This is a genomic window from Pseudomonas sp. V88_4 (genome assembly GCF_029967985.1).
GTDB lineage: Bacteria > Pseudomonadota > Gammaproteobacteria > Pseudomonadales > Pseudomonadaceae > Aquipseudomonas > Aquipseudomonas glycinae.
In genome coordinates this window covers 1-57,671 of record NZ_JASCAF010000032.1, presented here as the reverse complement: position 1 = coordinate 57,671, position 57,671 = coordinate 1, and the positions used below count along the sequence as shown (strand labels likewise).

Sequence of the window (57,671 nt, the reverse complement as noted above, 5' to 3'; positions counted from 1 at the left end):
GTTGAGGAAGGGGGAAGTGCTGCTGACGCTCATCTCAGGCCTCCATCAACAGGCAGGCCTGGGGCGGCAGGTGCACCGCCACGGGCTCACCGACTGCGCGACCACGGTTCAGGCCTTCGTTGTTTTCCCGCAGCATGACTTTGATGTCGTTGTTCAAGCGGCACTGGTAAAGGGTCGCGGTGCCGACATACAGCACCGCCTCGATCACGCCGCGCAGATGATGCGGCTGATCCGCTGCAACCAGTTGCGAGCGCTCGGGCCGGAATGCCAGCTGCACGCTGCTGCCATTGACGCCTTGGGGCGGGCAGGGGATTTCCACCGGCATGCCGTTGGGTACGAAGATGTTTTCGTTGTGTTCCCCGCGTTTGAGTTGGCCGGGAAGGAAATTGATGTCGCCGATGAACTGGGCGACGAAGCGGTGTTGCGGGCGTTCATAGATGTCGGTCGGGGTGCCGATCTGCAGGATCTTGCCGGCGGACATCACCGCGATCCGATCGGACAGGGTCAGCGCTTCTTCCTGATCGTGGGTGACGAAGATGAAGGTAATGCCGGCTTCCTGTTGCACGCGCTTGAGTTCGACCTGCATTTCCTTGCGCAGCTTCAGGTCCAGCGCCGACAGCGGCTCGTCGAGCAACAGCACCTTCGGCTTCGGCGCCAGGGCACGGGCCAGAGCCACGCGCTGCTGCTGGCCGCCGGATAATTGCGCCGGTTTGCGCCCGGCCAGGTGCTCCATCTGCACCAGCGCGAGCATTTCGTCGACCCGTCCGGGAATCGTCTTGCGATCAAGACCCTGCATCTCGAGGCCGAAGGCGATATTCTGCGCGACACTCATGTGCGGAAATAGAGCGTAACTCTGGAACACCGTGTTGACCCGACGCTTGAACGGCGGCAGGTGATTGACCGTTTCGCCTGCCAGACGGATCTCGCCGTCGCTGACGTGTTCGAAACCGGCGATGGTGCGCAGCAGGGTGGTCTTGCCGCAGCCCGAAGGGCCGAGGAGGGTGAAGAATTCGTTGTCGGCGATGTTCACCGAAACGTTGTCGAGGGCAGGCGCGAGGCCAGGGTCATCAGAATACCGCTTGGATACGTTACGCACTTCAATGGCTATTGGCTGACCCATAATGGTGCAATCCTCTAATTATTGTATGCAATATCTGAATGCAATTTAGAAATACCCGGATTAATCTGCTGGCGCAACCCCCCATTTCCCTGAGTGAGTCGCTCGTCGGGCAGCGTTGCCAGCATTGAAGGAGTTTTCAGATGACCGAGAAAAAACCGGAAACCACGGTCGACCGCGTCTACCAAGGGGTTTACGAGGCGATCAGCAAGCGTTCGCTGCGTCCGGGGATGAAGCTGGGCGAGGCGTCGCTGGCGGAATTGTTCAATGTCAGCCGCACGTCGGTTCGTGCTGCGCTCAAGCAATTGGAGGCCGATGGACTGGTCACCACCGAGCCCAATAAAGGTGCGTCGGTGTCGCTGCCCAGTGATGAAGAGATCCGTTCGCTGTTCGAAACCCGACGTCTGGTCGAGATCGGTATCGTCACCGAACTGTGCCGGCGCAAGGACTCTGCGGTGATGCAGGACTTGCGCGATCATTTGCTGCTCGAGGACGAAGCCCACGAAGCCGGCGACCACGAGCGACTGATTCACCTGCTGGGCGAGTTCCACATCAAGCTCGCCCGCAGCCTGAATAACCCGGTGCTGCTCGACTGGTTCCAGAAGCTGATTTCCCGCGCCTCGCTGTACGCCGCCGCGCTGGATGACGACAGTCACGAAGCCTGCCGTGATGACGAGCACCTGCGGCTGATCGAGTACATCGAGGCTGGCAATCAGAGCGCCGCCATCGAGCTGACCTGCATACACCTGGACGGCATCCAGAAGGCGATTCTCGACGTCGCTGCGAAGCTCAAGACCGGCTACCATCCGCTCAAACATCTGATCGAAGTCTGAGCGTCGGCTGCCATTGAAATCGGCTATACCTCTAATGAAACCATCGTTGCCCGATGCGCTCGAAACAGACGGGCGCGACGTTTGATCGCGCAGCGATAGATCCGGATCAACCACAAGGCGTTGAAGCAGCTGATGCAGTTTTTATCCGATAGCCATGGGTGTGACGGCTGGCAAGGCGAGATGGCCGGGCGCATTCGTGCGTTCGACTGGAGCAGGACCGATCTGGGCCCGCTCGAAACCTGGCCGGCCAGCCTGTGCAGCACAGTGCAACTGATGCTGGCATCGCCGCTGCCGATGGTCATGCTCTGGGGCCATGCCGGTTACATGATCTACAACGATGCTTACTCACGATTCGCCGGCGGACGACATCCCTACCTGCTCGGATCGCCGGTGGAACTGGGCTGGCCGGAGGTGGCCGATTTCAACCGGCATGTGGTCGACACCTGTCTGGCCGGCGGCACCCTGGAATATCGCAACAAGGTCCTGGTGTTGCTGCGCGACGGCGTACCCGAGGATGTCTGGCTCGATTTGTATTACAGCCCGGTGGCCAACGATGCCGGTGTGCCTTCGGGCGTCATGGCGATGGTGGTGGAAACCACTGAACTGGTGCTGTCCGAGCGCTTGCGTCAGGCCGCCGAAGACGCTTATCGCGCCGATAACGAGCGGGTGCGACTGGCACTGAATGCCGGGGCACTGCTCGGCTCCTTTGTCTGGGACGTCAGAAACAACGTACTGTCGGCCGACGAGCGTTTCGCCCGGACATTTTCCTACCCGCCTGATCAAGACCTGACCAATTTGCCGCAGCATATCGCCGAAGCGCACATTCACCCGGATGATCGCAATTGGGTCAAGGAGTGCGTGGAGAATTCGGTCCGCACCGGCGAGCCCTACAACGCCGAGTACCGGGTGGTGCGTGCCGATGGCAGTTGTCTGTGGGTGCTCGCCAGCGGCGCTTGCGAGTTCGACGAGCAGGGCCGGCCGTTCCGTTTTCCCGGTGTGCTGATCGACATTAACGAGCGCAAGGCGGCCGAAGAATCACTGCTCAAGTTCACCCGCAACCTCGAACAGCGTGTCGCGGATGAAGTCGAGGCGCGCCTCGCCGCCGAAGAGCAATTGCGCCAGTCGCAGAAACTCGAATCCATCGGCGGCCTCACCGGCGGCGTGGCTCACGACTTCAACAACCTGCTGCAAGTGATCGCCGGCAACCTGCACCTGCTGGCTCGCCATGAACCGGACAATGCCAACGTCCAGCGTCGGGTCAGCGCCTCGCTGGCGGCGGTGGAGCGCGGCGCCAAGCTGTCTTCGCAACTGCTCGCGTTTGCCCGGCGTCAGCCGCTGTCGCCGGCGGTGTGCAATCCCCGGCAAATCTTCGACGGCGTCGGCGAGTTGCTGCAACGAGCGCTGGGCGAAACCATTCAGATCGACGTACAGCTGCCGGAAGATCCGTGGCACATCAACGTCGACCGCAATCAACTGGAAAACGCCATTCTCAATCTGGCGATCAATGCCCGGGACGCCATGAAGGGCGAGGGCACGATTGTGCTCGGTGCCTCGAATCTCTCACTGGATCGGGCGTTCTGCTCGGGCAAAGGCATCGTGCCGGGGGATTTCGTGCGGGTTTCGGTCAGTGACAGCGGCGTGGGCATTGCCCCGCACATGCTCGAGCAGGTGTTCGAGCCGTTCTTCACCACCAAGGCCGACGGCCAGGGCACCGGTCTCGGTTTGAGCATGGTGTTCGGTTTCGTCAAGCAGAGCGGTGGGCATGTCGAGATCGACAGTCGGATCGGCGAAGGCACGCGGGTGCAGTTGTACTTCCCGCGCAGCCTGCGCCCCGTGCTTGATGACTCGCCGAGCGTCAACAATCAGCAGGCGGGCGGGTCCGAGACGATCCTGGTGGTCGAGGACAACGAAGCGGTGCGCACCTCGGCGGTCGAGCTGTTGCGCGAAGAAGGCTACCGCGTGTTGATCGCCGGCAACGGTGACGCGGCCATGCAGGTGTTGATGGAAGGCGCTCGGGTCGACCTGATTTTCACCGACGTGGTCATGCCCGGTCTGATCAAGAGCTCCGATCTGGCGGCGTGGGCCAAGGTGCAAATGCCGCCGGTGGCCGTGTTGTTCACCTCGGGCCACACTCGCGACATCATCTCGCGCAACCACCAGCTCAGTCCCGATACGCATCTGCTCGGCAAGCCTTACGGGCCCGAAGCGCTGTTGCAGATGATCCGTTCCGTGCTCAGCACCTGAGCTCCAATCCCCTGACCAAGGCTGGCCGATGACTTCCAGACGCAATTCCAGTTCTGCCGCCGGCATGGTTCGCGTGCGCGGTGCCCGTGAACACAATCTGAAGAACGTGGACGTCGACATTCCTCGCGATGCACTGGTGGTGTTCACCGGCGTGTCGGGGTCGGGCAAGTCGTCGCTGGCGTTTTCAACGTTGTATGCCGAAGCCCAGCGACGCTATTTCGAATCGGTGGCGCCCTATGCGCGAAGGCTGATCGATCAGGTCGGCGTGCCGGACGTCGATTCCATCGAAGGCCTGCCGCCGGCCGTGGCCCTGCAGCAACAGCGCGGCACGCCGAGCACGCGTTCGTCGGTGGGCAGCGTCACCACGTTGTCGAGCCTGATCCGCATGCTGTACTCGCGCGCCGGCAGCTACTCACCGGGTCAGCCGATGCTGTATGCCGAGGATTTTTCACCGAACACGCCGCAGGGCGCGTGCCCGCAATGCCATGGACTGGGCCGGGTCTACGAGGTCACCGAGGCGTTGATGGTGCCGGATCCGAATCTGACCATCCGCCAGCGCGCCGTAGCCTCATGGCCGCTGGCCTGGCAGGGGCAGAACCTGCGCGACATCCTGGTGACCATGGGTATCGATGTCGATATCCCGTGGCGCAAGCTGCCGAAAAAACAGCGTGACTGGATCCTCTTCACCGAGGAAACACCAACCGTTCCGGTGTACGCCGGGCTGACGCCGGAAGAAACCCGCGTCGCCCTCAAGCGCAACATGGAGCCCAGTTATCAAGGCACCTTCACTGGCGCCCGGCGCTACATCCTGCATACCTTCACCCATTCGCAAAGTGCGCTGATGAAGAAGCGCGTGTCGCAGTTCATGATCGGCAGCCTTTGCCCGTTGTGCGATGGCAAGCGCCTCAAGCGTGAGGCGCTGTCGGTAACGTTTGCCGGGCATGACATCGGCGAGTTGTCGCGGATGTCTCTGTTGCAAGTCGCCGAGGTTTTGCGGCCGGTCGCGGACGCGAGCTGGCTGGAACACGCCGATGAAACCGGTGAAACCCTGACCCACAGCCAGACCCGCGAAGCCCGGCAGCAGCGCGTGGCCCATGGCGCCAGCGGCCACGCCAACGCGCCGGACGTGCGCCATACGCCGAACCTGTCGCTGGAAAAACGCCTGGCCGCGCAGCGCATTGCAGAGGACTTGCTGGACCGGGTCAGCACCCTGACCGATCTCGGCCTCGGTTATCTGGCTCTGGAGCGCAGCACGCCGACCCTGTCTTCCGGTGAGTTGCAGCGTCTGCGGCTGGCCACCCAACTGGGCTCGCAATTGTTTGGCGTGATCTACGTGCTCGACGAACCCTCCGCCGGCCTGCACCCGGCTGACGGCGAAGCGCTGTTCGAGGCCTTGCAGCGTCTGAAGGCCGACGGCAACAGCGTGTTTGTGGTCGAGCACGATCTGGACACCATGCGCCGGGCCGACTGGCTGATCGACGTCGGCCCGGCAGCCGGTGAAAAGGGCGGGCAGATCCTCTACAGCGGCCCGCCGTCGGGGCTGGCGGCGATCGAGCACTCGCAGACCCGCGCCTATCTGTTCGCCGAACAGCAACGCTCCACACGCACTGCGCGCAAACCTTCGGGCTGGCTGAAGCTCGACGGCGTCACCCGTAACAACCTGAATAACCTCAGCGCCGAGTTTCCGTTGGGCTGTTTCACCTCGGTCACCGGCGTCTCCGGCTCCGGCAAGTCGAGTCTGGTCAGCCAGGCGCTGCTGGAACTGGTCGGCGCGCAGCTCGGGCGCAACGTCGGTGACGCCGAGCCGGAAGAACTCAATCTGGAAGACGATACCCCGTCTGCCAGCACCGGTCAGGTCAGCGCCGGGCTGGAGTCGATCAAGCGTCTGGTGCAGGTTGATCAGAAACCTATCGGCCGCACCCCGCGTTCGAATCTGGCGACCTACACCGGGCTGTTCGATAACGTACGCAAGCTGTTTGCCGCGACCGATGAGGCGAAGGCGGCGGGTTACGACGCCGGGCAGTTTTCCTTCAACGTTGCCAAGGGGCGCTGTCCGACCTGTGAAGGCGAGGGCTTTGTCAGCGTCGAATTGCTGTTCATGCCCAGCGTTTATGCGCCGTGCCCGACCTGTCACGGCGCGCGATACAACCCCGAAACGCTGGCCATCCTCTGGCAGGGCTTGAGCATTGCGCAGGTGCTGCAACTGACCGTGGATGAAGCGATGGCGGTATTTGCTGAGCAACCGGCGATCCGTCGTTCACTGGAAGTGTTGCGCGACATCGGCCTCGGTTACCTGCGCCTCGGGCAACCGGCGACCGAGTTGTCCGGCGGCGAAGCCCAGCGGATCAAACTGGCCACCGAGCTGCAACGCAATCAGCGTGGCGCGACGTTGTATGTGCTCGACGAGCCTACCACCGGCTTGCATCCGCGAGACGTCGACCGCTTGTTGGAGCAACTGGACAATCTGGTGAGCGCAGGACATACGGTGATTGTGGTCGAGCATGAAATGCGCGTGGTGGCGCAGAGCGATTGGGTAATCGACATCGGTCCGGGCGCGGGGGATCAGGGCGGGCGGATCGTCGTGGCCGGGACGCCACAGAAAGTGGCGGCGAGCAAGAAGAGCCGGACTGCGCCGTTTCTCGCCAGGGCTTTGAGCCGCTGACTGCGTCGCATGGGCCGGCCTCATCGCGGGCGAGCCCGCTCCCGGAGTCTGATGTGTTCACGAGTTTGTGTACGGCACAAAAAACTGAGGGAGCGGGGTTGCCCGCGATGGCGGTGTGTCAGGAACCGTCGAGGGTGCGACGCACCTTGTCCAGCAATGCGCTGATCTGAAACGGCTTGACCAGCATGTCCATGCCGGCTCCGAGGAATACCTGGCGGTTGATCGCGGTTTCCGCATAACCGGTCATGAACAGGATCGGCAGCGCTTCGCGCCAGCCCCGGGCAACGTCCGCCAGTTCGCGGCCGGTCATGCGTGGCAGACCAACGTCAGTCAGCAGCAGGTCGATCGACGCGTCGTTCTGCAAGCGTTCCAGCGCCGTTTCGATATCACCGGCCTGGGTGCAGCGGTAACCGGCGTCTTCCAGCACTTCGGTGACGAACAGGCGTACCGCCGGCATGTCTTCGACAATCAACACATGTTCGCCCGAGCCTTGCGGATCAATGGTCACCGGGGCCACATCGACAGCGGTCGGATCGCTGGTGGCCGGCAGCATGATCGTCACTTCGGTGCCGCGTCGCGCGACGCTGCGGATGTGCGCATCGCCACCGGACTGACGGGCAAAACCGTAGATCGTCGACAGCCCCAGACCGGTGCCCTGGCCCAGCGGCTTGGTGGTGAAGAACGGCTCGAACACCTTGTCGATCACGTTGTGCTCGATGCCGGTACCGTCATCGCGCACCGATAGCGCCACATAGGATCCATCGGCGAGGTTCGGGTCGCCGTGGGAGTACGCCGCGTAAGTGCTGACCCAGATATTGCCGCCCCGTGGCAATGCGTCCCGGGCATTGATCACCAGATTGAGCACCGCACTTTCGAGCTGAATCGGATCGACCAGCGCGATGGCAGGTTTGGTGGTCAATTCGAGCTTGAGGGCGATGCGTTCGCCGATGGTGCGCACCAGCAATTCTTCGAGCGAGCGGACGTGTCTGTTGATGTCGACCGGACGGGTGTCAAGTGGTTGCTGACGGGCAAACGCCAGCAGGCGATGGGTGAGCGAGGCCGCGCTCCTCGCTGAGTTCAGAGCCGCTTCGGCGTAGAACTGGACCTTGTCCGTTCGGCCATCGGCAACACGTTTCTGGATCAGTTCGAGGCTGGTGATGATCCCGGTCAGCAGGTTGTTGAAGTCATGGGCGATGCCGCCCGTGAGCTTACCCAGCGCATCCATTTTCTGTACTTGCAGCAGTTGCGATTCGGCGCGTACCCGGTCGGCGACTTCCTTGGCCAGTTGCGTGGTGGTGTCGTCCAGCTGCGCCAGGTGCGAGCGCTCGCGATGACGGTGTTCGGTGACGTCTTCGACGAACACCAGGCTCAGCTTGGGCGTGCGGTAGGGCGAAATCTGCCATTCGGTCTCGCGAACCTCACCCTGCACACGCATGTTCAGCGTGCCCTTCCAGCGCTCGCCGTCCACCAGTCGCAGGCGCAGTTCGTCGAGGATCGCGCTCTGATCCTCGGCAAAACACTCGCTGAGGGTCTGCGGGTCGCGGTTGTCCTGGATCAGCTGGGAAAAGGCGTGATTGCACTCATGGACTTTCAGATTGGCATCGAGCACCGCGATGGGGGCGGAGACGTTGACGAAGATCTCGCGGAAACGCGCCTCGCTTTCGCGCAACGCGTTCTCCGTGTCACGCACCCGCAGCAGGGTGCGTAACGTTGCCAGCAGCACGTCGGGATCGACCGGATGAATCAGGTAGGCATCGGCCCCGGCATCGAGGCCGGTGATGATGTCGCCGGTCTGGATCGACGCGGCGGACACGTGGATCACCGGAAGCAGGGCGGTGCCCAGGTCGGCGCGCAGTTTGCGCACGATGTCGAACCCGCTCATGTCCGGCAGATTGACGTCGAGGATCAGCGCATCGAGCGACTGACTGGCGATCAGGGCCAGCCCCTCGCCGCCGGTGCCGGCCTCCAGCACTTCGTAACCGTGGCGCTCCAGCCGTCGGCGCAAGGCATAGCGAGTGGCGACGTTGTCATCGACGATCAACAGACGGATGTCATGTTTCATCGACGTTCTCCTGGGCAATTGCCAGCGGAATGATCACGAAAAAGCTTGAGCCCACGCCCGGCGTACTTTCGACACCAACCTCACCACCGAGCAATTCAGCGAAGCGTTTGCACAGCGACAGGCCAAGCCCGGTGCCGCGCAGGCGTTTTTGCAGTGGGGAGTCGACCTGGGAAAAGTCTTCGAACAGGGTGCCGTGCAATTCAGGGGCGATGCCGATGCCGGTGTCGCTGACGGCGAACCGCACCTTGCCCTCACCCTCAAGACGCGCCGAGATCCGGACCTCGCCACGGGTGGTGAATTTCAGCGAGTTGGAAATGAAGTTGCGCAGGATCTGCGCCAGCTTCTTGTCGTCGGTGTAAAGACGCGGGAGGCCTACCGGCTCTTCGAAAATCAGGTCTACGGCCGTGGCATCGACAATCGGCCGGAACATCCCCCGCAGTGCGGCGAACAGGTCGAACATGTCGAACCACGCCGCAGAAATGCTGATGCGTCCGGCCTCGATCTTCGCCAGATCGAGCAGGTCGTCGACCATGTCGCTGAGTTCCCGGGCGGCGGTGCTGACAAACGCCACCTGCTTGTGTTGCTCGGGGCTGAGGGGGCCGTCGAGTTCGTCGGCGAGCAGGCTGTTGATGCTCAGGATCGAGCCCAGCGGCGTGCGGAACTCGTGGCTCATGTACGACAGGAAACGGCTTTTCAGGTCGGATGCCTGACGCAGTTGTTCAGCCTGGGTATCCAGCTCGGCGTACAGCGCGAGCACGCCCTGATTGGTTTCGTCGAGCTCTTCGCGCAGCGCTGCGGTTTCGCTCTGCAAGCGTGCGATCAGTTCTGCCTGTTCGGCGTTGTTCAAGGTCGGGGACTCAGTCATGGGCGGACTCCAGGGCAACCACCAGCACGGTGACATCGTCGCGCCCGCGGCAGAAGTCGCGGTGCAGGACGGTGGCAATCACGGCGGGATGGCGATGCACCAGACCGGGGTAATCCTGAAGGTTCCAGCGGGACTGCAAGCCGTCGCTATACATGATCAATAGATGTCCGTTCACGTGAGCATAGTCAAAAGGCTGGGCTTTTCTGTACTGGCCACCGACGATGCCCGGATGCGAGGCCAGTCCGCGCGACTTATCGGAAGCGATCAGGCTGGCACCGATGTTGCCGACACCGGTGAACGACAGACTGGCACGGCCGGCGTGAAACTGCGCGAATGCCACCGCGCCACCCCGGCTACCGATCATCTCACGGTGCATGTCTTCCATCAGCAGCGTCGGCGCACCGAACGGATTCAAGGCAAAGGCCTTTTCACCGGCACGGGCCGCACGCTCGGCGTCCTCGCCATGGCCCAGACCGTCGACCACCAGAGCACTGACGTCAGCGCCGTGGATCGCCAGATGCCAGACATCACCGCAGGCCGGGTCGTTGTGCAGCGAGTGCTGGCTGACACCATACGGCATATCCACCTGCCGGTCGCTGCGCGGGTATAAACGAGCCAGCAGCACCGCGCCGCGATGATCGGCAAAAACATCGAAGACATCGGCCTGGCGTGCCACGGCGCCCAGGCCGATGCCCTGAGTACCGCCGGTGGAAAAACCATCGGCCATGCACGCATCCAGATCAAAGCCCTGCGCTCGGTCGACTGCAATCATTTCGATGCCGTCGTCACCCTGACGCGGCAACAGACGCAAGTGAAGTTCGCCGTGTCCGGCATGCTTGAGCACATTGCTCGCCAGCTCCGTGGCCACCAGCGCGACGCGGCCGGCATCGCTTTCGCCAAAACCGTGTTGCTCGGCCAGACGCTGGGCCGTACGCCGGGCATGGCCGATCTGGCTGCTGTCCTCGATCACCAACACCTGGGTCAATGTCCCGCTGATGTTCATGTCCATCGGGTGATCGTTATGCGAGTGCCTTTGCCGGGCTCGGTGTCCAGTTCGAATTCATCGACCAGTCGCTTGGCCCCGGTCAGGCCCAGACCCAGACCGCTGCCGGAGGTCCAGCCGTCGGTCATCGCCAGTTTGATGTCGGGAATACCCGGGCCTTCATCGCGAAAGGTCAGGCGCAGGCCGACCTTGTGGTTGTCATCGAGGATCTGCCAGTCCATGTCTCCGCCACCGCCATACACCATGGTGTTGCGCGCCAGTTCACTGACGGCGGTCACCAGTTTGGTCAGGTCGATCAGGCGCATGCCGCACTCGGTGGCCAGTTTGCGCGCCGTTTGCCGCGCCAGCACCACATCCTGCTCGATGTTGATCGGTTGGGTACCGCTGCTGCGCACGGTCATTGCTGGCGTACTCGTTCCTGCAGCAGTTTCATTCCGCGCTCGACGTTCAGCGCGGTACTGACGCCCGGCAGGTACAGGCCGAGCTCCACCAGCGTGATCGCCACTGCCGGTTGCATACCGACCAGCATGGTTTCAGCGTCCATGATTTTCGACAGGCCGGAAATGGTGCCGATCATCCGGCCGATGAACGAATCGACCATGTCCAGCGCCGAGATGTCGATCAGCACGCCGCGTGCGGAGGTCTTGCTGATGCGCTCGGACAGGTCGTCTTGCAGGGTGAGGGCGAGTTGGTCATGCATGTCGACCTGAATGGTCACCAGCAGGAAATCACCCATCTGAAGAATCGGGATACGTTCCATTGTTCAGACCGTCTTGGTGAGGGTGATGCCCAGACGGGTCAGGGCCAGCTTCAGTGCGTCGGCCAGATTGGCTTTGGTGACCACACCCTGCAGATCCAGGCCCAGATGGACGATGGTCTGGGCAATCTGCGGACGCACGCCGCTGATGATGCAATCGGCGCCCATCAGGCGGATCGCGGTCACGGTCTTGAGCAGGTGTTGGGCGACCAGCGTGTCGACGGTCGGCACGCCAGTGATATCGATGATGGCGATTTCCGAACCGGTGTCGACGATGCGTTGCAGCAGCGATTCCATCACCACTTGGGTGCGCTGAGAATCGAGGGTGCCGATCATCGGCAGGGCGAGCACGCCATCCCACAATTTGACCACCGGGGTCGACAGTTCCAGCAGTTCTTCCTGCTGGCGCTTGATCACCGCTTCACGGGACTTCTGGAACGTGCGAATGGTGTACAGGCCGAAAGCATCGAACAGTTCGGAGATTTCCCAAAGCTGTTCGGCGAGCAGGGCAGGCTGGTCCTGATAATGGTTTTGCAGCAGGGCGAACAGCGGGCCCTTGAGCGAGAAAATGAAGCTGGCGGTCTGCTGGGAATCCTGACCGAGCTGGGCGCGGCTGTGGGAGAGTTTTTCGAGGAACTGGCGCATGCCTTCCCAGCCCGGCGCGGCGATGTTGGTGCCGCTGTCGTTTTCCAGGCCACTGACCACCAGTTGCAGGAATTCGCGGGTCTGTTGTTGTAAATCATGTTCTTTGAGGTTGCGGCTGGCGCCGCTGTCTTGCAGTCCCTTGATCCATTCGCCCAGCAGTTGAACCTGATTGTTTTTAATCGCATCGAGTGTGCTGTTCTGCAGTGCTGCCATGTGCCTGTTGCTCCATTGCGAATTGGGGGCCGGTTCTTCGGAAAATGACCGGCGCGAAGTGAATGACCCTGGCCGTTCGAAATAGTTGTTCGTTCCCGTGAGGATATTTTTGATCTGCCGCAAGCAATGCACCGGTAACTCTAGTCGGCGTGGCCGCAAATGCTGATCTTTTGCCTGCAACAAGGCCCCAACGCAAAGAGGCCGCGTCCAATGGAGGCGGCCTCTTTGAGTACCTGGCGGTTACTTGCTGGGGTGTTTGGCCTGTAGCTCTTTGGCGGCGGCCAGGTGTTTTTCCAGACCGGGCAACATTTTCTGCGCAAAGGCTTTGAGTTCGGTGGCGCCTTTGACCTTGTCGTCGGTCACGGTGTTGGCTTGTTTCTTGAACAGCTCGATGGCCTCTTCGTGCGCCTTGACCTGATTGTTGGCATAGGCGGCATCGAAGGATTCATCGCGCATGTCGAGGATTTTCTCCTTGGCCTGTTTGACCAGGGTCGTGGTGTCCGGCACTTCGATGTCGTTGGCCTTGGCAATCGTGGCCAGTTCATCGTTGGCCTTGCCATGGTCGGTGATCATCATGTTGGCAAACGCCTTGATGTCGGCCGATTGGCTCTTTTCCAGCGCCAGACGGCTGGTTTCGATTTCGGCGATGCCGCCAGCTGCTGCGTTATCGACGAAATCGTTGTCGGTGGCGGCAAAGGCCGAACCCATGCCGGTGCTGAGGGCGACAGCCAGAAAGAGATGACGCAGTTTGAATCCGTCCATTGGTGTTTCTCCACGCAGGTTTTTGTGAGCGTTAACCAATGGAGGGATTTCGCCGACCAAAGGTTTTATCGCATTTGCGAAAGGGCGACGAACGGGCACCGCTGGTCTGACAGGTGGTCGACAGAACCGGTCAACCGAGGCCATTCTGATACCTGGCCAGCGCAAATCGGTCGCGTTGGCTGCCGATCAACTGACGGAGGTGTTCCATGCCGGTGACCCATGATTTGTTACAGGACTTGAAACTGACAAAGGAAGAGATCCAGCAGCGACGCACCGCGGATCCACATCTGGATGCACTGATCAACAAGTATTCCCAGGCGGACGCCGAAGTCGTCAAGGCCGAGACGGCGACCTCGGATGCACCCAGCGACGACACCCTGAAGAAACTCAAAGAGAAACGCTTGCAGGTCAAAGACAAGATCGTCGAGCAGTTGCAGGCTCGAACCTGACCGTCAGTCGCGCCACCGGCCCTCGCTGGTGAAACGACTGGAACGACAGCCCCGACCGGCACCTCGAATGTTCAGAGTCTTCATCCATCGATGCTCTGCGAGGTGCCTTATGAACAAGCCAAAATTCCCCAGTGAAGAGCAGGGCGCATTCGACCCGGTTCCGACCCATCCCGAGCCGAACAGCCCGGCGCACACCGTTCGTAATCCTGAAGAGAAACGCAAGAGCGAGGCAGTGCCGGAGGACGAGGATCCGGACAAGTTTGATCGATCCAGTAACTGACAGTCCGCCATCGCTGGCAAGCCAGCTCCCACAGGGTTTTTCGTCGTTTGCAGGTTCTGCGACTAACACGGTAGCTGTGGGAGCCGGCTTGCCAGCGATGGCGTCCGCCGATCCACCGCAAATCTCAAGCCTCACTTCAAGGCTGCCTCCAACGGCATCCGCGCCATGTGCGTGGCCTTCAGCGAGCCGAAATACAACCAGTCGCCATATTCGCGCACTGTGGTAATCGGCGAATAATTGCCGGCGCTGGCATCCTGCAGATTGGCAATCACCTTGCCCTCCAGATCCAGTCCCAGCACGAACCCGCGTTTCTCCACCGGTTTGGGCAGCACGGTCATGGCCCGCACGATCATCTTGCGCACGAACGGATGCCCGGCCGTGCTATCCAGCAGCGAATTGCGCGGGGTATAGAGCGCCACCCAGAACCGGTCCCGTCCATTGAAGGCGAGGTTGTCCGGCAGCCCCGGCAGGTTGTCGATGAACAGATCGTGGGTGCCGGCCCTGGGCCCGGTCAGCCAGTAGCGGCTGATGCGGTAGGCGCCGGTTTCGTTGACCAGCACATAGGCGTCTTCCGGGCCGAGGGTCACGCCGTTGGCGAACTCCAGCTTGTCCAGCAACAGGCTGGTTTTTCCGGTCTGGAAGTCGTAACGCAGCAGGCGTCCGTCGCCGCCATGTTCGATGATCGCTTCGCCATCGTGACCGTAACCCCAGCGGCTCGAGGCGTCGCTGAAGTAGGCGTAGTGTCCGGACTTGTCGATCGCCACGTCATCCGTGAAGCCGAACGGCAGACCATTGGCTTCGGTGGTCAGCGCCACCAACTGACCCTGTGCGTCGAGGGAGAGCAAACCCTTGACCCCGTCGGCGATCACCAGCAAACCGTTGGGATGCCGCGCCAGCCCCAGCGGCCGGCCGCCGGTATCGGCCAGCACCTTGCGCTGTTGGCCGTCGAGGCTGGTGCGCAGCAGGCGACCGTCGTGCAGGCCGGTGATCAGAAAATCGTTTTCCAGCAGCAGCGCTTCCGGCCCTTCGATATTGCTCGGCCCCACCTGTGCAACACCCTTGAGCCGCTGGTTGTCAGCGTACTGGCCTTCGCTCAGCGAGGGCGCTGGTTGCGGTGTCCATGCCACGGGCTCGACCTTGGTCGGCATGAGCAGCAGGAACGCCACAACGACGACGATCAGCAACAACAACGGATAGCGCCACTTCACACGTGAGCTCCTGCAAGGGCCAGGTGCCGGGTGGCCATGTCGCGCAGGGCCATCATCGAAGTCGCCGATTCGCGCTCGATGCGGCGCTTGAGCAGCAGTTGGTTGGCGATGCGCAGGCCGATACCTTCGAACTGGTAGTCGAGAGTGCGCACGAACCGCGTGGCACCGTCGTGCGCCGAGCATTCATAAGTCAGCTGCAACGACAGACCCTGGTCACCTTGGGCCCGGGCACACCAGCGCCGACCGGGCAGGTATTCGGTCACCTCCCAACGCAAATGTCCCTCGCGTCCCCCGGCATGGATGTCCTCGTCGAATCGCGCGCCGGCATGCAGCGCACCGCTCGGGCCGTCGATCTTCAGCGAAGACGGATGCCACTCCGGCCAGCGACTGACAGTGGCGGCGTAAGCGAGGACGGCGATCGGATCGCCGGCAATGTCGACGGTGTGCTGCATGCGGGTCATGGGCGTTCTCGAATCGGTCAGAGGGGCGGTTTCCGGCTCCCAGTAAAGGGTGCCGAACAGATAGTCCATCAGCGGAAAAACGATATTGAAATTGCGCTCCTGCATGCGCTCGCGACGATGATGCAGCTCGTGCAGACGGCGCATCTGGCGGATCCACGGCAGCCGGGTCAGCAGGTTCTGCGGCGGCAGATGCTCGCAGGCGTGAAACACTTCATACGTCAGGTAACCGAACACCATGCAGCCGCCAAACAGCCCGGCGACGTTGCTGTTGACCTGCGCGAACAGCCACCACAGGGGCAGGGTGATTGCCAGCGTGTGCAGCACGATCAGCCAGGCCGGGAACAGGATCACCCGCCAGTCGCGGGCGCCGTCGTAGGTCATGTGGCCGGGGGTGAAGAAGCTGTGATGATCGCCGGCATGTCGGGCGTAGAACATCCGCGCGAAGCTCTTTTTGTGGTGACCGAGGTGGCGGTGCACCATGTACACGCCGAAATTGAAGAACAGCAGGGTCAGTGGCACGGCCAGCCATTCCAGCGGTTGCACCTGGTGCACGCTGCTCCAGAACGCGCCGATGGCCAGCACCCCGAACAGCAGCACGAATGCGCCGTGCAGCCACGGGTTGTAGCGGGGATGGATCGCCGCCCGATAGCGGCTGCGAAATGCCTCGGTGGTCTGCCTCACTGCGCTCACCTGCGGATATTGTTGTTATCCCGGCAGCGTAGCCGATCCCGCCGTTTGTGCAGGGCCAACCTTCAGGTCACAAGTGCCATGCTCCGGTGTATGGCGACCGTCAGCTCAACGGGTTCCAGCGCTGCGACCAGTCGTCATCGGCCCTGATCACTTCGCGCAGCAGATCGAACGCCTGTTGCAGGATCGCCGAGTCGCGGTCGCGGGAGTAGACGAGGTAGGTCGGATAGCCGAATTCCGGGGCTTTGGTCACCGGCTCCAGCGCGCCGCTTTCCAGATAAGTGCGCACGACCCGGGTCCGGAAATAGCCGCTGCCGCCGTTCTCCAGGATGTATTGCAGGGCCAGCGGGCCGAGGTTGAAGCTCAGGGCGGCCTTGGCCTTTTCCGGCAGGGCAGCGTCGTGCTGGCGGCGGAAGTCCGGGCCCCAGTCGATGTACACGTAGGGCGCAGGGCGGCCGGGCGTGGTCACCAGAATCAGTTTTTCTTCCAGCACTTGCTCGACCTGCAGCCCCGGCCAGTATTCCGGTTGATAGACCAGCGCGGCATCGAGCACCCCCAGTTCGAGCTGGCGCAGCAGGTTTTCGCCGTCGCGGATGTCCATGCGCAGGGCGTGACCGGGGATTTTCTCGCGCAATTCGGCGGCCCAACTGAGCATCAACGGGTTGCACAGGCTGACCTCGCCACCGATGTGCAGCACGTTGTGATAGCCCTCGGGCAAGGGCAGGTCGCGGCGCGCCGCTTCCCAGGTCTGCACCAGTTGATTGGCGTAGACCACGAAGGCCTCGCCGTTGGCGGTCAGGCGTGCGCCGGCACGGTTGCGTACGAAGAGAGTGCTGCCCAACTGGCTTTCGAGTTTCTGGACACGGGCGGTGATTGCTGTCTGAGTGACGAACAACTTCTCGGCCGCCGCGGCGAGGCTGCCGTGGCGGACGATTTCCAGAAAGGTACGGGCGAGGTCGATGTCCATGGGCGGGCCGGTGGTTGAGGTGCGCGCATTGTAAGGCAAAAGCGGCCCCCACGGATTAGCTGACCAGCTCGGTATCATCCACCCGAGCCCAATCCTCCACCAACCGCGCCGGCGTACAGCAAGTCTTGCGCTTGTACACGAAGTTGCGGCACTTCTCGGCAAACTGATTGCGGTTGTACAGCATGTCTTCCTGCATCTCTTGCAGCTCCGCCTCGCGGCATTGGCGGATCAGCGCATGATCGACCCGCAGCTTGCGTTCGCGCACCGGCGCATAAGTCGGATCACTCAGCACGCTGTTGGCCCGTTGCAGCAGCCACAGCGAAAACTCGTCCGGGCAGCGCGGGCCGATTTCCTGGACCATGCCCAGTTGCAGCGCCTGCGCAGCGCTGACCGGCAGACAGGCCTGGGTCAGTTGTTCGGCCATGGCCGGGCCGACGGCGCGGGGCAGGCTGTAGGTCCAGTATTCCGAGCCGTACAGGCCCATGCTCTTGTAATGCGGGTTGAGCACGATGTCGGCGCGGGCAAACACGATGTCAGCCGCCAGGGCGAGCATCACACCGCCGGCACCGGCATTGCCGGTGACCCCGCTGACCACCAGTTGCCGCGCGCTGAGCAATTCTTCGCACACATCATCGATGGCCTGGATATTGGCCCAGGCTTCGGCGCCTGGATCTTCTGCGGCCTGAATCACGTTCAGGTGCACGCCGTTGGAAAAACTGCCGCGCCCGCCCTTGATCAACAGTACCTGCGTGTCGCGGGACTTGGCCCAGCGCAACGCCTCGACCATGCGCCGGCATTGCTCGGTGCTCATGGCGCCGTTGTAGAACTCCAGCGTCAGCTCGCCGACCTGGCCGGACTCGCGATAGCGGATCGGCTGATACGGCTCGTCGCTGAACGGCGCGTTGGCAATCGACCAGTCCAGCACCGGCACGTGCGCCAGTTGCCCAGCCAGTACATGCCGCGCCGGACGCTTGAAGGTTTCCTCGCCCGGTTGCGGTTTGCGTCGCAGCGAGCCGATCCACAGGCTGTGATCACCGGTCGCCACCAGCACCGCGTCGTCGTGTACCGCGAGAATTTCCCCGGGCATGCCGGTGCGCTGGTCGAGGTGCGCGTCGAACACGTAATACTGTCCGCCGGCGAGACTGGCGAGTACGCCGGGCTGGCCGTCCGCCGCATCGATGCAGCGTTTGATGAAGCGCGAGCAGTCATGCCAGCTGAAGGTGCGGTCGTCCTGTTTCATGTTCGGCTGCAAACGCCCGCGCACTTTCGGATCGTTGTAATCCAGCGCCATCGGCACGAAGCCGTCGATGAATTTCTCCACCACTTCACGGATGCAACAGATCGCCGCGTCGCTGACCCGGCCGTTGTACAGCTCGGATTTGCGCAGCCCCGTTGGCAGGTTGAATTCGCAGGTGGCCCAGATCGGGCCGGCATCCATTTCTTCGACCGCTTGCAGGGCGGTCACGCCCCAGGACGGCAGCTCGCGCATGATCGCCCAATCCAGTGCGCTGGCACCGCGATCGCCGACGATGCCGGGGTGGATGATGACGACCGGACGCTGCGGGTTGCTCCACAGCGCGTGGGGGACGCGATCCTTGAGGAACGGGCAGATCACCAGGTCGGCACCGCTGTTTTCAATCTGTTCGCACACGGCGGCTTCGTCGGTGAACAGCACCACGCTCGGCGAGTGCCCGGCCTGGCGCAGGTCCAGCCATGCACGCTGAGTCAGGCCGTTGAACGCCGACGACAAAAGAATGATGTTGAGTGATCGCATGATTGTTCTTCCTTGAAAGGTCAGCCGCAGGCTCCCTGTGAGCCGTCCGTGGCTATCGATGGAGGCGCAAGGTTAGTGACTGGCGTGGCTGGCGCCACTGATCGAGATCAACGTTGTGTTAGCCAATATTGCTGCGGCGACGGCACGCCTTATTCTCAAAGGTTTGATGATCCTGATTTTTTATTACTTCAAATGTCTCAGACGCTATTGCACAGTCGCATCCCTGATCACCGCCGGAAGATCCCGGCGTATCCATGGATTTTCGCAGCGGGTGGAACCCGTTTTCAGGGAGTAACGCATGGGGAGTCACAACCCGCATTACCAGGTCATCGGGCAGATGTTCCAAAAGGACTACCGATGGCTGTGCGCGGCGGTCAGCCGTACGCTCGGTTGCCCGCACAGCGCACAGGACATTGCTTCGGAAACCTTTCTTCGGGTATTGGCGCTGCCCGATCCGCTGGCAATTCGCGAACCCCGCGCGCTGTTGACCACGATTGCCAAGCGGCTGGTCTATGAAGGCTGGCGCCGGCAGGATCTGGAGCGCGCTTATCTGCAAAGCCTCGCGCTGGCGCCGGAACCGGTGCATCCGTCGCCCGAGGAGCGGGAATTGGTGATCGAAACGCTGCTGGCGGTGGATCGCTTGCTCAACGGCCTGTCGGCCAAGGCCAAGGCGGCGTTTCTCTACCACCAACTCGACGGCCTGACCTACAGCGAAATCGGCGAACGCCTCGGCGTGTCCACCAGCCGCGTGCAGCAATACATGGTCGAGGCGTTCAAGCGTTGCTATCAGGCGATGCAGGCATGAGGCCGGACGAAACGCTGATCGACGAAGCAGCGCAATGGATGGCGCTGCTGCAATCAGGGCATGTCAGCTTGCAGGAGCGCGCCGCCTTCGACGCCTGGCGCACGGTGGATCCACGGCATCAGCAGATCATCGAACAAATGGGTGGCGGGCTGAACCTGTTGCGCCATGCGAACCTGCGCGGCTTGCCGCGTGAGAGTGTGTTGCACAGCCTGAATGCGCCGTCCAGTCGCCGTCGATTCCTCAGCGGCAGTTTGAGCGTGCTCGGTATCGCGGTGCTGGCCGGTTTGCTCGGTCGACGTTATGGCTGGTTGCCCGAGGCCGGCGAGTTGTCGACCGGTACCGGCGAGCGTCGGGAATTCACGCTGGAGGATGGCAGCGCCCTTACGTTGAATGCCCGCAGCCGCGTGGTACCCCGCTTCAACGACAACGAGCGTTTGCTGGACTTGCGCAGCGGCGAGCTGCTGATCGATGTGGCGAAAAATCTGGCCCGGCCGTTTGTGGTCGAAACCGAGCATGGACGGATGCGTGCGCTCGGGACGAAATTCCTGGTGCAGCGCGGGGAAAATTCGACGCGGCTGGTGATGCTGCATTCACAGGTCGAAGTGGTCACCGCCAGCGGCGCTCGGCAAGTGGTGGAGGCGGGCGAAAGTCTGCTGTTCAACGCTCAGGAAATCCTTGCGCTGGAACCCGGCAACGGGCAGGAAAGTGCCTGGGTGCAAGGGCGGCTTGAAGTGCGCGATCGCCCCTTGAGCGAAGTCATCGACAGCCTGCGCAGCTACCGTCGAGGCATCCTGCACGTGAGCCCGGAGGTTGCCGGTCTGCGTCTCAGCGGTCTCTATCCGCTGGACGACAGCGACCGCACCCTGCAACTGCTGGAGCGTTCGCTGCCGATCCGTGTCACCTGGCACAACCCGTACTGGGTCAGCATTGAAGCGCGGTTATAAATCCATAACTTCCCGGTCTATCCGTCCCCCTATAAAAAGCGCCGGGCCACTGCTCATTCCCTGCAGACGCCTTCAACAGGGAAGCCCCTCGATGTTCTCATTCAAACAACAACAATTGTCCCGCCTGACGCTGGCCATCGTGCTGGCGGCGGGCACGGCTCCGGTCGCCGTTCAGGCACAAGACGCCGCCGCTCAGGTCTTTACCTTCGACATTGCCGCCGGGGCCCTCGACGAGGTGCTGCTGGACATCTCGCGGCAGACCGGCGTGCCGATTTCCTTCAGCCAGAATCTGGTGCAGGGCAAGCGCAGCAGCACGGTACGCGGCGCATTGGGTGGACGTCAGGCGGTGGAGAAAGCCCTGATCGGCAGCGGTCTGCAAGTCGAGCAGGGCACCCAGGGCCTGAGTATTCGCCCGGCCGATGCGCCGAGCGCCGCGCCGGTCAAGGCCGCAGCCGTGGCACCCGCCAGCAGCGCCGATTACCGCATGGAAAAAGTCACCGTCACCGGCTCGCGCATCGCCCGTGCGCAGAGTGATGGTGCGACCCCGGTCAATGTCATCACCCACGAAGAAATGGAGGCGCGCGGCTACAAGAACGTCCACGACGCCCTCGCCACACAAACCCAGAACACCGGCATGACCCAGGGCGAAGACTACGGCAACACCTGGCAACCGGCGGCCAGCGCCCTCAACCTGCGCGGCCTTGGCCCCAACCACACGCTGGTGCTGATCAACGGCCGGCGGGTCGCCGATTACCCGACGCCGTACGACGGCAAGGTCAACTTCACCAACCTGGCGAACATTCCGTCGGCGATCATCGACCGCATCGAAGTGCTCAGCAGTGGCGCTTCGGCGATCTACGGTTCGGATGCGATTGCCGGGGTGGTGAACATCATCCTCAAAGACAAAATGAATGGCGTCGACGTCAACCTCAAGGGCGGCACCAGCGAGCGCGGCGGCGGTGACAACCAGCGTTTGCAGATCAGTGGCGGGGGCAGTTGGGGCGACTTCAACGGGCTGTTTGGACTTGAACTGACCCACCGCGATCCGATCTGGGCCGATGATCGCGGCTTCATGCAGAGCGGGCCGCTGGCGGATGTCGGCTACCGGCGCGACCTGACCAACAACCGCTATCTGGGGCCAGGTTGCGGCGCCTATCAGGGCACGTTCGACAACAAACTGTTCAACAGCGGCGGACGTTGCCGCACCGACCAGATGTACAACGATTACTGGACGGTGCAGACGCAAAAGGAAAACTACGACGGCTACACCCGTGGCACCTGGCATTTCAGCGACAGTGGTCAGGTCTTCGCCGACCTGATGTACGGTCTCGATCACATCCAGAACAACACACGCGGCCCGAGCTTCACCTCGCCGGACTTCATCAACCAGAACAGCGGCAATCTGGAGCGCTGGTACCGCCGCTTCGGCGAAGAGGAAATCGGCGGACGCACCAGCAACAACAGCAAGTGGCGCGACACCTCGTGGACCGGCACTCTGGGACTCTCCGATAAGATTGCCGACACCGGATGGAACTATGAACTGGCGGCCAACCGGTCCGAGTACAAGAGCGTGCGCACCACACGCTACACACCGCTGTCGTCGATCCAGGATTTCTACCTCGGCCCGCAACTGGGCATCCGCGACGGTTACCCGGTGTTCGCGCCGGATGCCTCGCGCCTCGACCGGCCACTGACAACCCAGGAGTGGGAGCAGTTTCGCGGCAACCTGACGCAGAGCAGCAAGTCGGTGTCGACCAATTACAACGCGTCGGTCAACGGCGAGTTGTTTGATCTGCCGGCTGGCCCGGTGGGATTTGCCGGCGTGCTGGAGGCGGGCAAACAGGAATATCGCATCGATCCGGATGACAGCCTCAACGACGGCAGCTTCTACGGCGTGACCCCGGCGCAAAGCTCCGGCGGTTCGCGCAAGCGTTATGCGGCCGGTGGCGAGTTCAGTATTCCGGTCACCGACACGGTGCTGGCCACAGCGGCAGGGCGCTGGGACCAATACAAATTCAGTGGCCGCACCGAACAACAGAAAACCTACAACCTTGGCCTGGAATGGCGGCCGGTGAACAGCCTGCTGGTGCGCGGCAGCTACGGCACCAGTTTCCGCGCCCCGGACCTGAACTACATCTATCAGTCCGACAGCAACGGCTACTACCCGGCGCAGATCGACTATTACGGTTGCAACCAGGGCGTGGAGGGCGCCTGTGATCGCGGGCGGGTCGATTACACCCAGAGCGGCACGGCGGATCTGGAATCCGAACGCGGCAGATCCTGGACCTACGGTTTCGTCTGGTCACCGTCGCGCAACTTTGACTTCTCGACGGATTTCTGGCGAGTCGAGATCGATGACCTGCTGACCACCGTCGACGAAAACCGCCTGTTGCAGCAAGAGAACGAATGCCGCAACGGCACCCAGGACATCAACTCGGCCAACTGCCAGTCGACCCTGGCGCGGGTCGATCGCAATCCCGGCAATGCTGCCGTCGATCCCAATCAGTTGCAGCGGGTGCGGGTGAACGCGATCAACGCCGCCAGCGAACGGGTCAGCGGCCTGGACTTCAAGAGCAACATCCGCTGGGGTGCCGGGCAGTACGGTGCGTTCAGTTCGGCGCTGGGCTACACCCTGGTGCTCTCGCATTACTACAAGGAATCGGACGAAGCCCCGACCCAGGACTGGCGCACCTCGCGCACCAATTACGACTGGCGCAGCAAGGTCAACGCCAGCCTGACCTGGGATTACCAGAAGGCCACGGCAACATTGATGGGGATTCGCTACGGCTCGGTCACCAACGGCGCGGGCGACGGGCGTCTGTCGCCGTGGACGGTGTTCAACGCCAGTGCGCGCTACAAGCTCAACGACCGGGCGAGTGTCGGGCTGACCGTGAACAACGTGCTCAATCAGGTCAAGCATGACGACTCGGCGGGCTGGCCGTATTACCCGACCGGCAACTACGACCCGTACGGGCGCCAGTGGTGGCTGGATGTGAGTTATCACTTCGGCAGTTGAGGGCGGAATGACGTCCGGCAGCGTCCTACGGAAGTTGCCGGACTTTGCGCGAAAACGGGGATATTTCCGACGACTTTTTCAGGTTGGTCGTCGGAAGCGTGATCTATAGCATCGGCGATGACATTGAAGTCGTTAACGGCCTGATTACTCAGGCCTCTGATAATGGATTGATCATGCGAACTGCACACCTCGAATACGAAACGCCGGCTTATTCCGCACGCCAACAGTGGCGCGATGACCGTGCCAGGTGCCCCATGGAGGATGTCGCGTTGCCCAGTGCAAAAGTAACCCGGTTGGCGGGCTTGAAGAAGGTTGAGGGCAAACCTGTCGAATTGCTCGTGCATGGCCGGAACATCGGTGATGACGCCCTGCTGATTGTTCACCTTACCGATGAAGGGTTCGAGTTGAACGACGTCGTCGACATGCTTTCAACCTCCGAGCTTTACCAGCAAGGCGACGTGGTCAAACTCATCACTGGCAAGTCGGTCAGAACGGTACAGCGGCTGCTGAAAGAAGGCAAACCGGTACGGCTTGACCCGCAGCAGAGTGTCATCGCCTACCAATATGCATTGGTGCTGGAGTTGGCCATTCGGGCCTTCGGGGGGCAACCACGGGCGGAGGACTGGCTGCAGAAACCCTCTACCTATTTTCACGGTCATGTGCCGCTGGAGTTGACCCTGCATCCATTGGGTTTTCAGATGGTCGAGCAGTATTTGCAGCAGCTTATCTACGGGGTTTACCCATGAACCCCTTGCCGTGGGACAAGCATTGGTATGCCTGGCGGCTGGATCCCGAGGTTTACGGAGGCACGTGGGACAGCGGGATTGGATCGAAGCTGAAAGGCGGTCGCTGGAATATACCCGGACGACGCGTCGTCTACGCCTCAGTCGATCCTTCCTCGGCCATTCTGGAGGTGGCAGCCAACCGCAGTTTTGATGCCCTGGACCGCGAACCTTATGTATTGACGTGCTTTGAGGTCATCAGTGACGCGAAGGTGAAAATCGTGCAGCCCGAAGAGGTGCCGAACCCTTACTGGCTGAGCCCTGCACAGCCTTCACCCAATCAGCAATTGTTCGCCGACGCGTTGCTGGCCGAGCACCCGTTTGTACTGATCCCGTCGGCGGCAACCCGCCATTCGTGGAACTTGCTGGTGAGCTGCGACCTGGCAGAAGGGCAGTTCAGGATGGTCTCGCAGGAGCGGTTCGGCCTCGATACCCGCTTACTCGCGGAAATGGCGTTGGTCTGATGAAGCGTCATGCCGCATTTTGCATAACCTCAGCACCCAACGGTCTAAATCGCGCCCTATAAATCGTCATCCGCCATCGCACATCCCTGCATAAACCAAAACGCAGGGATGGCTGTTCATGATCCATTTTTCACCCGTTAAATCCCCTTTGAGCCTGGCCTTGCTGCTGGCGATCAACACGTTACCGGCGATTGCTGCCGACAGCAGTACAGAACCGACCACCCAGTTGCAACGGGTCGAAGTCACCGGCACTGCGATCCGCCGGGTCGATGCCGAAACCGCTGTGCCTGTCACCATCCTGCGGGTCGAGGAATTGCAGAAGCAGGGCGTGACCACCACCGAAGAGCTGGTCAGCCGCATCTCGGCCAACCAGTCTTCGGTGGGCTCCGGGCGCTCGGTAGGGTCGAGCAGCGGCGGGGCGTCTTATGCGGACTTGCGTGGCATTGGCCCGAACAAGACTTTGGTGCTGCTCAACGGTCGGCGTCTGAGCAACAACGCGACCAATGCGATCAATGGCTCTGGCGTCGACCTCAACACCATCCCGTTCGCTGCCATCGAACGGGTGGAGGTGCTGCGCGACGGCGCCTCGGCGTTGTATGGCACCGATGCCATCGGTGGGGTGATCAACTTCATCACCAAGACCAGCCTCACCGAAGGCCAGATCAGCACCAGCTACGACACGCCGACCCACTCCGGTGGCGGTGAAAGCCGTAACTTCAGCGGCAGTTGGGGTTTTGGTGATTTGCAGGACGATCGCTTCAACGTTTTCGGCGTGGTGAGCTACGACAAGCAGAATCGCCTGGCGGCCGACGATCGCGGCTACACCTATAACTACCAGCCGGGACGCGGACTCGATTACACCTCCGGCACGGCATCGCCCGCCAACTGGAGCCAGGGCAGTAACGCCACCAACCCGCTGGCCGGTTCCGGTTGCAATGCGCCGGGGTTGTTGTCACGCAACGGCATCTGCCGCCAGAGCCTGTGGAATTACCTGGACCTGGTGCCGGAAACCGAAAAGACCTCCGCGTTCGCCAAGGCCACTGGCAAGCTGTCGGACGATCACAACGTCAGCCTCGAGTACTTTTGGGCGCGTAACGAAAATCGGACGCAGATCGGGCCTGGCACTTTGATGGGCAATCAGATCAATCCCGGCACTGCGTTCTATCCGGGTAACGGCATCACGCCAGGGCCGAGCGGTTTTGCCCTCGACCCGACGCAACCGGTGGACGTGAACTGGCGCGAGACAGCTGTTGGCGCCCGGCAGCATGAAGATGACAACACCGGTCAGCGCCTGCTGTTGAGCTTCGACGGCACGCTGGTGGGGTGGGATTACAACCTCGGCGCCTCGTACAACCAGAACAAGGTAGTCAACTCTATTCGCAGCGGTTACGTGAACGACCGCGCCGTCAGCCAGGGCATCGCCAACGGTGTGATCAACCCGTTCGGCCCGCAGACCGCTGCCGGTTCGGCATTACTGGCAGCCAACGAGGTAAATGGCGATTACGCGACGGCAGTGGGCCGGGTCAAGGCGATTGATGGGCGTATCAGCCGCGAGATCGGCGACTGGTTCGGTGCAGGGCCTTCGGCGCTGGCGCTGGGCGGTGAATACCGCAAGGAAGATTTCCACCAGGATTTCGCCGCGTTTGCCGGCGACGTGCAGAGCCTGGGTGTTGATCCCAACGGCAGCGTACAAGGGGATCGCAGCGTCTCGGCCCAATACGCCGAGGTCAACGTGCCGGTGCTCGACAGCCTTGAATTATCCGCCGCCGTGCGCCACGACAAATACAGCGATTTCGGCAGCACCACCAACCCGAAGTACTCGTTCCGCTTCCAGCCCTTCAAGGAACTGGTGGTGCGTGGCGCCTACAGTGAAGGCTTCCGCGCGCCGTCGCTGTACGAGTTGTACAACCCGAACTTCACCACGTTCACCGTCGCCAATTACAACGACCCCCGGCTGTGTGCCGGTGGCAACCCGAGCAACGGCGGGATTGCCAACCGCGACTGCGCTCAGCAGTTCAACAGCCGGACCGGCGGCAATAAGGACCTGAGCCCGGAAACCGCACGCAACGTTACCCTCGGTTTCGTTTATCAGCCGTTTGATCGACTGACCACCGGGCTGGATTTCTGGTGGATTGACATCGCCAACCAGATCGCCGAATTCCCCGAATCGGCGGTGTTCGAAAACCCGGAGCTGTACCCGGAGCGCCTGATCCGCAAGCCTGATGGCTCCATCGATCACATCGTCACCGGCCTCGCCAACCTCGGCAAGATCAAGACCAACGGCGTCGACGTGAGCTTCGACTATCGCCTGCCGAGCACGCCGTATGGCGATTTCGGCATCGGTCTGCAAGGCACTTACGTCACCCGTTACGACTATCAGCAGCAGCTCAAGGGCGACTACATCGACAAGCTCGGCGATTTTCGTGGCGGCGATTTTGCCTCGGCCGGCGCCGTGGCCCGTTGGCGTCACAGCCTGACCGGTAGCTGGAACTACGGCCCGCTCGGCGCCAGCCTGACCAACCGCTACACCAGCGGTTACCACGACTCGGATCGCGAGACACACGATTACGTCGGTTCGTACAACGTCTGGGACGTGGCCGGCACCTATACCTGGCGCAAGACTCTGGCGGTGACCCTCGGGGTGAAGAACCTGTTCGACCGCGAGCCACCATTCAGCAACCAGACCTACACGTTCCAGAGCGGCTACGACCCGAAATACGGCGACCCGTTTGGCCGCACGCTGTACACGCGGGTCAATTACAAATTCTGAGAATGATCGGTGACGGCGGGTTTTAGTAACACATGGTTCTAAATCCCGCCCTATAAAAAGGCCCGGCCTGTTGCACATCACAGTCAGGCAGGCACGTGGTGAAAGGATCTGCCCATGTTTTCCAGAGTCATTCTGTTCAGCGTCGGTCTGTCGCTGAGCCCGGCGCTGTTCGCGGCACCCCAACACGCCCTCACGGTCTACGGCGAAGCCCCGAAATACGCCCCGGACTTCCAGCATCTGGCCTACGCCAACCCCGATGCCCCCAAGGGTGGAACCTTGCGCCGCTCTTCGCTGGAGAGCGGCCCGTTCGATCACTTGATTCCCTACATCGACAAAGGCACCGGCGTCGCTGACATCGACGGCTGGCTCTACGCGCCGCTGGCCTATCGCAGCAAGGACGAGCCCTACAGCGTCTACGGTCTGGTGGCGCAACGGATGGAGCTGGACGCGGACCGGCGCTGGCTGCGCTTTTACCTCAACCCCGAGGCACAGTTCGAGGACGGCACGCCGATCACCGCCGAAGACGTGCGCTACACCTTCGAGCTTTTCACCACTCAGGGCAGCCTCAAGTATCGCCAGCAGTTTCGCGATGTCGCCGAGGTGCAGGTCGAGTCGCCGACCCAGGTGCGTTTCGTGTTCAAGAACAACGAGAGCCGCACATTGCCGCTGGATCTGGCGACGTTGCCGGTGTTACCCGAGCATTGGTGGCGTACACGCAATTTCGCCGATGGCGCAGGTTTCGAGATTCCGCCGGGCAGCGGGCCGTACAAGGTCAGCGCGGTGGACGCCGGGCGCAGCGTGAAATTTCAGCGGATCAAGGACTGGTGGGCCAGGGACCTGCCGATCACTCGCGGGCTCTACAACTTCGATCAATTGAGCGTGGAGTTCTTTGCCGACACGGACGTGTCGCGACAAGTGCTCAAGGCCGGTGGCTTCGATTACAACCGCGAGTTCTCCGCCACCAGTTACACCATCGGTTACGCCGGGGCGGCGCTGGAGCAGGGCAAGTTGCTGCGTGAACACCTCGCACCCGGCGCCGCGCAAGGTGCCCAGGGATTTGCGTTCAACTTACAGAAGCCGGTGTTTCAGGATCGCCGAGTGCGGCAGGCGATCGCCATGCTCTGGGATTTCGAATGGAGCAACCGGCAGATGATGCGCAGCATGTACCTGCGTCAGCGCAGCTTCTTTTCCCATAGCGCGTTGTCGGCCACCGAACTGCCGGATGCCGAAGAGTTGAAAATCCTCGAACCGTGGCGCGGCAAGATTCCCGATGAAGTCTTCAGCCAGGTGTTCGAGGTGCCGCGCACCGACGGCAGCGGCAACATCCGCGCGCAACAGTTGCAGGCCCTGAAATTGCTGGAGGCCGCTGGCTGGAAACCCCAAGGCGATCAACTGGTGAACGCCGCCGGCGAGCCGCTGCGATTCACCTTTCTCAACGGCCAGAAGGGTTTCGAGCGTCTGCTGCTGCCGTTCAAACGCAACCTGGCGCAGATCGGCATCGGCTTCGATATTCGTCAGGTCGACACCGCGCAATACACCAACCGCGTGCGCAGCCGCGACTACGACATGATCGTCGTCGGTTACCCGGTGAGTCAGGCACCGGGGCGCGAGCTGTTCAACTATTTTGGCTCCGACGGCGCCGACGATCCTGGCTCCAACAACTACATGGTGCTGCGCGACCCGGCGGTGGATGCGCTGCTTGAAGGCGTGGTGCAGGCCGACAATCGCGAGAGCCTGCTGCGCCACGCCCATGCTCTGGATCGGGTGTTGCAGTGGGGCTACTACTGGATTCCCAACTATTACCCGCCGGGGATTTCCACGGTGTGGTGGAACCGTTTCGGTCGCCCGGCGAATGCGCCGCTGTACGACGCCGGCCTCGACACCTGGTGGGAAATCAGTCCGACCGCGCTGACCGCGACGCAAATGCAGCAACAGCAAAAGGAGTACGCCCATGTGGGGTTATAGCCTGCGGCGTCTGCTGCTGATCGTGCCGACCTTGCTGGCGATTCTGCTGGTGAACTTCGTGATTGTGCAGGCTGCGCCCGGTGGCCCGGTCGAGCAGGCCATCGCCCGATTGCAGGGGATCGGTGTCGGTGCGGCGGTGGGTGCCAGCCATGTCGAAAGCATTGGCGGCGAGTCCCGCGCGACCCGTGGGCTGGACCCGAAACTGGTGGCCGAGATCGAGCGCCAGTACGGCTTCGATAAAAGCGCCGGCGAGCGTTTGTGGCTGATGCTCAAGAGCTATGCGCAACTGGACTTCGGCAAGAGTTTCTTCCGGGGCGCGACCGTGACCGAGCTGATCTGGCAGAAACTGCCGGTGACCTTGTCGTTGGGATTGTGGGCGACGCTGATCACTTATCTGGTATCGATCCCGCTGGGTATCCGCAAGGCCGTGCACAACGGCTCGGCGTTCGATGTCTGGAGCAGCGCCGCGATCATCATTGGCTATGCCATGCCGGGGTTCCTGTTTGCGCTGCTGCTGATTGTGGTGTTCGCCGGTGGTACGGCGCTGGACTGGTTTCCGGTGCGCGGGCTGGTCTCGGACAACTTCACCGAGCTGTCGCTGTGGGGCAAGGTTGCCGATTACTTCTGGCATTTGGTGTTGCCCGTCAGCGCGCTGGTGATCGGCGGTTTCGCGACGCTGAAGATCCTGACCAAGAACAGCTTCCTCAACGAGATCTCGCGGCTGTACGTGGTCACGGCCCGCGCCAAAGGCCTGAGTGAACGACAGGTGTTGTACGGACACGTGTTTCGCAACGCGATGCTGCTGGTGGTGGCCGGATTGCCTCAGGCGTTGGTCACGGTTTTCTTCGGCGGCTCATTGTTGATCGAAGTGATCTTCTCCCTCGACGGTCTCGGCCGCCTGAGTTACGAGGCAGCGGTGTCGCGGGATTACCCGGTGGTGTTCGGTTCGCTGTTCATCTTCACCTTGTTCGGGCTCTTGATAAAACTGCTGGGCGACCTGTGCTACACGCTGGTCGATCCGCGCATCGACTTCACCGCGAGGACTGCCTGATGCCGACGCTTTCTCCCATCGGACAGCGCCGCTGGGCGCGGTTCAAGGCCCATCGGCGCGGCTGGTGGTCGTTATGGCTGTTTCTCGCGCTGTTCGGCCTGAGCCTGGGCGGCGAACTGGTCGCCAACGACAAGCCGTTGCTGGTGACCTTTCAGGGCCAGTGGTATTTCCCGGCGTTCAAGCGCTACACCGAGCAGGATTTCGGCGGCGAGCTGCCGTTCCAGCCCGACTACCGCAGCGCCCAGGTGCGTGAACTGATCGAGGGGCAGGGCGGACGGATGTGGTTTGCGCCGATCCCGTTCGGTTTCGACACGGCCAACTACGATCTAACCGAACCGGCCCCGAGCCCGCCCACTGCTGAAAACTGGCTGGGCACCGACGATCAGGCGCGGGATGTGCTGGCGCGGGTGATATTCGGCACGCGGGTATCGCTGTTGTTCGCCCTGGCGTTGACGGCGGTGAGCGCGTTGATCGGGATCGCGGCCGGTGCCTTGCAGGGGTATTACGGCGGTTGGGTCGACTTGCTTGGCCAGCGTCTGCTGGAGGTCTGGTCGGGATTGCCGGTGCTTTACCTTCTGATCATTCTGTCGGGTTTCGTCGAGCCGAATTTCTGGTGGTTGCTGGGGATCATGGCGCTGTTTTCCTGGCTGAGTCTGGTGGACGTGGTGCGCGCCGAGTTCCTGCGCAGCCGGGGGCTCGAGTACGTGAAAGCGGCGCGGGCGCTGGGGGTCGGCGACGTGCAGGTGATCGTGCGGCACATTCTGCCCAATGCCATGAGTGCGACGTTGACGTACCTGCCGTTCATTCTGACCGGGGCAATTGCCACGTTGTCGGCGCTGGATTTCCTCGGTTTCGGCATGCCCGCCGGCAGTGCTTCGCTGGGCGAGCTGATCGGTCAGGGCAAGAACAATCTGCAAGCACCGTGGTTGGGGCTGACGGCATTTTTTGCCCTGGCGCTGATTCTTTCTCTACTCGTATTCATCGGCGAAGCCTGCCGTGATGCCTTCGACCCCAGGACTTGATATGCGTGAACATCTGATCGAAATACGCGACTTGCGGGTGGCGTTCAAAGGGCAGGAAGTGGTGCACGGCATCAACTTCGACATTTGCCCCGGGGAATGCCTGGCGCTGGTGGGCGAGTCGGGTTCCGGCAAGTCGGTGACGGCCCACAGCATCCTGCAACTGCTGGACCCGAACATCACCCGGATCGACGGCAGCATCCGCTACGGCGGCGAAGAGTTGCTGGGGGTGCACGAGCGCTATCTGCGGCAACTGCGCGGCAACCGCATCGCAATGATTTTTCAGGAGCCGATGAGTTCGCTCAACCCGTTGCACAGCATCGAGCGCCAACTCGGCGAAAGCCTGGCGCTGCACAAGGGCCTGGCGGGCACGGCTGCGCGCAAACGGATTCTGGAGCTGTTGGAGCTGGTGGGCATTCAACGTCCGCGCGAGCGACTCAAGGCGTATCCACATCAGCTCTCCGGCGGGCAACGGCAGCGGGTGATGATCGCCATGGCGCTGGCCTGCGAACCGCAGCTGCTGATTGCCGATGAGCCGACCACGGCCCTCGACGTCACGGTGCAGCGCAGGATTCTGTTGCTGCTCAAGGAGCTGCAACAGCGGCTGGGTATGGCGCTGCTGATCATCAGTCACGACTTGAATCTGGTGCGCACCATCGCCCAGCGGGTGGCGGTGATGCGCGCGGGCGAAATCGTTGAGCAGGCGAGCTGCGCGCAGTTGTTCCGTGCGCCGCAACATCCCTACAGCATCGAATTGCTCAACGCCGAACCCGGTGGCGCGGCGTTGTGCCGTGATGCAGTGGAGGATTTGCTCGAGGTTCGCAATCTGCATGTGCGTTTTCCGCTGGGCGGCGGGTGGCTGCGGGCCAAGTCGTATCTGCACGCGGTCAACGGCATCGATCTGAACCTGCAGCGGGGCAAGACCCTGGGCATTGTCGGTGAGTCGGGCTCGGGCAAGTCCACGCTGGGTCAGGCGATCCTGCGCCTGATCGACGCCGATGGCAGCATCCGCTTCAAGGGTGAAGCACTTGAGCAGCTGAGCGGCAAACAGTTGCGTCCGCTGCGTAAACGCCTGCAAGTGGTGTTTCAGGATCCGTTCGGCAGCCTCAGCCCGCGCTTGTGCGTGGAGCAGATCATTGCCGAAGGGTTGCAGATGCATAGTGATATGACTGGTTTTGAGCGCGAACAGGCCGTGATCGAGGTATTGAAGGAGGTCGGACTCGATCCGGCGACGCGTCATCGCTATCCCCACGAGTTCTCCGGCGGGCAGCGACAACGCATCGCCATTGCTCGGGCGCTGGTGCTCAAGCCGGATCTGATCCTGCTCGATGAGCCGACCTCGGCGCTGGATCGCACCGTGCAGAAGCAGATCGTCGCGCTGTTGCGCCGGTTGCAGGAGGAGCACGGGCTGACCTATCTGTTCATCAGTCATGACCTGGCGGTGGTGCGGGCGCTGGCTCACGATCTGATCGTGATGAAGGATGGCGAAGTGGTGGAGCGTGGTGACACGGCCGGGTTGTTTCATTCGGCCCGACACCCGTATACGCGGGAGCTGCTGGCTGCATCGTTTGTGACACCGGTCACGGCAGAGACGGGCAGGCAGGAGGCCAGCCTTTCACCCACAGGGCAGATCCGGTAAATTTCGCGGCTCCGCTCATACAAGGATGTAGATGATGGCAAAACCTGCCGCGCGCCTCAGCGATCTCAATGCCTGCCCGATCACCGGACACGGTACCAACCCCAGCACCAGCGGTTCACCCAATGTGAACATCAATGGCATGCCCGTGCTGCGAGTCGGCGATACCACCGCCTGCGGTGATTCGGTCACCGAGGGCATCGGCAACATCCTGATCAACGGCAAACCAATCGCCTTCCTCGGCAGCGCCACTGCCCATGGCGGAATGATCATTACCGGCTCCGGCGACGTTTTTGTCGGCACGCAGGTCGGTTCCGCGCCTTTCAGCCCGATTGTCACCGTGCCAAAACACAGTGAACGCTTCCAGCTGGTGGACGAAACCACCGGCGAAGCAATTCCCGACATGCTCTATTGCATCGAAACCGGTGATGGACAGCGCCTGGTCGGCCATACCGACAACCATGGCAACGCTGCGAGGGTATTCACTGCCGATCCGACATCCATTGTTGTTCAGTGGGGCAAGGAAGCGGCCGCCCATCTGGATGCCCTGGGCATTGATTATTAAGGAGGGTGACGCGTGGCTGCACCAAAGAAGAAACAGGCCCAGACCACTGAGCAGCATGCGACGACTCAGGTCACGGGAACGCTGGCCCAGGACTATGTGACGGTGGTGGGGGCTTCCTACATGTCGACGATAGAAAACTGGCGCGGGCAGAAGGGCAATAAAATGCGCTTCATCAATCAAGGCATCCGACAACTGACGAAGTATCCCGAAGGCACACCAAGTTTTTCGAAACAGCGCGTCTTTCTGATTTTCAAGGATGACTACCCGCAAAACCTGCTGGCGGCGTTGAAGCTGGTAGTCGAGCGCGATCATGGCGCGCAATACCGGGAACTGGATTCAATATCCGGCCTGGTGGATTTCATCTTCACCCGGCAACGTCGCGGCAGAGAAATCAAACAGCTGGATTTTTTCTCCCATGGCGTAGTGGGTGCAATCGAGCTGGGATACGAGCTGGATAAGCGTGAAAGTTACCGATTGCGTGATGCCCAGGCAAAAATGTTCAAGCCGGAAGCGTTTGCATACGGTGCAAAAATTCACTCTTATGCCTGTCGCACCGGGCTGGGTATCAACGCCGAGCGTTGGGTGCTCGAGGGCGAAGACCCTCACTATGAACTCAGCCTCGCGCAGATCATGGCTGATGCCACCCGGACAACCGTCATGGCGTTTCCGCGTCGCAGCAATTACGACACGACTTATGGCACCAACGCGGAGCGGCAATCGGTGCCCGGCACGCGTCAGCGGATGGTCTCCGACAGGGAGGCAATGGAAAGCTACACCAGCAAGAATATCGAGTATCAACGAAAGCTTGCAGAACACCGCAAGACAGCGAAGAACCCGACGGCTGAGCTTCCAGATGAAAAGGCCCCGCAAAAACCCCTTTCAACGGTTACTGATGAGGAGCGCAAATTGGTAGCGCACGAGGACAGCCGCAGTTTTCACGAGAAAACCGTGGGTTATCCGCTGGATGCGTTGGGTGCGCATCGTGATGTCCGTTCCGGGGACACCCCCACGGGTGTGCCCGCCCACCTTCTTGAATACAGACCCGCTTGAGCATGCTGCGTCTATCGAGAAAGAACAGCCTCCTGCTCATCTTGCTGGCGGTGTTCATCACTACGGTATTTTTTTATTACAGCAAGGAAGATCAAATGTCCGCCAGGGTAATGATGTATTACGGCGACTGGAGCCCTGAAGAAACGCGCTTTGACGCGACTCGATGGTTCAGCTCGGGAATGTATCGACCGCGTTTGATGGGGACGCCTTCCGCACAGAGTCCTGTCACCATGCTGCGCAACAGTCCTGATCCGTTGAAGGGCATTTCGAATGACGAGTTTCTGACCAAAGTGCTGGTTGCGATGGAGGAGCGTTATCCGAAGGTGGATACAGAGGGGCTGGTTCTCGATACACCTGATCTTCGTCGCCAGATCCGATATGCCTACAGCGCGTTCTCCGAACCGGACAGACCTGTGGACTCTTATTGGTTATTTGTGACTGTGGGGGGCGACACGTTTGTCATCACGATTGAGTGGGATGTCAACGACAAAAAAATGCTGACGGGGTCGATGGCTGAGCATCTGGCTGAAGGAAGTGAAGCGGCCATTGCGTTTCGAGATGTTCAGAGAGAGCTGGAAAGAGCGCCGGGTTCAACACGATGAAGGTTGGAGAGATCATCGGCCTCTGAAAGCACGAATCCCGCCAGAGGCGGGATTCGTGAATTGCGTCCGGGCGTTTACGCCGGGAACAGCTCGGACAGTTTCATCGACAGCATCATGTCGCCTTCAACGCGCAGCTTGCCGCCCATGAAAGCCTGCATGCCATCGGTTTCGCCGCTGACGATGCCTTTGAGGGTTTCGCTGTCCAGCACCAGCGTGCAGTTGGCGTCGGCGTTTTCGCCTTCCTGGATGTCGCAAGTGCCGTCTTTGACGATCAGGGCGTATTGCTTGTCTTCGTCAGTGATGTTGAAACCGAAGACCAGATCCAGACCGGCAGCGGCGGCTGGGTTGAACTTGGCTTGCATTGCTTTTACGGCATCAGCTACGGAGGTCATGGTTCGATCCTTTTTGGTTGATTGCAGCAGGGTCACAGTAATCCGGACTCAGCGAAAGGTGATGAGTTCCGGGGCCTTCAGCAGCTGCAGGTGTGCATGACTGTTGAAGGAAGCCAGCGCCACCTCGCGACCGCGGAACTTCAGTTGGTTGAGCGAGGTGTTGACGATTTGCCAGTTCAGTTCAAAGGCCTGCCGGGCAGGCATTTGGGTAATCAGGTGAAGCAGGGCGGTGATTGTGCCACCGGAGGTGAACACCGCGATTTTCTGGGTGTTGTCGGCCTGTTCAAGGATTCGGTGCAGCCCGGCCTGTACCCGTTCGACGAAACCCAGCCAGCTTTCCAGGCCCGGTGTGTCGTAGGTGCCGGCGAGCCAGCGTTCGATGATCAGGGCGAAGATGCGCTGGAACTCGCCACGGTTTTGCGCGGCATTGCGCAGGATTTCCAGGGCTTCGGGCTCTTCCGGCAACATGGCCGGCAGCAGGGCGCGGATCACGGCGTCAGCGTCGAATTCGTTGAAAGCGGAATCGATTTCCAGAGCCGGGACCGGCAGTCCGACGGCGGCGAACTGTTCCAGCGCGCTGTTGGCCGTGTGTTGCTGGCGGCGCAGATCACCCGACAGGCAGCGGTCGAAGCTGATTCCGAGTTCGGCGAGGTGGCGGCCGAGGATTTCTGCCTGGCGTACACCGGTCGGCGACAGGACGTCATAGTCGTCTGCACCAAAGGAGGCCTGGCCATGTCGAATCAAGTAGATGCTGCCCACGTCCGCGTCATCCCGGTACGTTGAAGGTTGTGGCGAGGTTATGGGGATGACGGTGAGCTGTCAATGAAAAAACATACGCTTGTTTGAAATGCCCGTTCCAGCCTTGTTGCCAGAGGTTTCACGGCTGGCCGACGGGCCGGTGCATGGGTATGCTGGAGCCAATTCCCGCGTGTGTTTCGCGACCGCGCATCGTTTGAAGGAGTCACTGTGGAGTTTTTCACTGAATACGCCAGTTTCCTGGCCAAGACCGTAACGCTGGTCATCGCCATTCTGGTGGTGCTGGCGAGTTTTGCTGCGTTGCGCAGCAAGGGCCGGCGCAAATCCGCCGGCCAGTTGCAGGTCAGCAAGCTCAACGATTTCTATAAAGGCCTGCGTGAGCGGCTGGAGCAGACCCTGCTCGACAAGGATCAGCTCAAGGCCTTGCGCAAGGGCCAGGCCAAGTCCGAAAAGAAACAGAAGAAGAAACCCGACGCCAAACCGCGGGTATTCGTGCTGGACTTTGACGGCGACATCAAGGCCTCGGCGACTGAAAGCCTGCGCCACGAGATCACCGCGCTACTGACCCTGGCCACACCGAAGGACGAAGTGGTCCTGCGTCTGGAGAGCGGCGGCGGCATGGTTCACAGCTATGGTCTGGCCTCGTCGCAACTGGCGCGCGTCCGGGAAGCCGGCGTGCCGTTGACCGTGTGCATCGACAAGGTCGCGGCGAGCGGCGGCTACATGATGGCGTGCATCGGCGAGAAGATCATCAGCGCGCCGTTTGCGATTCTCGGCTCCATCGGTGTGGTGGCGCAGTTGCCCAACGTCAACCGCCTGCTGAAAAAGCATGACATCGATTTCGAAGTGCTGACCGCTGGCGAATACAAACGCACCCTGACCGTATTCGGCGAAAACACCGAGAAGGGTCGGGAAAAGTTTCAGGAAGACCTGGACATCACCCATCAGCTGTTCAAGAACTTCGTTGCCCGTTATCGCCCGCAACTGGCGATCGACGAAGTCGCCACCGGTGAAGTCTGGCTCGGCATCGCGGCATTGGAAAAGCAACTGGTGGACGAACTCAAGACCAGCGATGAATACCTGGCCGAGCGCGCCAAACAGTCCGAGGTCTATCATCTGCACTATGCCGAACGCAAAAGCCTCCAGGAGCGTATCGGCATGGCCGCCAGCGGTTCGGTGGATCGCGTGTTGTTGAGCTGGTGGAGTCGACTGACCCAGCAACGTTTCTGGTAAATCGGGCATAAAAAAACGCCGGTCGAATGACCGGCGTTTTTTTGTGTTTGACTCAGGGTTTTATCGACGACGGAACAGCGGCAGCGGTTCGTCAGTGGCGGCCTGATAGGTCACCGAGAAGTCCTTGAGGCTTTCAAGGGCGTCGTACGGGTCTTTGTCCGCGCGCAGGGCGAAGGCATCGAAACCGCAACGGCGCATGTAGAACAATTGGTCACGCAGCACGTCGCCAATCGCCCGCAGTTCGCCTTTGAAACCGTATCGGTCGCGCAGCAGACGGGCGTTGGAGTAATTGCGGCCATCAGTGAACGCCGGGAAGTTCAGGGCAATCACCTGGAACTCATTCACGTCATCACCGATTTCCTCGGCTTCTTCGTCGGCGTCCAGCCACACACCCAGGCCGCCATCGCGGGCCTTGAGCATGCGGGCGTGTTCACGCCACAGTTGCAACGGGACGATCAGGTCGTCGCAGTTGCTGATTTCGTCGATGTTGAAATCCTTGGGCAGCAGGTGCCAGGTTTCGTCGACGACCTCGTTGTTCTTAATGATTCGCTGCATAGACGCGTTCCTTGAAGAGGTCGATGCCAATACGCTGGTAGGTGTCGATGAAGCGCTCGTCTTCGGTGCGCTGTTCCACGTACACGTCGATCAGCTTGGAGATCACGTCCGGCATGTCTTCCTGAGCGAAAGACGGGCCGAGGATCTTGCCCAGGCTGGCGTCACGGCTGGCGCTGCCACCGAGGGAGACCTGATAGAACTCCTCACCTTTCTTGTCCACTCCCAGAATGCCGATGTGACCGACGTGGTGGTGACCGCAGGCGTTCATGCAACCGGAGATGTTCAGGTCCAGTTCACCAATGTCGAACAGGTAGTCCAGGTCGTCGAAGCGGCGCTGGATCGATTCGGCGATCGGGATCGACTTGGCGTTGGCCAGGGAGCAGAAATCACCGCCAGGGCAGCAGATGATGTCGGTCAGCAGGCCGATGTTCGGCGTGGCGAAGCCAGCTTCACGCAGCTCGCCCCACAGGGTGAACAACTGGCTTTGCTCGACGTCGGCCAGAATGATGTTCTGCTCGTGGGAGGTGCGCAGTTGACCGAAGCTGTAGCGCTCGGCCAGGTCGGCGACCGCGTCGAGCTGCTTGTCGGTGATGTCGCCGGGTGCAACGCCCGTCGGCTTCAGGGACAGGGTTACTGCCACATAACCTGGCTTCTTGTGCGCCAGGGTGTTGCGCGTGCGCCAGCGGGCAAAGCCCGGATGTTCTTTGTCGAGGGCGGCCAGTTCGGCGTCCTGATTGCTCAGCGCCTTGTAGTCCGGGTCGACGAAGTGTTTGGCGACACGATGGACTTCGGCTTCGGTCAGGGTGGTCTGGCCGCCGCGCAGGTGTTCCATTTCGGCATCGACTTTTTGGGCGAAGACTTCTGGAGTCAGCGCTTTGACGAGGATCTTGATCCGCGCCTTGTATTTGTTGTCACGACGGCCATAACGGTTGTAGACCCGCAGAATCGCGTCGAGGTAGCTCAACAGGTCCTGCCATGGCAGGAATTCGTTAATGAACGCGCCGACCACCGGAGTACGACCCAGACCACCGCCGACCAGCACGCGGAAACCGAGTTCACCGGCAGCGTTGTGTACCGGCTCAAGGCCGATGTCGTGGACTTCGATGGCCGCACGGTCGGAGGTCGAACCGTTGACGGCGATCTTGAATTTACGCGGCAAGTAAGCGAATTCCGGGTGGAAGGTCGTCCACTGACGAACGATTTCGCACCACGGACGCGGGTCGATCAACTCGTCGGCTGCGACACCGGCGAACTGGTCGGTGGTGACGTTGCGCAGGCAGTTACCGCTGGTCTGGATGGCGTGCATCTGCACAGTGGCCAGCTCGGCGAGAATGTCCGGGATGTCTTCCACCGCCGGCCAGTTGAACTGCACGTTCTGGCGCGTGCTGATGTGGGCGTAGCCCTTGTCATAGTCGCGGGCGATTTTCGCCATCATGCGCACCTGGCGCGAGGTCAGCTGGCCGTAAGGCACCGCCACGCGCAGCATCGGCGCGAAACGCTGGATATACAGGCCATTTTGCAGGCGCAGGGGGCGGAATTCTTCTTCGCTCAGCTCACCTGCCAGATAGCGTCGGGTCTGATCACGGAACTGCTTGACGCGGTCCTCGATGATCCGCTGATCGTACTCGTCGTATACGTACATATAAGTCCTGTTCTCAGGCTTTGGCCACTCGGAAAACGCTGCGTTTTCGCTTGCTGGAGTCCGATGGTTCCTCTGCAATTCGGCGCGCACGGCCGCGCACTCCCTGACGGAGCCGGGGCAATATACCCGTTTGCAGTTATGCGCAAAAGTGATGTTTGAGTATATGGAAAGAACCAAATCGCCTAACGAGAATGGCTGTCAACTAACCCCTGTTTGTCGTGCGGTCAATCATCGTCTTAACTGTGGTCGAGTCTTTCTGCAATCACCGATAAAACCGACAAGAGGCGATGCAATGAGCAACCCAACCAAAGCAAGGAAAAGCGATAGCAGTGTCGATGCCTGGGCGATTCTGTTCCTGATCATTCTGGTCGTGGGAACGGCGGTGTTCTGGGTCAGCCATCAGTAAAACGACGCTTCCGGGCCCGTCTCCGACGATTGTCGGACAAAAGGCGGGATCAGGCGCTAATGGCCGGCGATTGAATGGCTATAATGCGCGGCCATTTTTCCCTGGGCCCGGACGCTTCATGTTCAAGTTTCTCCACCTCGGTCTGCTGCTGTTCGGCGCGGTTTTCGGTACCTGCGCGCGTGCAGAGTCGGTGCTGTTCCTGAATCCGGGTTCGACCCAGGAAACGTTCTGGCTCAGCTACTCGCAGTTCATGCAGGCGGCCGCCCGGGATCTGGGGATCGACCTGCGCATTCTCTATGCCCAGCGCCAGCCGGAACTGACCCTGGCGCAGGCGCGACTGGCCCTGCAAGGGCCTGAGCGCCCGGACTATCTGGTGTTCGTCAATGAACAGTACGTGGCGCCGCAGATCCTGCGCATGGCCAATGGCAGCGGCGTGAAGCTCTTTATGGTCAACTCGGCACTGACGCCCAACCAGAAGGCGATGATGGCCGATCGTGCCGATCGCATCGGCAGTCTGGTACCCAACGATGAAGAGGGCGGCTACTTGATGATGAAGGAGCTGATTCGTCTGCATCCGGCTGTCGCGCCCGGTGAAAGCATCGACCTGCTGGCCTTTTCCGGTCTGAAGATCACACCCTCGGCCCAACTGCGAGAAAAAGGCATGCAACGGGCACTCGCCGAGCATCCTCAGGTGCATCTGCGGCAACTGGTCTACGGCGGCTGGACGCAACAGCGTGCCTACGAGCAGGCCAGGCAATTGCTGGTCCGCTATCCCAAGGTGTCATTGGTGTGGGCGGCCAATGATGAAATGGCCTTCGGCGCGATGCGTGCCGTTTCGGAAGCCGGCAAGGTGCCGGGCAAAGACGTGCTGTTCAGCGCAGTCAACACCTCGCCCGAAGCGTTGCAGGCGTTGGTTGACGGGCGGCTGAGCGCGTTGCTGGGCGGCCATTTCACCCTGGGTGGCTGGGCACTGGTCGAGCTGCATGATCACGCGCAGGGTGTCGATCTGAATCAGTACGGCGGTCGTGACCGACAGATTCCGTTGCTGCAACTGATCGATCGGGATCATGCCCGCCGAATCCTGGCCATGGGCGCCTCACCGGACTATGGCGTGCACTTTCGCAAGCTCTCGGCGAAAGGCCGTCCGGTTTCCTACCGCTATCCGTTCAATCTGCAGACACTGATGCACTGAGCGAGTCAGACGCCGGCCAGATGCACCACCAGTTGAACGATGCCGAACAGTGTCAGGGCGAACACTGCCGTGAACGCAATGCCCAGAAAGATGAAATGACTCGGCTTGCCGTGGGTGAAATCCCTCGCCCGGTTCTTGCCGCTTTGCACCCCGAACGCCGCCGCCATGACGCTGTGCAGCATCTGCCAGAAGGTCGGTGGTTTGTTGTCGACTGGATCGTCCATACATCCCTCGTCTCAAAGTGTGCCTGTTGAGCATAGTCAATCGGCCGGCAGCGCGCGAAACCGTTGGTAATGCCTTGGTGGCGCCGGCATAACTATCTACTGCGAACGGTCGCCCGCGAAATGGTGTGCTGACGCCTCATCCCACAGGAGAGGCGCCATGCCACCGATTCCCGCCGCTGATATGAGACCCGCGGCCTCACAGAGCATCCACGGTCCGTTTCTTGAACAGGCCATTCCCGATTGGCTGACGGACGCCACGGCGCAGCGACGTGCGGAGCTGGGCAGCGCCAACGCGGCACTGGCGCCCGGTTATCGCCAGGCCACCGCGCAGCAGCGTCGCGCGTTGAACGACGCCGTTGTCGCCAGTTTTGTCGCCCAGTCCCGGCTGGACCGGCTACTGGCATCCCTGCAAAACATCGACACCTTTGCCAGACCTTTGCTGACCAAGGCACTGCAGGAGCAATTTGGCGTGGAGATGGATGTCGATGTGATTTATCTGTGCCTGAACAAACCGGTTCAAATGGGGATCCTTTCGATAGAAGTGGGTGTGTTCGAGTTCATGAAACTGCCGCTGCTGCAGGCGGCGCTGCATAACTTTGCAGCCTCGGAATCTGAGCCTGAGGCGTTCCACGATTCTTCCGGTTTCTTGATCGAGTGGTGGACATCCGGTGTGCTCCTTCCCCTGCAAACCACGTTGACCGTTCCCGGGTTCATTACGCTATGCCGTTCGCTGGACATCGGCGCCAAGTATCAGGCTTACCTCAGGGGCTATTTCCACGCCGAAGAGGTGCAAGCGACCCTGCGGGACAATTTCATCGGCGCCGCCAAGGCTGATCTGCGCGCTGCCGCCGAGCAGGCGCTGCTGTGCAACGACATCGAGCCTGCCGACTACTCGATGATCCTGTCGGTCATCGATGGCAACCGTCATCCTCGCCTGGGCAACAAGAGCGTCTGGTTTCACGAACTGAGCCTGATGAAGCATCGTATGACCGGGTGTGTCTGTTTCTCGATCAGCGAGAATGATCGCTATACAGACGATTTGCTGCTCTATATCCCCCATGATCCCCGGCACCCGTTGAAGCGTTATACGCGCAAGCAACTGTGGGACATGTTCAGGAAGCGCTTCAGCGAACGCGACAGCGGCTCGTCGGCAGAGGTTGTGCCGACGGCGTATCAGCGGTTTTTCAGCCGTTTCGTGGCTTATGCCGATCGCGCGGACTATTTCAGTCAGTTCACTCGCGATGCCTCGGACGCATCGGCCGCCGGGCGTGTTGTTCTCAAGCTCCTTACGATGCTCAATCCCTTCACCGGCTTCACATCCGTCCATGAATGGCCGCCCCTGCGCCAGCAACTGCTCCCGGAGGACGACCCTTATCTGGCCCCGGCAGTCATTCCCCGCGAGGGCGACGACCCCGCATCCGAAAACGTTGACCTGTGGAACTATCTTTTCGAGCAACACCGCGACCGGCTCACTGCCGATGCCCGCAGTCACGCCGTACCCACGGCTGATGTCGATGCGAAAGTGCGCAGTGAGAAGCTCGCGGCACTGCTGAACATCGGCATGCTGGTGCTGACCACGGCAGCAGGGTTTGTCCCTGTGCTGGGCGAGATCATGACTGGCGTCATGGTCGGTCAGTTGCTGGAAGAGTCCATTGAAGGCGTCATTGACTGGAGCGAAGGGGATCGCCAGGCCGCCAAGGCGCACTTGATCGATGTCGCGGAAAATCTGGTGCTGTTCGGCGTGCTCGCCGGGGCCGGAAAAAGCCTGGACGGTGTCAGACCGGCAACGGCTGCACCCGTGATGGAAAAACTGCATCCGGTCACATTGGCCAGCGGCGAAACCCGGCTGTGGCGTCCGGATCTGACGGCCTATGAAAGCCCCGATTGGCATCTTCACCAACACGAACCCAATGCCCTGGGGCAATTCACCGACGGGGAAAAAACCTGGATCCGGATCGAAAGCAGGGCGTACGAGAAGCACTGGGACAGGACAATCAAACGCTGGCGAGTGCGGCATCCCCGCGATCCTCACGCCTATCAGCCGCCGCTCAGCCACAACGGCGTCGGTGCCTGGCGCCATACGCTGGAGCGTCCGTTGTCCTGGGACCGGCTGACGCTGCTGCGCCGCATCGGGCATCGAACCGACAGGCTTTCAGACACGCAATTGCTGGCCATCGCCGATATCGGCGGTGTCAGCGACAACGCTTTGCGCAAAATGCACCTGGATAACCTGCCGCCGCCGCCCGAACTGGCCGATGCGTTGCAATTGTTTGAAGCGCCTCGCGGCACTGGCGCGCCGGACGCGCGAATCATCAAGCTGCAAACGGCGTGTCCGGGACTCGGCGATGCCGCCGCCCGGGAGGTGCTGAGCCATGCCGATGCCGACTCGCTGGCGATCTTGCAAACCTCCAGGCCAGTCCCTCGCCGCCTGCTGGAGGAGGCGCGCTGGCATGCAAGTCAGGGGCGGGCGAGTCGCGCGTATGCCGGTTTGTACCTGGAGCATCCTTCAGCCGACAGTAAGCGTCTGGCTTTGCAGTTGCTCGAGAAACTGCCGGGCTGGCCGGGTGATGTGCGACTGGAGTTTCGCGATCGTCATCGGCAGGGTGGGCTGCTTGAGGCGATTGGCAGCGAATCGGCGGCACACCGGGGGTATCTGGTGAAACAGGGGCCGTTGTTCCAGGCATACAGCGAGCAGGCATCGAGCGCTCGGCTCGATCGGTTTTTCCCCGCGCTCATGCGCGCTTTGCCACGGCAAACGACAGAGGCGCTGGGGATATTCGGGATGACGGACGGCGCCAGGCTACAACGTGCGATCATCGATTACGCCACCGCTCACCCGGAGCAGGTTCGCGCCTTCGTGGTTCCACCCGGCCAGGGCGTCCGTGCGTTCACACCGCCAGTGCGTCTCGAAGGTCGTCGACTGGGGTATTTCGCCAGTGGGGAGGGCGCAGTAGGGCGTTCGGGTGTCAATCCTTCGCTGGTGATCCGATTGCTCGACGTCTATCCGAATCTGGATTTGCGACAGGCCAACGGCGTCATCCTCAGAGCGATGAGAGAAGGCCAAAGCGACGCGCAGATCATGCAAGGGCTGGTCGAACGCGCGCTTGAGTGGGAGCGCCTTGAATCAACGCTCACTCAATGGGCGGCTCCCGGAGCGCATGTCGAAGAGCGCTTGCGAGCTGTGCGTCAGTTGAAGCAATGCTGGCGCAATGCACCACTTGCTGCCGAAACCCCGGGTTACGGTCACCTCGAATGGATCTGCGACGATCCGCTGCCACCCATGCCGGGGACTTTTCCTCATGTGAAATCCCTGCGTCTGCAATCGCGCCGTTCAGATGCTGCACAAATGCGTGGATTCCTGCGCGCATTCCCCGAGATTCGCCATCTCGATCTCAGTGAATGTTCACTGACCACCAATCCCGTCCCCACCGATACCCGCGTGAAACTGGTGGAGCTCAACCTGTCCGGCAATCCGCTGTATCGGCTGGACGTCTCGAACATGCCGAACCTTAAAGTCCTGAACCTTCAAGGGACGCAACTGCAACAATGGCCACGGGCAGCCGAAGAGCTTCGGGCGCTGCGCTGGCTGGATCTGCGCAACACCCGCATTACCACGCTGGCGCCGCAAGTGCTTGCCCGTGACGAACTGTTGATCAATACCAACCTGACCGGTGCTCCCCTTACAGACGAAACGCAAGTCCGCCTGCGGGCTGCACAACAACGGGTCGAGTCCACCCTGGGGCTGCCGGAGGGGGCGTTGGCAAGGTTTGCCCTTGAACCGATACCCGATCCTTACCTACACCCCATCGAGACGGGGTCGCGCGTGGCCTCGCGGTTGTTGCCGCTGCCGCCGGCATTGCCCGCTGAAGAGCATTCAGGTTCCTTCATCGGTCGCCTGCAGCGAATCATTCCCGAGCTGTCGGAGCAGGAGGCCATTGAAGCGGTCGAGTACCTGCGCATCGGCGCCAGCGACGAACAAGTCAGTGCGCGACTCGCCGAGTGGAACCGGCGGCTCGACGTGATGACCCGGGAGTTGAATGGCTGGATCTTCGTCCGGCGCAGTTCAGAACAGCGTTTCAGGCATCCGCGAATTTCATCGGAAGGTCGCGGGGACGCGGCACAAAAAATCATCGAGTGCTGGCGACTGGGTCTGCTCGGTGAGGCTGGCGAGGCTGATTATGTGCTGGATCTGGAAGGCACTCTCGGAGTGGGCGCGTTGCCCAGGCTGCCGGAAGCCTTTACCCATGTGGCGGGCTTGAATCTGCGAGGGCTGGAACTGAGCGAACAGGGCCTCAACGATTTCCTCCTGTCGTTCACGCAAGTTGAAACCCTGGACCTGGCTGCCAATGCACTGGAGAACCTGCCGCAAGCCATCGGCGACATGCAGCGGCTTGAGCAACTGGATCTGTCCGCCAATCGCTTGCAGGACGGGCGCACTGTCGTACAGCGGCTGGAGTCGCTGCAGCACCTCAGACGCCTGAGTCTGAACTACAACCGTTTCAAATCCTTCAACGCCGTGTCTCTGGAAGCGCTGGAGCTGCTGGAACTGAATCACAACCGACTCAAGGATTTCAACACAGCGATCCCGCCCTGGCTGGAGCGGCTGCATTTGAACGGCAATGACCTGAAGGAATGGCCGGCCGGGGTGCTGCACGCCGAGCGTCTGCATACGCTGAAGCTGTTCGGCAATCCGATCAGGGATATTCCGGCGCAGGCGTTTGACGGCCGCCATGATGAACTGCTTGCCGGAACACATTTATCGGGACACTTGCGATCATTGTCGACAGACAGTCTGCAACGGATCCGTGAGCATGCTGAGCGAACGGGTGCTCAGTCGGTGCTGGGAATATCCCGGGAGACGCTTGAACAATGGATGGCTGATCGCGAGTGGGAGGAACCCGACGGTTCCTCCTCTTCCGACGACTCGGACCGAATCTGATGGCTCAGTTGTCGTAGCCCAGGTTGGGTGCCAGCCAGCGCTCGGTCAGGCTCAATTCCTGGCCTTTGCGCGAGGTGTAGCTCTGCACCTGATCCTTGTCGACCTTGCCCACGGCGAAGTACTGCGCCTGCGGATGGGCGAAGTACCAGCCGCTGACCGCTGCCGCCGGGAACATCGCGTAGTGCTCGGTGAGGAACACACCGCTGCGGCCGGCGCGCATTTCCTGTGCTTCAGGGTCGAGCAGGGCGAACAGGGTGGCCTTCTCGGTGTGATCCGGGCACGCCGGGTAGCCGGGGGCAGGGCGGATGCCGGAATACTGCTCTTTGATCAGCGCCTCATTATCGAGGGCTTCATCCTTGGCGTAACCCCAGTGCTCTTTGCGCACCTGCTGGTGCAGCCACTCGGCGCACGCCTCTGCCAGACGGTCGGCGAGGGCCTTGACCATGATCGAGTTGTAATCGTCGCCAGCGTCCTGATAGGCCTTGGCCACTTCTTCGGCGCCGATCCCGGCGGTGGTGATGAAACCACCAACGTAGTCGGTCACTTCGCTGTCCTTCGGCGCGACGAAGTCGGCGAGGGAGAAGTTCGGTTTGCCGTCGGTCTTGATGATCTGCTGGCGCAGGTGATGCAGGCGCGCCATTGGCTTGCCGTCATCGCCGTACAGCTCGATATCGTCGTCGTGCACCTGATTGGCCGGCCAGAAGCCGAACACCGCACGGGCGCTGATCAGTTTCTCGTCGATCAGCTTGGTCAGCATCTCGCGGGCGTCCTTGTACAGCGCGGTCGCCGCTTCGCCGACCACTTCGTCTTCGAGGATGCGCGGGAACTTGCCGGCCAGGTCCCAGGAGATGAAGAACGGCGTCCAGTCGATGTACTCGGCGAGAACGTTGAGGTCGATGTTGTCCAGCACGCGGGTGCCGGTGAAGGTCGGTTTGACCGGGGTGTAAGTGGCCCAGTCGAACTGCGGCTTCTTGGCGATCGCGGCGGCGTAGCTCAGGCGTTCGGTGCGGGCGCTGCGGTTGGCGGTGCGCTCGCGGACGTCGATGTACTCTTCGCGGGTCTTCTGGACGAAACCGGCTTTCAGTTCCTTGGACAGCAACTGCGTCGCCACCCCCACGGCGCGGGAGGCGTCGGTCACGTAGACCACTGCGTCGTTGCTGTACTTGGGCTCGATCTTCACCGCCGTGTGCGCCTTGGAGGTGGTCGCGCCGCCGATCATCAGCGGCAGGTGGAAGTCCTGGCGCTGCATCTCGCGGGCCACGTGGACCATCTCATCCAGCGACGGGGTAATCAGCCCGGACAGGCCGATGATGTCGCATTTCTGCTCCTTGGCCACCTGCAGGATCTTCTCCGCCGGCACCATCACGCCGAGGTCGACGATGTCGTAGCCGTTGCAACCCAGCACCACGCCGACGATGTTCTTGCCGATGTCGTGTACGTCGCCTTTCACGGTGGCCATCAGGATCTTGCCCTTGGCTTCCGGCTTGTCACCTTTTTCCAGTTCGATGAACGGAATCAGGTGCGCCACGGCCTGTTTCATCACGCGGGCGGATTTAACCACTTGCGGCAGGAACATTTTGCCGGCGCCGAACAGGTCGCCGACGATGTTCATGCCGGACATCAGCGGGCCTTCGATCACTTCGATCGGGCGGGCGAAGGACTGACGGGATTCTTCGGTGTCTTCGACGATGTGGGTGGTGATGCCCTTGACCAGCGCATGCTCCAGACGCTTGTTGACGTCCCAGCCGCGCCATTCTTCGGTCTCGGCTTCCTTGACGCTGCCGTCGCCCTTGTACTTGTCGGCGATGGCGAGGAGGGCGTCGGTGCCTTCCGGCGTGCGGTTGAGGATCACGTCTTCAACGGCGTCGCGCAGTTCCTGCGGGATCTGGTCGTAGATCTCCAGCTGACCGGCGTTGACGATCCCCATGGTCAGGCCGGCGCGGATCGCGTACAGCAGGAACACCGAGTGGATCGCCTCGCGCACCGGGTTGTTGCCGCGGAACGAGAACGACACGTTGGACACGCCGCCGGAGCTCAGGGCATACGGCAGCTCGTCGCGGATGTAGGCACAGGCGTTGATGAAGTCCACAGCGTAGTTGTTGTGTTCTTCGATGCCGGTGGCCACGGCGAAGATGTTCGGGTCGAAAATGATGTCTTCCGGCGGGAAGCCGACTTCGTTGACCAGAATGTCGTAGGAGCGTTTGCAGATCTCTTTCTTGCGCGCTTCGGTATCGGCCTGGCCGGCTTCGTCGAACGCCATCACCACCACGGCGGCGCCGTAGCGCTTGCACAGTTTGGCGTGGTGGATGAACTGCTCGACGCCTTCTTTCATGCTGATCGAGTTGACGATGCCCTTGCCCTGAATGCACTTGAGGCCGGCTTCGATCACGTCCCATTTCGAGGAGTCGATCATGATCGGTACGCGGGAGATGTCCGGTTCGCCGGCAATCAGATTGAGGAAGGTCACCATGGCCTTCTTCGAATCGAGCATCCCTTCGTCCATGTTGATGTCGATTACCTGGGCGCCGGCCTCGACCTGCTGCAGGGCGACTTCCAGGGCTTCGGTGTAGTTGTCTTCACGGATCAGCCGGGCGAATTTGGCGGAACCTGTGATGTTGGTCCGCTCGCCGACGTTGACGAACAGCGAGCTGCGATCGATGGTGAACGGTTCCAGGCCCGACAGGCGGCAGGCCTTGGGAATGTCCGGAATCTGCCGAGGCGCGTAACCGGCGACGGCTTTGGCGATCGCTTCGATGTGGCCCGGCGTGGTGCCGCAGCAACCGCCGACGATGTTGAGGAAACCGCTCTGGGCGAATTCTTCGATGACTTTGGCGGTGTCCACCGGCAGTTCGTCGTACTCGCCGAATTCGTTCGGCAGGCCGGCGTTCGGGTGGGCGGACACGTGAGTGCTGGCCTTGTCCGACAGCTCTTCCAGGTACGGACGCAGTTCGCGGGCACCGAGGGCGCAGTTCAGGCCGACCGAAATCGGTTTGGCGTGGGCCACGGAGTTCCAGAACGCTTCGGTGGTCTGGCCCGACAGGGTGCGGCCGGAGGCGTCGGTGATGGTGCCGGAGATCATGATCGGCAATTCGAAGCCCAGTTCTTCGAACACGCCTTGCACGGCGAAGATTGCGGCTTTGGCGTTGAGGGTGTCGAAGATGGTTTCGATCAGGATCAGGTCCGCGCCGCCCTCGATCAGGCCTTTGGTGGCCTCGGTGTAGTTTTCCACCAGCTCATCGAAGGTGACGTTGCGATAGCCCGGGTTGTTGACGTCCGGCGACAGCGAGCAGGTGCGGCTGGTCGGGCCGAGCACGCCGGCGACGAAGCGCGGCTTGTCGGGGGTCTCGAGGGTTTTCGCGTCGGCGACCTTGCGTGCCAGACGGGCGCCTTCTACGTTGAGTTCGTAGACCAGTTCTTCCATGCCGTAGTCGGCCATGGAAATCTGCGTGGCGTTGAAGGTGTTGGTCTCGAGGATGTCGGCACCGGCATCCAGGTAGGCTTTCTCGATGCCGCCGATCACGTCCGGGCGGGTCAGCACCAACAGGTCGTTGTTGCCCTTGACGTCGCTCGGCCAGTCGGCGAAGCGTTTGCCGCGATAATCCTGCTCTTCGAGCTTGTAGCTCTGGATCATCGTGCCCATGCCGCCGTCGAGAATCAGGATGCGCTCTTTGAGAGCTTGCTTGAGAGCTTGAAGGCGAACGCTGCGATCGGACATTGGGACTACTCGAAAAAGACCATGACGAAGGGCCGGGATCATAACAAACCTGTGCGGTTTTAGAGCATGTGGCGCTTTTGCATGAATATCGTTCATGTTGGTACGGGCGTCATAACGGTAGAATCGCGGCGTTTTTTCTTCAGGATCAGGATCAGGGACATGTCGCACCGCGTCATCAGCATTGCATTGCTGTTTTTTAGCTTTGGCGCGGCGGCGCAGAGTTCCGCTGTTTCTTCTTCTATTTCCTACACCCGAGACATTCAGCCGATCTTCACCGAAAAGTGTGTGGCCTGCCATGCGTGCTACGACTCTGCCTGTCAGTTGAACCTGGGCAGCGGCGAAGGTGCGGCCCGTGGCGCGAGCAAGATGCCGGTCTACGATGGCGAACGCACCCAGGCGGCGCCGACCACCCGGCTGTTCTATGACGCCTTCGGCAAACGGGCCTGGCAGCAGAAAGACTTCTATTCGGTGCTCGACGCCCAAGGCAGTCAGGCCGCTCTGATGGCACGCATGCTGGAGCTGGGACACAAAACGCCGCTGACACCCAACGCCAAGCTGCCGGAAGACATCGTGCTGGGCCTCAATCGCGAGAACCTGTGCGCGATGCCCGCCGAATTCGACGGCTATGCCGGCGCCCATCCGAAAGAGGGCATGCCGCTGGCGGTGACCGGCCTGACCGATCAGCAATATCAGACGCTGCAACGCTGGCTCGCTTCCGGTGCGCCGATCGACGAGCAAGGCCTGGCGCCAAGCGCCAAGGAGGCGATGCAGATCGTCCAGTGGGAAAACCTGCTCAACCAGCCCGGTGCACGGGAGAGTCTGGTCGGACGCTGGTTGTTCGAGCACTGGTTCCTGGCGCACATCTATTTCAAGGACGGCGAGCCGGGGCATTACTTCCAGTGGGTGCGCTCGCGCACGCCGACCGGGCAACCAATCGATCTGATCGCCACCCGTCGCCCGAACGACGATCCGGGTACCCAGGTCTACTATCGTCTGTGGCCGGTGCAGGGCGTGATCGTGCACAAGACCCACATCACTTATCCGCTGAGTGCGGCGAAGATGGCGCGGGTCAAGAGCCTGTTCTACAACGGCCACTGGCAGGTCAACGCCTTGCCGGGCTACGGTCCGCAGAGCCGGGCCAACCCGTTCGCCACCTTCGAGGCGATCCCGGCGCAGGCGCGTTATCAGTTCATGCTGGATAACGCCGAATACTTCGTGCGCACCTTCATTCGCGGCCCGGTGTGCCGTGGGCAGATCGCGACCGACGTGATCCGCGACAACTTCTGGGCGCTGTTCCAGGCCCCGGAACACGACCTGTACATCACCGACCCGAACTATCGCGGCCAGGCCACGCCGTTGCTGGCCATGCCGGGGCAGAACGACGACGTCGGCAGCGTCCTGAGCCTGTGGCACAACTACCGCAACAAGCGAAACCAATACGAAGCCCTGCGCCGTGACAGCTACGCCGACCTGCCGGCGCCGAGCTGGTCGACCCTGTGGGCCGGCAACGACAACGCCTTGCTCAGCATCTTCCGCCACTTCGACAGCGCTTCGGTGACCAAGGGCCTGATCGGCGAAGTGCCGCAGACGATGTGGCTGTTCGACTATCCGTTGCTGGAGCGCACCTATTACCAGCTGGCGGTGAATTTCGATGTGTTCGGCAACGTCTCCCATCAGGCGCAAACGCGCTTGTATTTCGACCTGATCCGCAACGGCGCCGAACAGAACTTCCTGCGTCTGATGCCCGCCGATTCCCGCGAGGGCTACCTCGACGATTGGTACCAGAGCAGCGGCCAGTTCAAGATGTGGCTCGATTACGAAGCCATTGACGACGACAAGCCCACCGCACTGAAACTCGACGAGAAAGACCCGAAACACGATTTCGCCATGCAATTGCTGGCGCGCTACGGTGATCTCAACGCGCGTCCGGATCCGATCAACCGTTGCGAAGACGCCTATTGCTCGCGCCCGAACATCGACCCGGCGCTGCAAAATGCCGAGCAGGCGCTGAGTCGCCTGACTTCGCGCCCGGCGGCCGGTCTCAAAGTGATCGATCAATTGCCGGAAGCCACCATGCTGCGGGTCGAAACCCGCAGCGGCAAGCGCGAGGTCTACAGCCTGCTGCGCAATCGTGCGCACAGTAACGTGGCGTTCTTGCTCGGTGAATCGCTGCGTTATCAGCCGGGGCTGGACACGCTGACGATCTATCCGGGCGTGCTCAGCAGCTACCCGAATTTCATGTTCAACATCCCGGCGGATCAGGTGCCGGCGTTTGTCGATGCCATGGAAAACGCGAAGGATGCGCCGCAATTCGAGAAGATCGTCGAACGTTGGGGGATTCGCCGCAGTCATCCGCAGTTCTGGTTCTATTTCCACGACTTGAGCCAGTACATCCACGAGACCGAGCCGGTGGAAGAGGGTGTGCTGGACATGAACCGGTACGAGAATCTTTGATCGTTTGAACGATGGCGGTTGTCCCAATCCTGTGATGTACGGAATCGGGAGCGCCGTCGATGTTGATTTCAGTGCAGGCCCTGCGAGCGCTCGCCGCGTGGGCGGTGGTCTGCCATCACTTCATGCAGATTTTCTTCGACTTCGAGGCGCGAGGGCCGATCGGTCAGTTGTTCATCGACAAGGGCGCCGTGGGCGTCGATATATTTTTCGTGATCAGCGGGCTGGTGATTTTCCTGTCCACCGAAGGCAAGGCGCTGCCGCCAGCGCGGTTTTTGTTGTATCGACTGTTTCGGATTGTCCCGGCGTATTGGCTCTATACCGTGCTGATGGCGTTGCTGGTGGTATTCGCCCGGCCGTTGTTGCCGGATCAAACGGTGGACTGGAGCCATTTGCTCCTGTCGTTACTGTTTATCCCGACCGAAAACCCCGGCGGCTACGGGATCTATCCGACTCTGAATGTCGGCTGGACCCTGAATTACGAAATGCTGTTCTACGTGTTGTTTGCCTGGGCGCTGTTGTTCCGGCTGCAAGTACGCCTGCTGGTGGTCGCGGCGCTGCTGTTTGCGGTGTGTCAGGCCTGGACCGGGTTTGGCTGGGTCAGCGAGTTCTATCGCTCGGACATCGTTTATGAATTCCTGCTGGGGATCGGCATCGGCATGCTCTACCGGCGCGGCTGGATCGGGCCGGCGCTCTGGCTGCCGTTGCTGGGGATCGGCGCGGCGTTGCTGGCGATCTATCACCTGGCGCCGGAACCCCGTTTGCTGAATTGGGGCCTGCCCAGTGCGGTGCTGGTCATGGCCAGCATGGCGCTGGAGCGGCATGTCGAACGCAACAGGCTGCTCAAGCTGCTGGGCGACTGTTCCTACTCGGTGTATCTGATGCATGTGCTGGTACTGTCGGCGGGCGGTTATGTGGCCCGACGCTATGGGATCAACCCATATTTGATGTTTATCGTCTGTGCGCTGGCCATCGCTATCGGTTCGTGGCTGAGCTACGAATGGGTGGAAAAACGCAGTTATCAATGGCTTAGGGCACGGATTGACGGCGAAGCTGGCGCTTAGCCGATTTGCGAACTATTCCTACGTAAATAGTAGGACTTTGTGCCGCGCGCCGATTGGCGTAAACTCCGCCTCAAGCCTGCGAGGAGTCTCCATGACCGCTATTACCATTACCGACGCCGCCCATGATTACCTGGCCGATCTGCTCTCCAAGCAGAACACCCCGGGCATCGGCATCCGCGTTTTCATCACCCAGCCTGGCACCCAGTACGCCGAAACCTGCATTGCCTACTGCAAGCCGGGCGAAGAGAAACCTGAAGACACGGCGCTGGGGCTGAAAAGCTTCACCGCTTACATCGACTCGTTCAGCGAAGCGTTTCTCGATGATGCCGTCGTCGACTACGCCACCGACCGCATGGGTGGCCAGCTGACCATCAAGGCGCCAAACGCCAAAGTGCCGATGGTCAACGCCGACAGCCCGATCAACGAGCGCATCAACTACTACCTGCAAACCGAAATCAACCCGGGGCTGGCCAGCCACGGCGGTCAGGTCAGCCTGATCGATGTGGTTGAAGACGGCATTGCCGTATTGCAGTTCGGCGGCGGTTGCCAGGGCTGCGGCCAGGCGGACGTGACCCTGAAGGAAGGCATCGAGCGCACCCTGCTTGAGCGCATTCCGGAGCTCAAGGGCGTGCGCGACGTGACCGACCACACGCAGAAAGAAAACGCCTACTACTAAGGTGTTCGCTGCGGCATGAAAAACGGCGCCCCGTGAGCGCCGTTTTTTGTGCGTGAAATTCAATGACGCCTTCGCGAGCAAGCCCGCTCCCACACTGGATCGCATTCCAAGTGTGGAAGCGGGCTTGCTCGCGAAAGGGCCGTCATGGGCGGTAAAGGTGTGCATGCCCCGCGCGATACAGCGACGACTCACTGAAGTGATCGCTGCCCAACACCCGCCCGACCAGAATCAACGCCGTACGCCGAAAACCCTTCGCCGCCACCTTCTCGGCAATATCTTCCAGCGTCCCCGTCACCCAGTCCTGATCCGGCCACGTCGCCCTATGAATCACCGCGATCGGGCAATCCGCGCCGTAATGCGGCAGCAGCTCGGCGAGGATCTTCTCCAGATGATTGACCCCCAGATGAATCGCCATGGTCGCCCCGTGCTGCGCCAGGTTGCCGAGCTCTTCGCCGGCAGGCATCGCAGTCTTGTCCGCAAAACGGGTCAGAATCACGCTTTGCGAGATGTCCGGCAGGGTCAGTTCAGCGCCCAACAGCGCGGCGCACGCGGCGGTGGCCGTCACGCCGGGAATGATTTCGAACGGAATATCCAGCTCACGCAGATTACGAATCTGCTCGCCAATGGCGCCATACAGACTCGGATCCCCCGAATGTACCCGCGCCACATCCTGGCCCTTGGCGTGGGCGGTCTTGATCAGGTCGATGATCTGTTCCAAGTGCAGTTCGGCGCTGTTGATCACGGTTTCAGCGCAATGACCTTCCAGCACTGCCGTCGGCACCAGCGAACCTGCGTAGATGATCACCGGGCAACGGCGGATCAGCCGTTGGCCTTTGACAGTGATCAATTCCGGGTCGCCGGGGCCGGCGCCGATGAAGTAAACGGTCATCGTTGGATCCTGTAGGAAAGGGGCAGGGCAGTGCTTCACAAGCCTTTCAGATGAAGAATGCTCATGATCGAAAGCGGGGATTATCGGGAATTTACGCCGCGCCGGCCAATGCCAGAGTTGCCTGCGCGTATTTTTGCCGGGATATCAGCAGTTTTGCCGGGCCGCTGATCAACTGTTCGGCGAGCGCCAGCGCGGCACTTTCCGCCACGCCGTAGCAACCGGTGCGTTCGAAGGCGATCTGTGAATGGTGACTCAAACGTTGCTGATAACTGGCCAGTTCCTCGCTGCTGAAATACAGCAACGGCAGTGCCAGTTGGGCGGCGAGTTCCTGCAAACCGGGTTCGTCGCGCTTGAGGTCGATGCTGGCCAGTGCCTTGACCTTCTCAAGATCAATCCGATGAGCCTGCAATGCCTGATCAAGCAACGCACGCAGCGTACTGGCCGGGCAGCCGCGCTGGCAGCCCAGGCCGACCACGAAGGTCGGCGCTGCGCTGTCATCGGTCATGCGTGGTACTGACCTTCGCTTTTGCGGCGGAACAACCAGGCGCTGATCAGGCCCAGGGCCAGCCAGAACGCAACGTTGGTCAGCTGCGAAGCGATTTTGAACTGGGCTTCCAGGGCTTCCGGAGCGAGCATCGAATGCACTTCCGGTTGCGGCGCGCCGATCACGTGCGGCACGGCAAGGATCGCCACACCGAGGATTTTCATCAGCCAGTTGCGACTGAACGCAATCAAGGCCAGGCCGACAGCGGTGGAGGCGGCGGTGCCGATCCACCACATCTGACGCGAGGCCAGATCTGCGGCTGCGGTGCCCGGCAGCTCAGGCGGCAGCCCCATGGTCGGCGCGAGCACGAAAGTCGCGTAGCCGGCCAGACCCCAGAGCAGGCCCTGCGAGGTCTTGGTCGGTGCACGCAGGGTGTACAGACCTGCCAGCATCAGGGCAAAACCCACGGCTACCACCAGATTGCCGCCTGTGGTGGAAGCCACTCGCTGCCAGCCGTCTTCCGGCTCCCAGGCCTCGGCATCGTGGGTGTGGGCGGCGGTGCCGGCGGCGTGTTCGTGAACTTCGGCCACCGGTTCGGCTTTCTCGAAGGTTTCGGCCTGAAGAATCAGCGGCGAAACCCAGAAGCTTTGCAGCAGCGTCAGGAGCAGGGCGGCCAGCAGGCCGGTGAAACCTGCGGTCTGCGCAATACGCTTGATCATGTCGTCAGGTCTCAGTGGCACGGGAACGCGGCGCTGTGGCGGGTATCGTGAGCGGCGTTGTGCACCGCTTCGATGTGCGAGAAACCGGCGAAGTACACCAGGCAGGCACCGAGGATCGACGCGCAGACGGCGGCGGTCAGGCGTTGGCTCAGGGTGGTGGTGCTGGAGATCTTGTCCGAATTGCTGCCGGTGCTGCTGATGATCGACATGGCGCTTCCCTCTGGAGTGTCAGCGGGCGGATAGAGCGCATGAAAACCCCTGCGGCCGGGCACGCAGAGGTTCGAACAGCGCCCGCCCACCGCGGGTTTGTTATGTTCAGTAACGCAAGATGCGCACTGTGTGTTGCGGGCCGGTCTCCGGGCTCACGAGGGGTTGGCGACAGGCCGACCTGCAAGCGTCACCTTCCCATGCCGGGGCACAGTGGATCTGACGCTTCGCTCGCTTACCGTTGCGGGGGCAGCACCGGACTGACATGGCTTTAGAGTAAAGCACATGATTCACCGGTTTCCCGTTTCACCCTGTGAAGGGCACCCGTAACAAGTTGTGTAGGAGACCATGAGGGGGAATTTGAGTCAATTGGGATTGGGATTGGGGGCAGATCCGTTGCTGCGGTTATGGCTGCTTAGGGTTCCGCCCTTACGGCGGGTCACTTTTGGCAAACGCCCCAAAAGTAACC

Annotated in this window: 47 protein-coding genes and 1 riboswitch (1 of these 48 running past the window's edge); of the genes, 24 read left to right on the top strand and 23 right to left on the bottom strand. The window is 61.3% G+C overall.

Annotation, left to right across the window (positions count from 1 at the left end; genetic code table 11):
* A protein-coding gene (locus QLG12_RS10600) for an ABC transporter permease (protein ID WP_236192690.1) crosses the window boundary here: on the bottom strand, positions 1-33 show its 5' end (the start). Its footprint begins 885 nt before the window's first position; the window shows 33 of its 918 coding nt (coding positions 1-33); its start codon is at positions 31-33; its stop codon lies off the left edge, out of view.
* 1 nt (position 34) lies between these two features.
* Positions 35-1,120, bottom strand: a complete 1,086-nt coding sequence (locus tag QLG12_RS10595; RefSeq protein ID WP_197867984.1) for an ABC transporter ATP-binding protein — start codon at positions 1,118-1,120, stop codon at positions 35-37.
* 140 nt (positions 1,121-1,260) lie between these two features.
* On the opposite strand from QLG12_RS10595, the gene QLG12_RS10590 reads away from it, so the two are divergent.
* From QLG12_RS10590 to QLG12_RS10580, 3 genes are all read left to right on the top strand, one after another.
* On the top strand, positions 1,261-1,950 hold the full coding sequence (locus tag QLG12_RS10590) for a GntR family transcriptional regulator (RefSeq protein ID WP_064381273.1): 690 nt from the start codon (positions 1,261-1,263) through the stop codon (positions 1,948-1,950).
* Between the two features lie 132 nt (positions 1,951-2,082).
* Positions 2,083-4,194 (top strand): ATP-binding protein, encoded by a 2,112-nt coding sequence (locus QLG12_RS10585; protein WP_197867983.1) that lies wholly within the window; start codon positions 2,083-2,085, stop codon positions 4,192-4,194.
* Between the two features lie 28 nt (positions 4,195-4,222).
* Positions 4,223-6,856: an excinuclease ABC subunit UvrA gene (locus QLG12_RS10580; protein WP_282474450.1), complete on the top strand. Its 2,634-nt coding sequence runs from the start codon at positions 4,223-4,225 to the stop codon at positions 6,854-6,856.
* A 118-nt stretch (positions 6,857-6,974) separates the two neighbouring features.
* Here QLG12_RS10580 and QLG12_RS10575 read toward each other — a convergent pair whose 3' ends face one another.
* The 7 genes from QLG12_RS10575 to QLG12_RS10545 form a co-directional block, all read right to left on the bottom strand.
* Entirely contained in the window at positions 6,975-8,918 is a 1,944-nt protein-coding gene (locus QLG12_RS10575; RefSeq protein WP_197867981.1) for a response regulator, read from the bottom strand.
* Entirely contained in the window at positions 8,908-9,783 is an 876-nt protein-coding gene (locus tag QLG12_RS10570; protein ID WP_197867980.1) for an ATP-binding protein, read from the bottom strand. Before QLG12_RS10570 ends, QLG12_RS10575 begins: the two co-directional genes overlap by 11 nt.
* A complete protein-coding gene (locus tag QLG12_RS10565; RefSeq protein ID WP_064384089.1) occupies positions 9,776-10,786 on the bottom strand; it encodes an ATP-binding protein in 1,011 nt (336 codons plus the stop codon). The genes QLG12_RS10570 and QLG12_RS10565 overlap by 8 nt, the downstream gene beginning before the upstream one ends.
* Positions 10,783-11,187 (bottom strand): anti-sigma regulatory factor, encoded by a 405-nt coding sequence (locus tag QLG12_RS10560; RefSeq protein ID WP_011334519.1) that lies wholly within the window; start codon positions 11,185-11,187, stop codon positions 10,783-10,785. The genes QLG12_RS10565 and QLG12_RS10560 overlap by 4 nt, the downstream gene beginning before the upstream one ends.
* Entirely contained in the window at positions 11,184-11,546 is a 363-nt protein-coding gene (locus QLG12_RS10555) for an STAS domain-containing protein (protein ID WP_011334518.1), read from the bottom strand. Before QLG12_RS10555 ends, QLG12_RS10560 begins: the two co-directional genes overlap by 4 nt.
* Positions 11,547-11,549: 3 nt before the next feature.
* On the bottom strand, positions 11,550-12,401 hold the full coding sequence (locus QLG12_RS10550; protein WP_197867978.1) for an STAS domain-containing protein: 852 nt from the start codon (positions 12,399-12,401) through the stop codon (positions 11,550-11,552).
* Positions 12,402-12,641: 240 nt separating this feature from the next.
* A complete protein-coding gene (locus QLG12_RS10545; protein ID WP_197867977.1) occupies positions 12,642-13,163 on the bottom strand; it encodes a DUF4142 domain-containing protein in 522 nt (173 codons plus the stop codon).
* Between the two features lie 206 nt (positions 13,164-13,369).
* On the opposite strand from QLG12_RS10545, the gene QLG12_RS10540 reads away from it, so the two are divergent.
* Both QLG12_RS10540 and QLG12_RS10535 read left to right on the top strand, forming a co-directional pair.
* Positions 13,370-13,612, top strand: coding sequence for a DUF465 domain-containing protein (locus QLG12_RS10540; RefSeq protein WP_007959466.1), 243 nt, complete (start codon positions 13,370-13,372; stop codon positions 13,610-13,612).
* 109 nt (positions 13,613-13,721) lie between these two features.
* A complete protein-coding gene (locus tag QLG12_RS10535) occupies positions 13,722-13,892 on the top strand; it encodes a hypothetical protein (protein ID WP_197867976.1) in 171 nt (56 codons plus the stop codon).
* Positions 13,893-14,023: 131 nt separating this feature from the next.
* Here the strand turns inward: QLG12_RS10535 and QLG12_RS10530 are convergent, their stop codons facing one another.
* From QLG12_RS10530 to QLG12_RS10515, 4 genes are all read right to left on the bottom strand, one after another.
* Positions 14,024-15,100: an SMP-30/gluconolactonase/LRE family protein gene (locus QLG12_RS10530; protein ID WP_282474449.1), complete on the bottom strand. Its 1,077-nt coding sequence runs from the start codon at positions 15,098-15,100 to the stop codon at positions 14,024-14,026.
* Entirely contained in the window at positions 15,097-16,242 is a 1,146-nt protein-coding gene (locus QLG12_RS10525) for a sterol desaturase family protein (protein ID WP_282474448.1), read from the bottom strand. Before QLG12_RS10525 ends, QLG12_RS10530 begins: the two co-directional genes overlap by 4 nt.
* Before the next feature lie 109 nt (positions 16,243-16,351).
* A complete protein-coding gene (locus QLG12_RS10520; RefSeq protein ID WP_085610473.1) occupies positions 16,352-17,215 on the bottom strand; it encodes a LysR family transcriptional regulator in 864 nt (287 codons plus the stop codon).
* A 55-nt stretch (positions 17,216-17,270) separates the two neighbouring features.
* On the bottom strand, positions 17,271-18,989 hold the full coding sequence (locus tag QLG12_RS10515) for a hydrogenase maturation protein (protein WP_282474447.1): 1,719 nt from the start codon (positions 18,987-18,989) through the stop codon (positions 17,271-17,273).
* A gap of 298 nt (positions 18,990-19,287) precedes the next feature.
* On the opposite strand from QLG12_RS10515, the gene QLG12_RS10510 reads away from it, so the two are divergent.
* The 13 genes from QLG12_RS10510 (at position 19,288) to QLG12_RS10450 (ending at position 35,658) form a co-directional block, all read left to right on the top strand.
* The gene (locus QLG12_RS10510; RefSeq protein WP_282474446.1) at positions 19,288-19,794 is read left to right on the top strand and encodes a sigma-70 family RNA polymerase sigma factor; all 507 of its coding nucleotides are present in this window, start codon (positions 19,288-19,290) and stop codon (positions 19,792-19,794) included.
* Entirely contained in the window at positions 19,791-20,738 is a 948-nt protein-coding gene (locus tag QLG12_RS10505; RefSeq protein WP_282474445.1) for a FecR family protein, read from the top strand. Before QLG12_RS10510 ends, QLG12_RS10505 begins: the two co-directional genes overlap by 4 nt.
* Positions 20,739-20,829: 91 nt before the next feature.
* Positions 20,830-23,754, top strand: coding sequence for a TonB-dependent receptor (locus tag QLG12_RS10500; RefSeq protein ID WP_282474444.1), 2,925 nt, complete (start codon positions 20,830-20,832; stop codon positions 23,752-23,754).
* 254 nt (positions 23,755-24,008) lie between these two features.
* Positions 24,009-24,500 (top strand): antitoxin Xre/MbcA/ParS toxin-binding domain-containing protein, encoded by a 492-nt coding sequence (locus tag QLG12_RS10495; protein ID WP_197868068.1) that lies wholly within the window; start codon positions 24,009-24,011, stop codon positions 24,498-24,500.
* Positions 24,497-25,000 (top strand): RES domain-containing protein, encoded by a 504-nt coding sequence (locus QLG12_RS10490; RefSeq protein WP_011334506.1) that lies wholly within the window; start codon positions 24,497-24,499, stop codon positions 24,998-25,000. Before QLG12_RS10495 ends, QLG12_RS10490 begins: the two co-directional genes overlap by 4 nt.
* Before the next feature lie 118 nt (positions 25,001-25,118).
* Entirely contained in the window at positions 25,119-27,770 is a 2,652-nt protein-coding gene (locus QLG12_RS10485; protein WP_282474443.1) for a TonB-dependent receptor, read from the top strand.
* Between the two features lie 114 nt (positions 27,771-27,884).
* Entirely contained in the window at positions 27,885-29,735 is a 1,851-nt protein-coding gene (locus QLG12_RS10480; RefSeq protein WP_282474442.1) for an extracellular solute-binding protein, read from the top strand.
* Positions 29,722-30,786 (top strand): microcin C ABC transporter permease YejB, encoded by a 1,065-nt coding sequence (gene yejB / locus QLG12_RS10475; protein WP_282474441.1) that lies wholly within the window; start codon positions 29,722-29,724, stop codon positions 30,784-30,786. Before QLG12_RS10480 ends, yejB begins: the two co-directional genes overlap by 14 nt.
* Positions 30,786-31,808, top strand: a complete 1,023-nt coding sequence (locus QLG12_RS10470) for an ABC transporter permease (protein WP_282474440.1) — start codon at positions 30,786-30,788, stop codon at positions 31,806-31,808. The genes yejB and QLG12_RS10470 overlap by 1 nt, the downstream gene beginning before the upstream one ends.
* Before the next feature lies 1 nt (position 31,809).
* Positions 31,810-33,444, top strand: a complete 1,635-nt coding sequence (locus tag QLG12_RS10465; RefSeq protein WP_282474439.1) for an ABC transporter ATP-binding protein — start codon at positions 31,810-31,812, stop codon at positions 33,442-33,444.
* Positions 33,445-33,478: 34 nt separating this feature from the next.
* Positions 33,479-34,006, top strand: a complete 528-nt coding sequence (locus QLG12_RS10460; protein ID WP_102687618.1) for a PAAR domain-containing protein — start codon at positions 33,479-33,481, stop codon at positions 34,004-34,006.
* 12 nt (positions 34,007-34,018) lie between these two features.
* Entirely contained in the window at positions 34,019-35,056 is a 1,038-nt protein-coding gene (locus QLG12_RS10455; RefSeq protein ID WP_197867966.1) for a hypothetical protein, read from the top strand.
* A 2-nt stretch (positions 35,057-35,058) separates the two neighbouring features.
* Positions 35,059-35,658, top strand: a complete 600-nt coding sequence (locus QLG12_RS10450) for a hypothetical protein (RefSeq protein ID WP_197867965.1) — start codon at positions 35,059-35,061, stop codon at positions 35,656-35,658.
* Positions 35,659-35,732: 74 nt separating this feature from the next.
* On the opposite strand, the gene QLG12_RS10445 is transcribed toward QLG12_RS10450, so the two are convergent.
* The gene (locus tag QLG12_RS10445; protein WP_114883460.1) at positions 35,733-36,050 is read right to left on the bottom strand and encodes an SCP2 sterol-binding domain-containing protein; all 318 of its coding nucleotides are present in this window, start codon (positions 36,048-36,050) and stop codon (positions 35,733-35,735) included.
* A 48-nt stretch (positions 36,051-36,098) separates the two neighbouring features.
* Positions 36,099-36,809 carry a histidine phosphatase family protein gene (locus QLG12_RS10440; protein ID WP_236192706.1) on the bottom strand — a complete coding sequence of 237 codons (711 nt, stop codon included), beginning with the start codon at positions 36,807-36,809 and terminating at the stop codon, positions 36,099-36,101.
* Between the two features lie 207 nt (positions 36,810-37,016).
* On the opposite strand from QLG12_RS10440, the gene sohB reads away from it, so the two are divergent.
* The gene (gene sohB, locus QLG12_RS10435; protein WP_197867963.1) at positions 37,017-38,039 is read left to right on the top strand and encodes a protease SohB; all 1,023 of its coding nucleotides are present in this window, start codon (positions 37,017-37,019) and stop codon (positions 38,037-38,039) included.
* A gap of 60 nt (positions 38,040-38,099) precedes the next feature.
* On the opposite strand, the gene QLG12_RS10430 is transcribed toward sohB, so the two are convergent.
* Both QLG12_RS10430 and QLG12_RS10425 read right to left on the bottom strand, forming a co-directional pair.
* On the bottom strand, positions 38,100-38,594 hold the full coding sequence (locus tag QLG12_RS10430; protein ID WP_007959510.1) for a DUF934 domain-containing protein: 495 nt from the start codon (positions 38,592-38,594) through the stop codon (positions 38,100-38,102).
* Entirely contained in the window at positions 38,578-40,236 is a 1,659-nt protein-coding gene (locus QLG12_RS10425) for a nitrite/sulfite reductase (RefSeq protein WP_011334498.1), read from the bottom strand. The genes QLG12_RS10430 and QLG12_RS10425 overlap by 17 nt, the downstream gene beginning before the upstream one ends.
* A 524-nt stretch (positions 40,237-40,760) precedes the next feature.
* Between QLG12_RS10425 and QLG12_RS10420 the strand changes: the two genes are divergently transcribed.
* On the top strand, positions 40,761-41,834 hold the full coding sequence (locus QLG12_RS10420; RefSeq protein WP_064381313.1) for an ABC transporter substrate-binding protein: 1,074 nt from the start codon (positions 40,761-40,763) through the stop codon (positions 41,832-41,834).
* Positions 41,835-41,839: 5 nt separating this feature from the next.
* Here QLG12_RS10420 and QLG12_RS10415 read toward each other — a convergent pair whose 3' ends face one another.
* Positions 41,840-42,058, bottom strand: coding sequence for a DUF2970 domain-containing protein (locus tag QLG12_RS10415; protein WP_007959515.1), 219 nt, complete (start codon positions 42,056-42,058; stop codon positions 41,840-41,842).
* Between the two features lie 157 nt (positions 42,059-42,215).
* Between QLG12_RS10415 and QLG12_RS10410 the strand changes: the two genes are divergently transcribed.
* Positions 42,216-46,997, top strand: a complete 4,782-nt coding sequence (locus tag QLG12_RS10410; protein ID WP_282474438.1) for a DUF6543 domain-containing protein — start codon at positions 42,216-42,218, stop codon at positions 46,995-46,997.
* A 4-nt stretch (positions 46,998-47,001) separates the two neighbouring features.
* Here QLG12_RS10410 and metH read toward each other — a convergent pair whose 3' ends face one another.
* Positions 47,002-50,712 (bottom strand): methionine synthase, encoded by a 3,711-nt coding sequence (metH, locus tag QLG12_RS10405; RefSeq protein WP_011334495.1) that lies wholly within the window; start codon positions 50,710-50,712, stop codon positions 47,002-47,004.
* A gap of 159 nt (positions 50,713-50,871) precedes the next feature.
* Here metH and QLG12_RS10400 point away from each other — a divergent pair, with 159 nt between their 5' ends.
* From QLG12_RS10400 to nfuA, 3 genes are all read left to right on the top strand, one after another.
* On the top strand, positions 50,872-53,166 hold the full coding sequence (locus QLG12_RS10400; protein ID WP_197867960.1) for a fatty acid cis/trans isomerase: 2,295 nt from the start codon (positions 50,872-50,874) through the stop codon (positions 53,164-53,166).
* 59 nt (positions 53,167-53,225) lie between these two features.
* Positions 53,226-54,227, top strand: a complete 1,002-nt coding sequence (locus QLG12_RS10395; RefSeq protein ID WP_282474437.1) for an acyltransferase — start codon at positions 53,226-53,228, stop codon at positions 54,225-54,227.
* 91 nt (positions 54,228-54,318) lie between these two features.
* The gene (nfuA, locus tag QLG12_RS10390; protein ID WP_007959519.1) at positions 54,319-54,903 is read left to right on the top strand and encodes a Fe-S biogenesis protein NfuA; all 585 of its coding nucleotides are present in this window, start codon (positions 54,319-54,321) and stop codon (positions 54,901-54,903) included.
* A 142-nt stretch (positions 54,904-55,045) separates the two neighbouring features.
* Here the strand turns inward: nfuA and cobM are convergent, their stop codons facing one another.
* From cobM to QLG12_RS10370, 4 genes are all read right to left on the bottom strand, one after another.
* A complete protein-coding gene (cobM, locus tag QLG12_RS10385; protein WP_282474436.1) occupies positions 55,046-55,792 on the bottom strand; it encodes a precorrin-4 C(11)-methyltransferase in 747 nt (248 codons plus the stop codon).
* A 91-nt stretch (positions 55,793-55,883) separates the two neighbouring features.
* Positions 55,884-56,297: a cobalamin biosynthesis protein gene (locus QLG12_RS10380; RefSeq protein ID WP_011334491.1), complete on the bottom strand. Its 414-nt coding sequence runs from the start codon at positions 56,295-56,297 to the stop codon at positions 55,884-55,886.
* Entirely contained in the window at positions 56,294-56,995 is a 702-nt protein-coding gene (locus QLG12_RS10375) for a CbtA family protein (protein ID WP_108562227.1), read from the bottom strand. Before QLG12_RS10375 ends, QLG12_RS10380 begins: the two co-directional genes overlap by 4 nt.
* Before the next feature lie 11 nt (positions 56,996-57,006).
* Positions 57,007-57,204: a CbtB domain-containing protein gene (locus tag QLG12_RS10370; RefSeq protein WP_007959524.1), complete on the bottom strand. Its 198-nt coding sequence runs from the start codon at positions 57,202-57,204 to the stop codon at positions 57,007-57,009.
* 120 nt (positions 57,205-57,324) lie between these two features.
* A riboswitch (cobalamin riboswitch) is annotated at positions 57,325-57,545 on the bottom strand.
* Positions 57,546-57,671: the final 126 nt, after the last annotated feature.

What these genes read in the sequence shown, in the direction of transcription:
- QLG12_RS10595 (WP_197867984.1), bottom strand. Translation starts at nt 1,120, where the DNA reads ATGGGTCAGCCAATAGCCATTGAAGTGCGTAACGTATCCAAGCGGTAT.
- QLG12_RS10590 (WP_064381273.1), top strand. Translation starts at nt 1,261, where the DNA reads ATGACCGAGAAAAAACCGGAAACCACGGTCGACCGCGTCTACCAAGGG.
- QLG12_RS10585 (WP_197867983.1), top strand. Translation starts at nt 2,083, where the DNA reads ATGCAGTTTTTATCCGATAGCCATGGGTGTGACGGCTGGCAAGGCGAG.
- QLG12_RS10580 (WP_282474450.1), top strand. Translation starts at nt 4,223, where the DNA reads ATGACTTCCAGACGCAATTCCAGTTCTGCCGCCGGCATGGTTCGCGTG.
- QLG12_RS10575 (WP_197867981.1), bottom strand. Translation starts at nt 8,918, where the DNA reads ATGAAACATGACATCCGTCTGTTGATCGTCGATGACAACGTCGCCACT.
- QLG12_RS10570 (WP_197867980.1), bottom strand. Translation starts at nt 9,783, where the DNA reads ATGACTGAGTCCCCGACCTTGAACAACGCCGAACAGGCAGAACTGATC.
- QLG12_RS10565 (WP_064384089.1), bottom strand. Translation starts at nt 10,786, where the DNA reads ATGAACATCAGCGGGACATTGACCCAGGTGTTGGTGATCGAGGACAGC.
- QLG12_RS10560 (WP_011334519.1), bottom strand. Translation starts at nt 11,187, where the DNA reads ATGACCGTGCGCAGCAGCGGTACCCAACCGATCAACATCGAGCAGGAT.
- QLG12_RS10555 (WP_011334518.1), bottom strand. Translation starts at nt 11,546, where the DNA reads ATGGAACGTATCCCGATTCTTCAGATGGGTGATTTCCTGCTGGTGACC.
- QLG12_RS10550 (WP_197867978.1), bottom strand. Translation starts at nt 12,401, where the DNA reads ATGGCAGCACTGCAGAACAGCACACTCGATGCGATTAAAAACAATCAG.
- QLG12_RS10545 (WP_197867977.1), bottom strand. Translation starts at nt 13,163, where the DNA reads ATGGACGGATTCAAACTGCGTCATCTCTTTCTGGCTGTCGCCCTCAGC.
- QLG12_RS10540 (WP_007959466.1), top strand. Translation starts at nt 13,370, where the DNA reads ATGCCGGTGACCCATGATTTGTTACAGGACTTGAAACTGACAAAGGAA.
- QLG12_RS10535 (WP_197867976.1), top strand. Translation starts at nt 13,722, where the DNA reads ATGAACAAGCCAAAATTCCCCAGTGAAGAGCAGGGCGCATTCGACCCG.
- QLG12_RS10520 (WP_085610473.1), bottom strand. Translation starts at nt 17,215, where the DNA reads ATGGACATCGACCTCGCCCGTACCTTTCTGGAAATCGTCCGCCACGGC.
- QLG12_RS10515 (WP_282474447.1), bottom strand. Translation starts at nt 18,989, where the DNA reads ATGCGATCACTCAACATCATTCTTTTGTCGTCGGCGTTCAACGGCCTG.
- QLG12_RS10510 (WP_282474446.1), top strand. Translation starts at nt 19,288, where the DNA reads ATGGGGAGTCACAACCCGCATTACCAGGTCATCGGGCAGATGTTCCAA.
- QLG12_RS10505 (WP_282474445.1), top strand. Translation starts at nt 19,791, where the DNA reads ATGAGGCCGGACGAAACGCTGATCGACGAAGCAGCGCAATGGATGGCG.
- QLG12_RS10500 (WP_282474444.1), top strand. Translation starts at nt 20,830, where the DNA reads ATGTTCTCATTCAAACAACAACAATTGTCCCGCCTGACGCTGGCCATC.
- QLG12_RS10495 (WP_197868068.1), top strand. Translation starts at nt 24,009, where the DNA reads ATGGAGGATGTCGCGTTGCCCAGTGCAAAAGTAACCCGGTTGGCGGGC.
- QLG12_RS10490 (WP_011334506.1), top strand. Translation starts at nt 24,497, where the DNA reads ATGAACCCCTTGCCGTGGGACAAGCATTGGTATGCCTGGCGGCTGGAT.
- QLG12_RS10485 (WP_282474443.1), top strand. Translation starts at nt 25,119, where the DNA reads ATGATCCATTTTTCACCCGTTAAATCCCCTTTGAGCCTGGCCTTGCTG.
- QLG12_RS10480 (WP_282474442.1), top strand. Translation starts at nt 27,885, where the DNA reads ATGTTTTCCAGAGTCATTCTGTTCAGCGTCGGTCTGTCGCTGAGCCCG.
- yejB (WP_282474441.1), top strand. Translation starts at nt 29,722, where the DNA reads ATGTGGGGTTATAGCCTGCGGCGTCTGCTGCTGATCGTGCCGACCTTG.
- QLG12_RS10470 (WP_282474440.1), top strand. Translation starts at nt 30,786, where the DNA reads ATGCCGACGCTTTCTCCCATCGGACAGCGCCGCTGGGCGCGGTTCAAG.
- QLG12_RS10465 (WP_282474439.1), top strand. Translation starts at nt 31,810, where the DNA reads ATGCGTGAACATCTGATCGAAATACGCGACTTGCGGGTGGCGTTCAAA.
- QLG12_RS10460 (WP_102687618.1), top strand. Translation starts at nt 33,479, where the DNA reads ATGGCAAAACCTGCCGCGCGCCTCAGCGATCTCAATGCCTGCCCGATC.
- QLG12_RS10450 (WP_197867965.1), top strand. Translation starts at nt 35,059, where the DNA reads ATGCTGCGTCTATCGAGAAAGAACAGCCTCCTGCTCATCTTGCTGGCG.
- QLG12_RS10445 (WP_114883460.1), bottom strand. Translation starts at nt 36,050, where the DNA reads ATGACCTCCGTAGCTGATGCCGTAAAAGCAATGCAAGCCAAGTTCAAC.
- QLG12_RS10430 (WP_007959510.1), bottom strand. Translation starts at nt 38,594, where the DNA reads ATGCAGCGAATCATTAAGAACAACGAGGTCGTCGACGAAACCTGGCAC.
- QLG12_RS10425 (WP_011334498.1), bottom strand. Translation starts at nt 40,236, where the DNA reads ATGTACGTATACGACGAGTACGATCAGCGGATCATCGAGGACCGCGTC.
- QLG12_RS10420 (WP_064381313.1), top strand. Translation starts at nt 40,761, where the DNA reads ATGTTCAAGTTTCTCCACCTCGGTCTGCTGCTGTTCGGCGCGGTTTTC.
- QLG12_RS10415 (WP_007959515.1), bottom strand. Translation starts at nt 42,058, where the DNA reads ATGGACGATCCAGTCGACAACAAACCACCGACCTTCTGGCAGATGCTG.
- QLG12_RS10410 (WP_282474438.1), top strand. Translation starts at nt 42,216, where the DNA reads ATGCCACCGATTCCCGCCGCTGATATGAGACCCGCGGCCTCACAGAGC.
- metH (WP_011334495.1), bottom strand. Translation starts at nt 50,712, where the DNA reads ATGTCCGATCGCAGCGTTCGCCTTCAAGCTCTCAAGCAAGCTCTCAAA.
- QLG12_RS10400 (WP_197867960.1), top strand. Translation starts at nt 50,872, where the DNA reads ATGTCGCACCGCGTCATCAGCATTGCATTGCTGTTTTTTAGCTTTGGC.
- QLG12_RS10395 (WP_282474437.1), top strand. Translation starts at nt 53,226, where the DNA reads ATGTTGATTTCAGTGCAGGCCCTGCGAGCGCTCGCCGCGTGGGCGGTG.
- nfuA (WP_007959519.1), top strand. Translation starts at nt 54,319, where the DNA reads ATGACCGCTATTACCATTACCGACGCCGCCCATGATTACCTGGCCGAT.
- cobM (WP_282474436.1), bottom strand. Translation starts at nt 55,792, where the DNA reads ATGACCGTTTACTTCATCGGCGCCGGCCCCGGCGACCCGGAATTGATC.
- QLG12_RS10380 (WP_011334491.1), bottom strand. Translation starts at nt 56,297, where the DNA reads ATGACCGATGACAGCGCAGCGCCGACCTTCGTGGTCGGCCTGGGCTGC.
- QLG12_RS10375 (WP_108562227.1), bottom strand. Translation starts at nt 56,995, where the DNA reads ATGATCAAGCGTATTGCGCAGACCGCAGGTTTCACCGGCCTGCTGGCC.
- QLG12_RS10370 (WP_007959524.1), bottom strand. Translation starts at nt 57,204, where the DNA reads ATGTCGATCATCAGCAGCACCGGCAGCAATTCGGACAAGATCTCCAGC.